Here is a 57,671-nt window from a genome sequence, read left to right as displayed (position 1 = left end):
GTATCGACGATAGATAAGATTTTTGGCAAGCCTTACGCATTGAAACCGGTAGACTTACCCAAGCGTGAAAAATTCAAACGTGAAGAAGACTACAACAAAGCATGTCAAAAGCGCAAAGACAGCTACGACAACAAAAAAGCAAATTACAAACTACGTCAAGCGGTATCAGATATTGCATATAAACAAATGTGCTCACATATTCTCGCGCAGCAACATGAAGAAGCCAAAATCAAGTGGACGCATAAACAAATTTTATCCAGCGAGCTTGATTCCAAAAAACCACTTGGGTGTAAATTAGGGAAATATTATGAATGGTTCGTACAGCAAAAAATTGACCAGACGGCAGACATACACAGCTTAGCCGAGCTGATAGTGATGCGAATCGAGCGTCACATCCATCAAGGCGAAATTCATGGTGCCCTATATGAAGAAAAAACAATTACTAGCTTACGCCACCAAAAGCACGGATTAATCAGCAATCGTGCTCACTCGGTCACCGTAAACACCCCAAACAAAAAAAATCACCAACAAAAATATGCGTACAGAGAATTTAGCTCTGAAGCACTCAAACAGTACCAAACCATTACAGGCAAAAACAATCCATCTGATGTGATTAGCCAAATTTATAAACTGGCCAAAGACAAACAAACCAAATCGCCTCAACAGGGGAAAATCATCAAGCGTAAAGACATTGCACCTTTGGTTGGGAGGTTATTACGCGAGCACTCACATCAAGCCTTTCACGATTGTGTAACCGTCGCAGATATTCAAAGCAAATACCCCGATGCCTTTGCATTACACCAAGCCATAAAAGCTTACTATAAAAGGCTCTTTGAAAGAAACGCTATACTCCTGTCGCACCTACCCACAGACTTAAACGACATAGTGCACAAAATTCATCAGACCCAAGGCAACCAAGACCTCAACGCACTCATCCGTTTGGGTAAAGTCATTCACTACCAATGGATGAACGACCAACAAAATCAACAAAGCCAGTCTGAATGGCAAGCCCTACTGGATATAGATATGGAAAACAGCCCGTTTTGGCACAGTGTGGGGCAATTTAAAATCAAAAATGACGAGGCATTTTTGCGCATGTGGCGTCATTGTCTCGCTCTTGCCAATCGCTCATTTTCGCTATGGGTCAATCCAGAATCCTCTGAGCACAAAGACAGTGATTTATTAACCAAAGAATTTTTCGAAAAGGCATTGGAACACAAGCCCAATTTAGAGCAGTTTTACAGCCGTGCAAACGATTTATTCACAGACCAAGCAGAACGATTCAACACAGCAGACCCGCAAAAAACACTGCGCTTTACCCGTTATTTATTAGTGTCATTGCGCAACCAAATTTTTCACTTCAAAGGATTGCCTCAATTTTTATCAGAAAACATCAACCAAGACATATTGGATGAAGGGATTCTCAAAAACAAACTCAATATTCAAGGCAACGCAAATAAAGTCAACGAACAATTAACTCAGTATCAACCTACCCGTGACGCCATACAAACAATCTATACCAGCGACCTTGCCAAACGTGCCGAGCACTTGGCACACATCATGCAAGGCTTAAAGGTAGAGCAATGCTTTACCCGCAGCGAATGGAAAACCATCACGCCTTACCTGACACCGTTCCAAACGGATGATAAAAACCCCTTGCTGCTACCCCGTTTTTCGCGCTTATGGCAACGCGCCAATTGACTGGCACAGCACAGCACCAACAGCGCAGAAGCAGCACCGTCCTTTTTTCCAGAGTTTCCAACCAGCGAACAACGCAATAGTAGCGTGCAACCTTGGCATCAGTGCCGTTACAGTATGCTTAAATGGATATATGAACACGCATTTGCCAATTGGTTGCACAGCAAAGGCTCAGGCAAGGAAGTCAATAAATGGTTTACACACGTCGCTCAAGCCACCACGCAACGTGCACAAGAGAATGACGATGCCCTATCCATCGCTGAAAAAGTCTTAAAACGCTTGGGCAATGACCCCATCAGTCCAGCCAAATTCATGAGCGAACTCATCTCCGAAACCCAAAAACTATCGGGCAGCCAAACCGAAAAGCAAGACAATGTCAAAGCCGCCAAAGCATTAGAAAATTTCAAGCTCGATTGGTTTGTCAAGGCATTTGAAAAATTCATCAACAACGACCAACAGACAGAGCTCAAAAGACTGCTGCAACGCCAAGCCAATGGCAATGAACCAATGATAGGAGAAGGATTAAAGGCAGAAGAAAAACTCAACTTCACCGTCATCCAAGAATCATTACAAGCCAATCTCGAAGCACCAACAGACGATCAAAAAGAAACAGAGCAAAAAGCCTACATCTACTACGTCCTCCATCTGATGACCAACGATGCGGTTTCTCTATTGCGTCACCAGTTGCAAAAATGGTGGATACTCTACAACCAATGGCAAAAGGACCCCGCATTCAAACAAGGTGAATTTTACATTGATAAGCAACAAACCAAACTCTACCGCCGCTGGACAGCCGTCATGGATTTATACCTACTGATACAGCAAGCCCAGTTTTTACGCCAAGGTCAAGCGACAGGCAATATGAAAACACTGCCCAGCTGGGTCTATGACCGATACGAAGCCGACGAGCATGGCAAAAAAGACTACGTTAACGACTTGTTTCATCAAGGGAGCCACACACTTATCCCCTATCGACATCTGCGATTACTGGAACGCTACGGATACGCCCAAATCCACCAACTACTGCAAAAAAATAACGCCCCAACCATCAGCCACACACACCATGTACATCCGTGGCTAACGCGAGATGAGAACGCATTGGCACAAGCGCATGCCTACAAAGAAGAACTGCATCAAGCATGGGTAAAACACTCCGAAAACCCATCGGACGAAAAGGCACTCACCGATGCGCAAATAGAACACTACAAACAGGTTATAAGCATCATCAGTGCTGCCAAACAACAACAGAGCGCCGTACTGCTTCAAGATGAGTTTAAACGCTATCAACTCCTTATCAATATACTCGGGCGATTGGTCGACTATGCAAGCTTGTGGGAGCGCGATGTGGTCTTTATCTGCTGTGCTTTATTACACCAACTACACCAAACCCAGCCCAATGTTTTGACGCCTATCGCATCCATGAAAGAAAAAGACCGAAAAAAATCGCTCAATGAGGGCGAACTCAGCTCCTTGGTGGATCAAGTCATTGAGAAAAGCGATCTAAATGCCACGCCAACCATCACAGCCCTATACGCCGCACTCAAACGCATGGGTTATAAAAAACCCAGCGAGCGCGCAAATGGCTGCAAGATGTCTAAATACAAAGATACACGTAATCAATTGGCGCACTTTGGTATGCTGCACCCAAAGCAAGACAAATTGAGTCTCTCATCACTCATAGATACCACGCGTGAACTCATGTCCTACGATCGCAAACTCAAAAATGCGGTCAGTTACTCCATCATCGATATGCTTGAGCGCGATGGACTGAGCGTGAAATTGACATTCAAAGACCATCGGATTGAAAGCGCGAAAGTAGACAGCCGAACCATCATCCACCTTAAAGGTGAAAAAGACCCGTATGATCAACCCATCACCGAGCGACAGCACGGAGAACATTATGTCCAACTGGTTCAACAATTATTCTAGTCCATGGAGCCTGCACAAAAAATGCTCATCACCACCCCACACCCTGCTTCCAAGGCGGCAAGGTTTAATCAAGCTCCTTAACAAACCAAAACCGAGCAGGTCGATGCGTGCTAGATGGTATGCTACAGTCTGCCCCATTACTTAGGGGTTTAGTCAGCCAATATTGTTGGCTTGAGTAAAAAATGGAGTCATTGCGGACTTGAGCCCATCGTCGAAGCGACAGCACCTCCATTCGTAACAACGATGACAACTATCGCAGCTTCCATAAAAACCAACCTTAGACTGAATAATAACGTGTCATTTAAATGAAATTTTTTTACCAAAAAAGTTATTTTTCTTTTATAATCAATGCGTTACAAGCATTCGGTCTCAATAGACCCCTAAACAATGGGGGACTGCACCTAAAACCTCAACTCTATAACCTTGCTTTTTGTCTCAATAGACCCCTAAACAATGGGGAAATTTGGACTTAACTTGGGCTAAAGGTGTCAGCGAGCAGCGAAACCAATCTATTTTTTAAAAACCTTATGAGACAACCACATTTTTTAAAAACTCGTCTTGCTTATTGATTTTATTGCCTAATTTCTTCTGGCCTCACCAAAAAGCCTTTGACTATCAAGACGTCGGAGCTTACTTATTTGCACATTATTATCGAGCAATGAACAACAACCTCCTCTTATTGCTGATGAAGCAGACAGCACAATGCCCGCAGGCGCGGGCATTGTGCTCACCATTTGTAAATGGTTTAGTAATGTTCAGAAGGCTATGCCTCTGTCAAAACAATCTGGCCACCAACGCCCCACTGTACCGCTCACTCAGTGGAATCCACACTTGGTGTGAGCTGCCTGGCGCGACATCAATTTGATCACCTTTTTGGTTTTTCATCTCAGTCACGGGCAATATTTGATTGCCTTTCGGATGAATGATTTCGAGCCGATCACCGACTGCAAAGCGGTTTTTGACGTCAATTAATGCCCAGCCTTCACGCATTTCTATAACATGCCCCGCGTATTGGCTGCGTTTGGCCTCAGAGTGACCGCGCAGGTAGTTTTGATGCTCTTGACTGTGATGGCGTTGATAAAAACCATCTGTGTAACCACGATTGGCCAATCCTTCTAAATCAGCCAACAGCTCAGGGTTAAACGGACGCCCCGCAACCGCATCGTCGATCGCTCGGCGATACACCTGTGCGGTTCGAGCGACGTAGTACATGGATTTGGTTCGCCCCTCGACTTTGAGCGAATCGACACCGATTTTCACCAAACGCTCGATGTGCTCTAAAGCGCGCAAATCTTTACTGTTCATGATGTACGTGCCATGTTCATCTTCCATGATCGGCATCAACTCTCCTGGGCGATTGGCTTCTTCCAGCAAATACACCCGATCCGCATCGGGATGTCGGCGAATGTCACCGCAGTCGGCGAATGATTGATTGGCTTCTTCTTGCGCCTTACCAAAGTCAAATTGGATGGTTTGCGGCCTGATTTCACCTGCATCGCCCTCCTCTGCCGCGATGGTTTTGTAGTCCCAGCGGCACGCATTGGTACATGTACCCTGATTGCTATCACGGTGATTCATATAACCAGACAACAAACAGCGTCCAGAATAAGCAATGCACAACGCACCATGTACAAAGACTTCCAGTTCCATGTCAGGGCATTCTTGGCGAATGCGCTCGATTTCATCCAAGCTCAGCTCACGAGATAAAATCACGCGCTTGATACCGACTTTTTGCCAAAACTTCACCGTGGCACTGTTCATCGTATTGGCCTGAACCGACAAATGAATCACCGCTTCAGGCCAACGCTCCAAAACCATCATAATCAACCCCGGATCAGCCATAATCAACGCATCAGGCTTGAGTGCCATCAGCGGTTCCATGTCTTGCAGATAGGTTTTGACTTTGTTGTCATGCGGCAGCAGGTTACTGGCGATAAATAGCTTTTTGCCGCGTGCGCGTGCTTCCTCCATCCCGATTTTGAGTTGATCGAGTTTAAATTCATTGTTGCGCGCCCGCAAGCTGTAGCGCGGCTGCCCCGCATAAACGGCATCTGCACCGAAATCATACGCAGCGCGCAACCGTTCTAACCCACCAGCGGGCAACAAAAGTTCAGGGACTTTAAGCATCATAACCTTCCTTACGGCATCATCAATCACCTCGGCAGCACGAAAACGGCCTTGCGATATGCCAAAACATTAAAAACCACAAATTATAAATGGTTATTCGCTTTTATCCTAAAAAAAGCGTGCTAAGGCTCAATTGCCGATTCAATTCTTTCGTGATAAACTGCGCTCCATGAAATCACTCCTCATTTCCTTCCCGTCGAACAGCCGCGTGGTGACACGTTGGCAACGTTTGCGTTGGCGTTTGGGGTCTTGGCGATTGCCAATGTCTGCTTGAACGCTCACGCCGCTTTTTCGTTTGAAAAGCGGTTTTTGTTTATCTGTGACCCGAAGGAATTTTTTATGTTGACCAAAGATCAATTTATTGCATTGGCCGCTCAAGGCTACAACCACGTGCCGTTGTCACTTGAGACATTTGCCGATTTAGACACGCCATTGTCGATTTACCTCAAACTAGCAAACCAAAAATACAGCTATTTACTCGAATCTGTCGTCGGTGGCGAAAAATCTGGTCGCTACTCCATCATCGGCCTACCCTGCCGAACACGCATCGAAAAGAAAAATCATGTGGTACGTGAATGGTTAGACGACACGTGTATCGCCGAGCACGCCGATGCGGATTTATTTGAATTCACGCGCGCGTTTTTAAAACGCTATCAAGTACCCAAACTCGATGGCCATGCGCGATACAGTGGTGGCTTGGTGGGTTTTTTTGGCTACGACACAGTTCGCGAAATCGAAAAGCGTTTGACCAACACGTGCCCACCCGACGACACAGACATCGCCGATTTGCACTTGTTGCTGTCTGAGGAGTTAGCCGTCGTGGACAATGTATTGGGCAAAGTGTACTTAACCGTATACGCAAACCCACAAGAACCGAACGCCTACGAAAACGCCCGCGAACGTCTCGCAAAAATGTTGTCTGACCTGCGTCAACCAGCTCACATCCCAGCGAGTCCAGCAGTAATCAACCATGAGGCACACTCCGATTTTGGCGAAGAGTCTTTCAAAAAAGGTGTCCTGACCTGTAAAGAATACATCAATGCAGGTGACTGCATGCAAGTGGTGCTCTCTCAACGCACACAGCGTCGTTTTGAAGCTGAACCACTGAATTTATACCGCGCGTTGCGCGCATTGAACCCATCGCCCTATATGTATTTTATGAATTACGACGATGTACACATTGTCGGTGCGTCACCTGAGATTTTGGTCAAACTCGACGAAGAAGGCATCGCCACCGTCCGACCGATTGCTGGTACCCGCCCTCGTGGCGCCAACCTCGCTGAAGACGAGCGCCTATCAGCAGACTTACTTGCTGATGCAAAAGAGTGTGCGGAACATTTGATGCTAATTGATTTAGGCCGCAACGACATCGGCCGCATCGCCCAAACGGGCACAGTGGAAGTCACAGACCAAATGGTAATTGAGAAATACTCACACGTTCTTCACATGGTCTCAAACGTGCAAGGCAAAATCATCGACGGTATGGACGCGATTGATGTACTCAAAGCGACATTCCCCGCAGGCACGCTGTCAGGCGCACCGAAGGTTCGCGCCATGGAAATTCTCGACGAACTTGAGCCCACCAAACGCTGCATTTACGGTGGTGCAGTCGGCCACATGGGGTTTTTCAACGACATGGATTTAGCGATAGCCATTCGTACTGCTGTGATTAAAAACGATGTGCTGTATGTACAAGCAGGCGCAGGCATTGTTGCCGATTCGGATGTGAACGCCGAATGGAATGAAACCCGTGCAAAAATGCGCGCAGTCTTGTCCGCCGCTGATTTGGCTTGCGCTGGATTAGACACCACTTTGTCAAACATATAAGGAGCGCACCATGAACCAGCCGCATGTATTTATGATTGATAACTACGACTCATTCACTTACAACCTTGTTCAATATTTTGGCGAACTGGGCGCAAAAGTCACCGTCAAGCGCAACGATGAAATCACCGTTCATGACATTGAATCAGCGCAACCCACACACCTGTGCCTCTCACCTGGCCCTTGCACCCCAACTGAAGCAGGCATTTGCTTAGAAGCCCTCGATTACTTCAAAGGTAAACTGCCCATCCTCGGCGTCTGCCTCGGCCACCAAGCCATCGGCCAAGCATTCGGCGGCCACATCGTGCGCGCCGCGCGCCCGATGCACGGCAAAGTTAATGAACTACAACACAACGGCACTGGTGTTTTTACAGGATTGCCCTCGCCGTTTAACGTCACGCGCTACCACTCGCTTATCATCGAACGCGCCAGTTTACCTGATGATTTAGAAGTTACTTCGTGGACAGACGGCAGCGAGCACACAAGCGAGATTATGGGCGTGCGCCACAAAACACTCGACATCGAGGGAGTACAGTTTCACCCTGAATCGATTTTGAGCGAACATGGGCATGCTTTGTTGAAAAACTTTTTGCAACGTGCTTGAATAAGGAAAATCTCATGGAAAACCATATCACTATAGCACCAGATAAGTGTACAAGCATGTTAGACATACGTTCACAAATAGACCACATTGACCAACAGGTCGTTTGTTTACTCGGCCAACGCTATCTATATGTACAAGCAGCATCCGCATTTAAAACCTCCGAGACAGCCGTGCGTGCACCAGAGCGTTTTGCCACCATGCTAACGCAACGTCGTACTTGGGCGACAGAAAATGGATTAAACCCCGAAGTCATTGAAAAACTATTCACTGATTTAGTTAATCACTTCATCGACGAAGAAATGAAAAAGTGGCAAGCGGAGCAAAAACCGCGCATCAACTAATCAGCCACAATTATTGCAACGTTCACCCGAGACTTTGAAAAGCACTTATGTTCAACACCAGCCAAACCATCACCCAGCTCATCAACCGCGAAAACCTCTCTACCGAAACCATGAGCGAGTTCATGACCGCACTGATGGCGGGCGAGTTATCAGCGCCAGCGGCAGCGGCGATACTCGCCACGCTACGTGCAAAAGGTGAGACTTTAGACGAAATTACCGCCGCTGCGCGTGTCATGCGTGCGTTTTCTTTGCGCGTGAATGTCGATAACAACAATAATTTCGTAGACATTGTCGGTACAGGTGGTGACGGAGCGAGTACGTTTAATATATCAACCACTTGCCTATTTGTCGTCGCAGCCGCAGGGGCTAAGGTCGCCAAACACGGCAACCGCAGCGTTTCGTCTAAATCAGGGTCTGCCGATGCCCTCGAAGCCCTCGGCGCGAATCTCATGCTCTCGCCCGATGAAGTCGCGCAAACCATCGCCGCGACGGGCATGGGGTTTATGTTCGCGCCGAACCATCACCCTGCGATGAAACACGTTGCACCGATTCGCCGTGAGCTCGGTGTTCGTACAGTTTTTAATATTTTGGGTCCTTTAACCAACCCTGCGAACGCAGCACACACACTCATGGGGGTTTTTTCAAAGGAATTGACGACCACTATGGCACGTGTCATGCAGGCACTCGGCGCGAACCACGTACTGGTGGTTCACTCTGAGGATGGCATGGATGAGGTTTCATTGGCTGCACCCACTCACGTTTGTGAGCTGAAAAATGGTGCATTAAGTGAATACACCCTCACGCCAGAGCAATTTGATTTAATGCGCGCACCGATAGATTCGCTTCGCGTGAACAATCCTGAGGAGTCAAAGATTATGATGCTTTCTGCGCTCAATGATGAAGCAAATGCAGCACGCGACATTGTTTTGCTCAACTCAGGCGTTGCGTTGTACACGGCAGGTGTCACAGACTCCATTGGGCACGGTATCGAGCTCGCTCGTCAAACAATAAACTCTGGTGCGGCACGTTCGAAAGTAGAAGACTTCGTTCAATACACTCAGCGATTTAAAAAGATATAATTCAGCCCCAAACCACGATCGCCTCCCAAAAGGAGATTGTTTAACCAAAACTTTGAGCGACGTACATGCCAACTTTTACATTGGCATCAGTTTTTTGTATTTTTTAGAACGATTTATGAACGACATCCTTAAAAAAATCATCGCCACAAAACACGATGAGCTTAAGTTAGCCCGCACCAATTGCACCGATAAGGCCATGCACATGGCCGCGCTCGACGCAGTCAAAAACAATCCTGCACGAAACTTCGCTGCAGCGATTCAAACCCGCGTGGCCAATCAGCAGCCCGCTGTCATCGCCGAAATCAAAAAGGCCTCCCCGAGCAAAGGCGTGTTTCGTGAAGCATTTCTCCCTGCCGCCATTGCCCGAGAATACGAAGCCGCCGGTGCAGCGTGTCTATCCGTATTGACAGATGAGCAGTATTTTCAAGGTCATTTTGAATACTTAAAAGCCGCTCGTGCCGCCTGCTCGTTACCCGTCTTGCGCAAGGATTTCATTGTTGACACTTACCAAATCGACGAAGCGCGCGTATGGGGGGCAGATGCGATTTTACTCATCGCTGCTGCACTAACACTCGATGAGATGAAACAGTTTGAACAGCACGCTTTTGATTTGGGCATGTCCGTGCTTGTCGAAGTGCACAATGAAACCGAACTGCATCAAGCACTACAACTTCAAACACCGCTGTTGGGCATCAACAACCGAAATTTGCGCACGTTTGAAGTCACATTGCAAACAACGCTTGAGCTCTTGGCTCAAATTCCTTCGAACAAAATCGTTGTCACAGAATCAGGTATTCTCAATCGAGAGGATGTTGCTTTAATGACGAGCCACGCGGTTTATGGATTTCTTGTCGGTGAGGCATTCATGAAAGCGCCTCATGCGGGCGATGCACTCACACAATTATTCTTTTAATAATCATTAATCATTGGAAACGAAACAAACTTCTGTTTTGCGATGCCTTGATTTCAAAAACCGATGAAAAGGTACTCAACCGCATGGAATTGGAAATCGCTCTCACACTTCCCGATGATTTAACCGTTGAAGCGGTTCATGACTGGTTACAAAATCAACCACATCTTCGCTACGTGCGCACTACAGCACTGACAAACATCTACTTTGATACTGAAACGCAAGACCTGAAAAAACAAAAAGCTGCACTGCGCCTAAGGTTTGATGATGACAAAAATCAATGGCTGCAAACCCTCAAGACAGCAGGCAAAACAGACGATGGCATATCCATACGGCACGAGTGGGAAAACCCGCTCACAGATGCCAATATCAATTTAACCGCGTTTGAACCAGCAGCGCAAAACTATCTAGCCGCTTACATCAACAGACTCACACCCGTGTTTGAAACCAACTTTGAGCGCAGAATTTACCACTACGAGCACAATGGCGAGATACATGAATACGCAATTGACCACGGTGCAGTTTGGCGAACCAATCAGGAGCGAAACGTTGGTATTTATGAGTTAGAAATTGAACTCAAACAAGGCAGCGCAGAGCACCTTCGCTTACTTGCCTCGCAAGCTCAAATACAGTTAAATGCCCACCCACAAACCAAGAGTAAAGCAGCACGCGGCTATGAGCTACTTGATGAGGCGCACAACCGCTCTAACTTGGATTAGTCAACGACACAAGGCGGTTCGCTGAAAGAACAGGACAGATAAATCCTCTCAGGCGCGGGTTCAGCGACCATGCAATTCTCGATACCTTCACACGGATTGAAAGGTATTTCAGATATTTATCTGAGGCATTCTTCATCAATAGCAACACAAGTACTCGAAGCCATCTCTATATCCGCAACCACAAGCTGCATGCTTAAAAAAGCACTTGCAACACACATCACTAATACTTTTGAAGAGCTCATGATAGTTCCCTTGTGGTTAAATATAAAATTGCGAATCATTTTATGTCAGGTTCATGATGAGATGCTCGGCGGTGGTCACGGTCTGCTGCAAGACAACCCCAAAGCCACCGCCAAAATCATCATCCAGTTCATTCAAAACCATCACCGCCAACGATAGTGACCCACCATTTTGTAAGCGAACGACACATCTTCTTCTTGAGTCCCTAATCCGATATTGTGAATAATCAACGGTACACCATCACGCGTTTTTTTATCCGACGCAATACCAATGTGCGGCAAATTTTTATCCCCCACACGCCAAGTCACCCAATCCCCCGCCTGAAAATCCCTTGCCCGCGTTGATAACGGCAAACTAAAACCTCTGCGCGTCATGAACACCTCTAAGTTCAACACCCGCCGATGGTCAATATTGGCATCGGCTCGCTTTAAACCCCAGCGCGTCGGATACCGAGAAAAATTTTGCTTCATATCCTCATGAACCAATTTTTGCAAATCCAAACCTTGACCTCGCATCGCTCGAATCACCACATCGGTGCAAACCCCTTTAAACTGAGCCACATCACCGTTTGGATAAGGGATAGCAGTATATTCGGGATCGTAACGCACCGTGACACCGATTTGAGCACGTGCATTCTGAACTAATTGTATGGGACTAAAACCACCCTCTGGTATTTTTGCCTGAGCGGTCTGAATCACACTCGGTGCGAAACCCAACTTCAGCTCTAACCACGGCGCGTAATACCACCCTGCGGTTAGCAGCCCAAAAACCACTGTACTCACAGTGAATTGACGTAACCATTTCATAACATCTCCCATTAAAGCACTTCGCAGCGCATCCTACATTGACTCTGTGCGTCCAGTGTGAAGAGACAAGCACAAGCGCACAAGTCATGCATAAACCTGTACAATATGTCGCGCTTTATCACTCAACCTCATTCATTAAAGGCTTCCATGCAAATCAAAGAAAACAGTGTCGTTCACATCCACTACACCCTGACCAATGATGCAGGCGACATCCTCGACAGCTCTTCTGGTAAAGAGCCGCTCATGTACATGCATGGTCACCACAATCTCATCTCAGGTCTTGAAGATCAACTCACAGGCAAATCAGCAGGAGATAAATTCAATGCCGACGTTGAAGCCGAAGACGCTTATGGCCTGCACCATGAAGAAGCGATTCAACACATCCCTTTGGCACAATTGGCCAACATCCCCGACCTGCAAGTCGGCATGATGCTCCAAGCCTCAACTGACCAAGGTCCAGTCTCTGTCCGCATCACTGACATCACCAATGAACACGCTGTGTTAGATGGCAATCACCCCCTCGCAGGTGAACGTCTTCACTTCGCGGTCGAAGTCGTCAGCGTGCGCGACGCAACGCCAAGCGAGCTGGCTCATGGCCATGCGCACGGTGGTGATGGTCACCATCATTGATAATGGTTAAAAACAAAAATCCTCTGACACATTCAGAGGATTTTTTAAGTGATTTTCATTGAATCAGAATGTCATTTCAAAAAATATCGCATAAACAGCAGGAATAGAACCGATGAGAAACCCATAGCGATAAATAGACCGAATACGATGTGGATGTTGAAATAGCCATTTGACGGGTGCACGGATCGCAAATAAGAGGTTGGATTGACTCATCACAACAAGAAGACAGTGGCCAAACCCAAGAAAATCAAAAAGCCCATGGTGTCAGTCGCAAAGGTTAATAGCACACTCGAACCAACCGCTGGGTCTTTGCCATATTTTTCCCGCATAATCGGCACCAACATACCCATGGCTGCTCCCACAAGAATGTTAATCACCATCGCCGCCATCATCACCGCAGCCAATGCAACATCGTTCGAGATAACATAGGCAAAAATGGCTGCGATGAACCCACCACCCAAGCCAATCAATGACGTCACGGTGAATTCTTTTTTAATCAAATCTTGGATATTAGAAGGTGTGATTTGCCCCAATGCCAAGGCTCGAATAATCAGCGTCATCGTCTGATTACCAGAATTCCCACCAATACCAGCAACAATAGACATCAAGAATGCCAAGACCACAATTTGCTCTACCGTATGACCAAAACGTGAAGCAACATAGGAAGCAAAGCCCGCCGTGAATAAATTCACCAATAGCCACGGTGCGCGATTGCGCACGGCACTTGAGACCGTTGAGAAGATATCTTGTTCTTCTTTCAAACCGACCTGCGCGAGCACTTCTGACTCACCTTGTTCACGAATCGCATCAACCACTTCGTCAATCGTTAAGCGCCCCACCAGCCGATTTTGCGAATCCACCACGGGCGCACTGACCAAGTCATATCGCTCAAACGCCTGAGCCGCATCATCCATATCATCCAACGGTGATAGTTGCAGCACATCATGACGCATCACATCTGACACTGTTACATCTGGCTGATTGATCAGAATACGCTCTAAACTCAGACTTCCCAGCAGCACTCCCGCATCATCAACCACAAAAATTTGGTCAGTCTGCTCAGGCAACTCTTCCATGGAACGCAATTGACGTAATACCATTTCCAGCGTCATATTGCCACGCGTGGTCACCATCTCGAAGTCCATCGCCGAACCAACCGAGTCATCCGGATAGCTCATCGCCGCTCGCAGCTGCGCCTGCTCCTCGACAGGCAAGCTCTCAGCCACCTCCTCAACCACCTCGCGTGGTAAATCGTCAGCTAACTCAGCAATTTCATCGGTATCCAACGACTCAGTCGCCGAAACCAACTCCTGACGGCTCATGTCAGCAATCAGTGTTTCACGCACAGAGTCAGACACTTCAAGCAAAATCTCGCCATCCCGTGAAGGATTGACCAATCGCCAGACCTGCAAACGCTCATCAAGCGGCAAGCCTTCCAAAACGTGGGCAATATCCGCAGAATGTAAACCATCTAAGACCCAACGCAATTCAATCTCAGGATTCATGACCCGTGAGACAAACAAACCACCGCCCTCAACCTTTTGCTCGTCTTGCTGGTTGTCCTTCCAATCCAACAGCGTCTGCACAAGGTCAAGCGCTACGGAGGCGCGCTCGGTTTCGAGGTGCTTTTTGACATCGTTGTTTTTGTGCAAATCGTTGTTAAACTCTTCCATCAGTCACTCTTTTCAAATCAATTAACGCTGTTTCAAGCGTTTAAATTTCATCAGCATTTTTAAGATATAAAGAAAATAAACACTTTTTTCTCAAATAGAGGCATATCAGCTACCCATTCTTTTTTTGACCAGTTACCGTTACCAACACCACGCCAAACAAAGCACAGACAAAGGCAAACGTATGCCACACCGTCCAAGTTTCACCAAACAGATAAATCCCTAATGCAGCAGCCGTCAAAGGCAAAGCCACCGTCATCACACCTGCTCGACTCGCAGGAATGCTCTTTAAACCACGAAACCAAAGCCATGGCGCAATCTGACTCGCAGACACCGCATAAAAGACCAGAAGTGCCCACGCACCGAATGACACGCTGCCCCAGTCGACTTGTGTGGACTGATAAAGCCCCAACGGTGTGGTCAAAATCAAACCGGTCGTGTTCATCGACACCGCAATCTGTTTGGGTGAGAAGCCATCCGTCAAGTATTTCGCACCAATCACATACAAAGCCTCACACAGCAAAGCCCCAACCATCAGCGAATTACCCAACAATGAGCTACCCACACTGTCTTTCTGCACACTCAAAGCCGCCACACCCACGATGGCCAACAACAAAGCCAGTCCAATCGGCACGGTCAATCGCTCACGCAAAATCACCACCGACAGTACCGCAATGGTCGCGGGCAACAAACTCATGATGATGCCCGCAGCCGCCACCGATGTGTGAGCTACGCCAAACAGCATAAACATCGTGAACAAAAAATTACCAAAAAACGACATACCGAACAGCACCAACGCATCAAGCCTCGACACTGAGCGCCACCGCCCGCGCCACTCCAATAACCAAGGCACCATGAAAATGGCCGCAATGATGAACCGCACCCAAGCGAGTGCAAACGGTGGAAACGACGGCAACAACTGCTTGGACAACGCCACATACGAGCCAACCAAACTCATGGACAACATGAGCAAAAAATAGCCCTGTCCAAAGCTTCGTACAGAATTCAAGATATCAAACCTAAAGTACAACCAAAGGGGTCAATGACAATCGCCGTGGTTTCATCCAGATCGGTCACATAAGGTCCACGCTGTCGTTGCGCACCACGCTCAATCAGCGCATCCATAACAGCCGATACATCATCAACCCGCCAATACACCGTCGTGCCGCCAACACCGCCTGAGCTCTTGGCGTCAATAGGATGAAAGCCAACCGTCACGCTCGCAGTTTTAATATACGCATACTTAGGGTTTTCGTATTGCACTGTCGCAGAAAAAATATCTGCATACCAATGCGCCGCAGCATCAATATCAGCGACAAAAAAAACCACTGAGTCAATATTTTTCAGCACTTAAACCCCCTCACCATCAGGAATCTGTGCCGCGCGCATACGCTTCAAAATCACATTCGCTCGTTTGGCCAAATAAGGACTTTTTCGATTGGCGTCATATTTCTTTGGCGCAGGTAGCATCACTGCGAGTTTCGCTGCTTGTTGTGCGGTGAGTTTTGCAGCTGTGGTTTTAAAGTAATGCTGCGCAGCTGCTTCTGCACCAAAAACACCTTCGCCCCACTCCACAGAGTTGAGATAAATCTCCAAAATCTGCTCTTTGGGCAACATGACCTCCATCGCATAAGTCATGCCAATTTCCTCTGCCTTACGAAGATAGCTTTTATTCGATGACAAAAATAAATTTTTGGTCAACTGCATCGAGATGGTTGAACCGCCCGCGACTGCCTTGCCTGCTTTATCGTTTTTCTTACGCGCCACCTCGATGGCATTCCAATCGACACCGTCATGTTCGACAAAACCCGCGTCTTCCGAGGCAATCACTGCGCGCTTGAGGTTATCCGATATTTCGCTGTAATCGACCCAGTCGTGTTCAATGCCCAGGCGACCTTTCTCAGTCAAAAGCCGCATCTGCTCGGACTTCATAAACGCCGTGTACGGCGCAAGCCCTAAGCGATACAAACCCACCCAAGCAAAGCACCACAACTGGAACACGACCAAAATCGCCAACAGCGACAGCACAAAAGGTTTAATCCAGTTTCGCCACATCTCATTGCCCCTTTGTCGCAATCAGCGCACGCGTATCGGGTTTGACACCATGCCAAATTTCAAAGCTTTTTGCCGCTTGCTCGACCAACATGCCCCAACCGTCGGCTGTCCGAGCACCCTGACTTATCGCCCAATCCAAAAATGCGGTTTGTTTACCATACACCATATCGTAAGCCAATGCATTGGGTGCAAAGCGAACGCCCACAGGCGGTTCAAAGCCACCTAACAAGCCTGTAGAAGTCGCATTTATCACCACATCATAACCTTCTGATGGATGAAATTGATCAACATGCCAATCTGATACAGCAACTTCAAACAAATGGTTGAGTCTTTCGCCATCCAAATTTCTGCCTTGCATTGTGACATTCACAGGGTCATCGCCAGTGAAAATGATGCTTGTTGAAAAGTGAAACGGTAATGGATTGGTGGCAGCCATGGCGAGCATATACTCAATTAAACCAATTGCTTTAGTTTTTGTGCGATTAATTAAGGTTAATCTCTTTAACTGTTCTGCGCATAATAGAGCCAAAACACCCTGAACCGCACCACCTGCCCCCATCACCAAAACATTCTTACCCAACAAAGTACAATTTAAATTTTGAGTGATGTCGCGAATCAAACCAATACCATCGGTGTTGTAAACACTAACAGTGCCATCTTCCTCAAACTTCAAAGTATTCACCGCTTGGGCTTCTCTCGCCTCGGGTGAGTAATAGCCAATAATGTCTAATAAATAAGCCTCTCTTTTAAAAGGCAATGTCAGGTTGGCACCTACGTATCCTTGTTCGCGTAGTTTATCCACACAAGCTGCAAATCCATTCAAATCCCCCAAAACAGGCTCATAAGTCAGCTCAATGCCGCAGTCTTTGGCAAACTGTGCATGAATCATCGGTGAACGACTGTGGGCAATCGGGTTACCGATCACGGCAAATTTCTTAGCAGACATAAGCATCTCATCGAAAACGACATAAAGCCGCATTGTAGCGCACGAGTGTGGTCATCAGGCAAAGATAATGTTATAATCGCACCGCTTCATCGAGGGGCGCTGCGACGTGATTGTTTCCCAAAAGAAACTTTAATCCGCTAGGCTCGGTGACAGCAGACATGACATCAGTCATTTCAACGGCGCTCACTTCTAATCTCGAACATTAGGCGTGAGCGTCGTTTTTTATTGTCAAACATCAACGATGCCACGGCTTCCATTGATTTTTTAAATAGGAAACCCAACATGGCACATATCACCAAAGACGCCCACATCGCTGACCTATCATTGGCCGACTGGGGTCGTAAAGAGCTTAACATCGCCGAAACCGAAATGCCTGGTTTAATGGCACTACGCCGCGAATTCGGCGAATCAAAACCATTGGCTGGCGCACGCATTGCTGGTTCACTGCACATGACGATTCAGACAGGCGTGTTGATCGAAACACTTCAAGCCCTCGGCGCACAAGTGCGCTGGGCGTCGTGCAATATTTTCTCTACCCAAGACAACGCCGCCGCCGCCATCGCTGCAGCAGGCACTCCTGTCTTTGCTTTCAAGGGCGAGTCATTAGAAGACTACTGGCAATTTACCCATAAAATTTTCGAGTGGGATGGCGGCCCGGAGCAACAAGCCAATATGATTTTGGACGACGGTGGCGATGCGACCATGCTCTTGCTTGTCGGCTCACGCGCTGAAAAAGATTTGTCTGTACTGGACAACCCCACCTCAGAAGAAGAAACCATTTTTTACGCGTCGATTCATGAAAAACTCAAAACAGACCCAACATGGTACTCAACCCGACTCGCACAGATCAAAGGCGTGACCGAAGAAACCACCACGGGTGTGAAACGTTTGTATCAATTACAAGAACAAGGTCGTTTGCCCTTCCCCGCAATCAACGTCAATGACTCTGTGACCAAATCAAAATTTGATAATCTGTACGGCTGCCGCGAATCATTGGTTGATGGCATCAAACGTGCTACTGACGTGATGATTGCAGGCAAAGTCGCTCTCGTTTGCGGATATGGTGATGTGGGCAAAGGCTCTGCCCAGTCTCTGCGCGGTTTAGGCGCAACAGTGATGGTCACAGAAATTGACCCAATCTGCGCATTACAAGCGGCAATGGAAGGCTACCGTGTGGTTCGACTCGAAGACGTAGTGGGTGATGTGGATATTTTCGTGACGACGACAGGCAACTTCAACATCATCACACATGACCACATGCGTGCAATGCGTGACCAGGCGATTGTTTGCAACATCGGCCACTTTGACAATGAAATCGACGTGGCGTCACTCAAGCAGTACGAATGGGACAACATCAAGCCACAAGTTGACCATGTCATTTTCCCTGATGGCAAACGCATTATCTTACTCGCCGAAGGTCGCCTGATTAACTTGGGCTGTGCGACGGGTCATCCATCATTCGTAATGAGCAACTCATTCACGAATCAGACTTTGGCGCAGATTGAAATCTTCCAAAACGGTGCACAATACAAAAACGAAGTGTATGTTTTACCCAAACATTTGGACGAAAAAGTCGCGCGCCTGCACTTGGAACGCATTGGTGCTAAATTAACCGTATTGACCAACGAGCAAGCTGCCTATATCAGCGTGGACAAAAACGGCCCTTACAAACCCGACCACTATCGTTATTAATTCATTATTAATCGATTGAAAAAGCCCTTCCTACCGTCTCTAATAAGGGGGGGGCTTGGTTATTGACCAAAGCGGTGATATTTACCAAAAAGGAGCACAAAATGATTCAATGGCTGATTTTATGGGCAATCAACACCACTGCCTTGATGGCGCTACCGTTTTTCTTTGACAACATCCACATGCAAGGCTGGTCCTCGGCCTTAATCGCCGCCGCCATTCTCGGTTTACTCAACACTTTCATCAAACCGATTGTGCAAATCCTCACGTTGCCCCTACAAATCATCACACTCGGGTTGTTCACTTGGGTGATTAACGCGCTATTTATGCTGTTCGTGGGCAACATCATTGATGGTTTTGTCATCGATGGCTTTTGGACTGCGATGTTGGCCTCTGTGGTATACAGCTTGATTAGTTGGGCTAGCGCCACGATTTTACTACCCTCGAAAGACGAATAATATGCCCCGCATTGATCACGTGCTCGTGATACAAAACCTCGCAGAATCACGCAGCCACGCACAACGCATCATTGCCGACAACCGTGTGCGAATGCATCAAGGCAACGATTGGCGCATCATCACCAAGCCTGCTTATGATGTCACCGAAGATGCACTGCTTGAAGTGATTGCTTCAGATACTGACAAATTCGTGTCTCGCGCAGGCATCAAGCTCGCAGGTGCGCTCACTCATACCCAACTGTCTGTATCAGGATTGACTTGCTTGGATTTGGGCATCAGCACAGGTGGTTTCACTGACTGTTTGTTGCAAAATGGCGCAACACATGTCGTCGGCGTCGATACAGGCTCAGGTCAGCTACACAAACGTCTGCTTGATGAGCCTCGGCTCAGTTTGTTTGAAAACATCAATGCCCGATATTTAGACGAGGTCAGTTTGTCCGACGCTTGGCGCGAGATTTATCCCGATGCAAGCGCCATCAGCCATGACTTTGATTTGGTGGTTGCTGATTTGTCATTCATCTCATTGACAAAGGTTTTGCCGATTTTCGCCCCCCTTGAAGACAGCAAACCACTATTGAAAAATGGTGCACATTTACTCGCTTTGGTCAAACCGCAGTTTGAGCTGTCTGCCCAAGCGCTGAGTAAGGCTGGCATTGTCAAAAACGAAGATGACTACGTCATCGTTCAAGCCAATATTTTACAATCGTGTCTTGATAACTCGTTCACTGTACTTGATTACTTCACCAGCCCAATCACCGGCGGTGATGGCAACAAAGAATTTTTTGTTTTTGCTCAGTATCAAATTTAACTCATTTAATTTTTCTTATCGCCATTCCCCCCATTCGGAATGCCCCAAAACCAGAAAGCACACCATGAGCCTCAACATCCCTGTCAGCTTTGAATTTTTCCCACCCAAAACGCCTGAAGGTGAGGAAAAACTCATGAATACTGTCAAAGCACTGTCAGCTTACAAACCAGAGTTTTTCTCCTGTACTTACGGTGCGGGTGGCTCGACACAAAACGGCACATTCACCACCATCGCCAACATTCGAGCGCAAGGCTTTGATGCAGCACCACACCTATCGTGTGTCGGTGCGACGCACGACTATATCTTAGAAGTGCTCAATGATTTAAAAACTCAGGGAGTTCGTCGTATTGTCGCGCTGCGTGGCGATTTGCCCTCTGGCATGGGTGGCATGGGCGAGTTTCATTACGCATCTGAACTGGTGGCGTTTATTCGTGAAAGAACAGGCGATCATTTTCACATCGAGGTTGCAGCTTACCCCGAATACCACCCACAATCGCGCAGTCCAGTGGACGACATGAAACACTTTGTCCAGAAGATGAATGCGGGTGCAAACTCAGCCATCACCCAGTATTTTTACAATGCCGACGCCTATGCGCGCTTTGTCGATGATGCGCGCAAAGCGGGGGTCACCGCCCCAATCGTCCCAGGGATTATGCCAATTACCAACTACAGCCAGCTCGCGCGTTTCTCTGACGTATGTGGCGCAGAGCTGCCGCGCTGGATTCGCCTCAAGCTGGCAAGCTTTGGGGATGACAAAGCCGCAATCACATTATTTGGCCAAGAAGTGGTGGCTCAATTATGCGAACGACTAATTGAGCTGGGAGCGCCTGCCCTGCATTTTTACACACTCAACCAGTCTAAACCCTCTGTAGATGTGCTGAGCGCATTAAACTGACACTTGTTGACGCATCAAATGCGTTGTTTGTGATTAAATGCCTCATTACTGTCTTTATTTTTTAGAAATAATCATGAAACGATTTTTAAGCAACCTTCTGTGCAGCGCCACTTTTTTTGAGTACCGCCGTATTTGCGCAGACCGTACCTGCCACAAACAAAAGCCAACAAACCGAGACTTACATCGCCCAGCAAACAGGTCCTATTTTTGAAAGTACAGTACCGAGCGCACCAGCTGGTTGGAAAAACATCATTTTGCAGTTGGTTAAGAAAGACAACGGTTTCCTCCTGTTCACCACTGTTTTAATGAGTGACAACAGCGTGCGTCAATTCGCCACATGCGATATTAATGCCGTCGCACAGAACATCTACAACCTCAACACCGTTCTACCCGCTGAGCAACAAAACTGGAAAGTGCTCATGTTATAAATCTCTCCCAACCGCGCCGTCATGTTCAGTGCACTCACACAAGAAGATGTGGTGCGTATCAACAGCGGTAAACTCAACAAGTAATCTGAACCAAACAAACCCATTTTTTGGCAGGCGGAATAGTTTATTATTATTCTTTCGCGCCTCACAAAGGAATCATCATGAAAAAAACATTTAAAAGCCTCATCATCTGCGGCGTATTGGCCAGCAGTAGTCTAATGGCACAACAAGTCGAACAAAATGCACCCAACAGCAGTTTAAAGGTAGATGCCACAACAAAAGTGAAAGCCATCAGCACCGACATCGTTAAATGCGCCAGTGCCAAAGCCCCCAAAGGCACCGAAAAGGTACAAGTTGAGTTATATCCACTTCCAGACAACAAAGGACAGGTTCTCACACTGGCCATTGATAAAAACGACCAACCAACGCCGATTGCGCCTTGTGATATCAAGCAACTTGCCACCAGCATGTCGGGATTATTCCCTTACCTCAAACCCGAAGAAGGCAAACAATACGCAGGTTATTTGTTCGTCTCAACCTTAGATGCCGAAAACATTGTTGCTCGCCTGATTACCGCAGAAGAGTACCAAAAAGCCATCGCCGCCGCGCCAAAGAAATAACCCCACACATCAGGCAGCCAAAAGCTGCTTTTTTATATGAAAAAAGCCAAGACACTTCCATTAGACAAAATCATCCAAGGCCAAGGCTTCGGCACACGTGCTTATTGCCGTGCCCTTATCGAGGCTGGTGTCGTGACCGTACAAGGTCAATGGTGTGATGATCCTGATAAATCATTTGCCCTTGAGGAATTAAACTTCACCATTAATGACGAGCCACATCTGTATCGCGAGCATGTCTACATTCTGCTCAACAAGCCAGCAGGCTTTGAATGCTCTCAAAAACCCAAGCACCACAAAAGTGTCCTATCGCTCCTACCCGCTTATCTGCGTGAACGCAGCAATCAAAGCGTACAACCCGTTGGTCGCCTCGATGTGGATACCACAGGTTTACTTTTGTTGTCCGACGATGGTCAATTCATCCACAAAAATACGTCACCCAAAAAGCAAGTAGACAAAACCTACCACGCCACCTGCAAACACCCCATCACCGACGAGTTTCTCAATCAACTCAAAAATGGCGTTCTTTTGCATGATGAAAATGAAACCATCAAAGCCAACGCCGCACGTGCGCTCGATGAGTACACATTAGAACTGGTAATCTCCGAAGGAAAATACCATCAAGTCAAACGCATGATTGCCGCCGCCAGCAACCGTTGTGAGGCATTGTGCCGTATCGCTGTCGGTGAAATTGAACTCCCTAAACACCTAGCGTTAGGCCAATGGGTATTTTTAGAAAAGTAAACACGGGAAAAATGCAAATGTACGCTTTTTGCCAAATTTTTCTAAAAACAGACTTATTCCGTGCTTCCATAGGCATGAGATTATGAACATTATCAATCGAACTTAAAATCTATTTAATTGGTATTTAAAAAACAGATTCTCGCGCGCAGAGTCCATTAATCCAGTACAATCACGACAGTAAATTTCAAATATATAATCAATAGATTAAAAAGGATTGATGATCCATGTTTAATTTTAAAGCAACGGCTGGAATATTTTTATGCTGTGCTTGCGTCTGCTTGTCCAGCTGTTCACACTTATCTGAAGAGTATCATCGCCCTGAATTAGATCTGCCTTCTGTTCCTGAAGGGGTTGCTGAGAACATTTCTTCCCAAGCATGGTGGGAGTCATTTGGCGATTCCGAGCTAAACACTTGGATTGAAGAAGCCTTAGAACACAACTGGGATATCGTTAAAGCACAGGCGCGTATCGAAGAAGCTAATGCTGGGATGGCGAGCGTCAAATCATTACAAACTCCTAGAATTGATGCTGTTGGAAACATATCCTCTTCACGCTACAAAATAGGCACCAACACGGCTATTGACGAATTAGATAGAATCACACGCACAGCTTCCTTTGGACTAGCACTGAACTGGGAAATTGATTTATGGGGTCGAATTAAACAACTCAATGCAGGCGCGAAGGCACGCTGGGAAGCATCACAACTGATGAAAGATGCCACGGCATTATCGTTATCAGGCTTAGTGGCTGATTCTTATTTTCAGTGGAGAACGTTGCAAGACAAATTAAGCATCACTCGCGATGGTATTACCCAGTTACAGGCACTAACTGATTTAGAATATCGCCGATGGAAAGCAGGCCTAGGCACCGAACTAAAATACAGTCAAAGTTTAGCCGAGCTAAATGCCGTCGAATCCCAGTTGCCTTTACTCATTGAAGCAACTAATCGAGCCGAACTTACACTGAAGGTACTGGCAGGTCAATCGCCACGCAATTTAACCAAGTCTTCAGCAATGAATTCAGCAATGAAGACAGCCAAAATCAAGATACCAGCTACGCCAGTGCTCCTAGACACGCAGTTGCTGCTTCGTCGACCGGATGTTGCGTCTGCTGAGTCCAACTTAAAAGCAGCTTACGCAGATGTAAACGTATCCCGCTTAGAAAGGTACCCTCGAATCAACTTATCTGCTCTAGCTGGTCTATTGGCTTCAAGTAGCGCAGCGATCAGCGGTGTTCCAATTTGGCTAGATTCGGGATTAGGTGCTGCCGCCCCTATTTTTGACTCAGGTCTAAACGCCTCAAAAATAGATGCTAGTGTTGCTCGACGTGATTATGCTAGCGCACAGTATCAGCAAACAGTGTTGCAAGCATATCGCGAATTGCATGAAGCTCTTTTGGCTCAAAAAAGTAGTGACCAATATGTTAAATTAACCGAAGTAGAGCTCGCGTCACGTCAAAAAGCATTAAGACTCACAGAAAAGAGCCATCAAGCAGGTAGAACAGCACTGTATGAAGTACTTTCAGAACGGCTGAAAGTACTTCATACCAAGTTAGCACTTAGCGATGCCAAACAAGCTCAGTTGGTATCACGGAGTCGTTTTTTTAAAGCAATTGGAGGAAATTTATAAATGCTTTTTCACGTCTATAAAGAAGAAAAACCAGAGGGGTTTTTCCTAAATGAACCGCAAGGACTCTACAAATACCTTCTTGATGCAGACTGGATAATGTACTTGCTATTACCATTGCTTTTATTGATCATTATTATTCTACTGATGTACTTGTGGCGTCTACATGAGCTCCCTCAACATAGAGCACAACAAAAAAAGTTAGCACAGGCTGAACTGGTAAGCGCATTAACCATACTGGGGCTATTCCAGCATTGGGTTTGGGCTGTTGCGTTATTTATAGCTTATACCAATTGGGAAAATGTCGAAAACCTCTTTGTCAGGATTTTACGTAGAGCCCATACAGATCAGCCAATCGAATCGATCGAAAGGACCGAGCCCCCAACAGAGACTACCGAAGAAATAGAACAGACTCAAAACAAATCAGACTCAGAAACTAATCGCTCTGATGAAACTCAAACCTCTGCAACCAACAACAATAGCAATCACAAAACCGAAAAAACAAACCATCAAGAAGGTGAAACAGCATGAAAATAGTATTGGTTCCATATTTTTTGATTTGTTGGCTTTTATTAAAATTCGGTATTGTCAAGCGTTCTTTAGGCAACTATGTTGCAATGGGACTCGGCGCGGTTTTTTTGCTGTTTATGCTGTTTACACTCACACGGTATTACGCCATTCTTGATTTAACTGGTTCTTCAACAGTTAAAGCGCCACACATTGTGCTCAACTCCCCTGCTGGCGGCGAAATCGAGAAAATTTTTGTGACCCATAATCAAAGAGTTAAATCGGGAGATCCTATCTATAGTTTTAAAACCGACAGGTATCAAATCGCTCTAACGGCAAAACAAGCAGAACTTTCTCGACTAAAAGCTCAGTTAGATAAATTGAAAAATGATTTAAATCGACTAGCTGCTTTGCGTGACGACGTAGTATCTCAAGCTGAGTTTGATAACAAGCAAATTGAGGTGGTTAATCAAAAAGAATTGGTCATTAAAGCAGCTCAGGATATTGCTGATTTACAGTGGAAAATTGACCATGCACTGGTCACTGCACCTACAAATGGTCAAGTAAACGTCATATTTGCATCAGAAGGGCAATACTTTGGTGAGCAAAGACCATCAGCTATTTTAATGTTTACTGATAAAAAATTTATTGAAATGAGAATCCCTGATCAAGCATATGCACAGATCAAACCAAACGCCTTTGCGGAATTTTATGTCGATGCGTATCCCGGTAAGATTTTCAGAGCCAGAGTACAAAGTATAACTGAGTCGACTGGCGAAGCTCAAGGTTCGTTGTTACCTACACCCCAAAGTGTGACTCAGCACGTCATGAAAAACAGTAACGACATTGGCCGAACTGTAATTTTAGAGTTTGATGAGCCACTAGGGATTCATATTCCACTTGGCGCAACAGGACAAGCGTGGATAGCGGCTGAAAAACCTGCTCACATCTTAGGCTTTTTGGATGTGATTGCAGGGATGCTGTTACGTTTCGGAGCAGCTGAAGCCTATTTGAAAGGATTTTAAATTTTGCTCAATCGCTTAACGAATTAAAATAACAGAAAATGTCGGCCATCCCTCGAGTATAAAACCCGAGGGATGTCAAAAAAAGAAATCACTACTGACTAGACAAAAATGTTTTTCGGATGTTCTCAGGTACACTCACAGGGCGTTTGGTGCTGATGCTCACACAGACCATCAGAATCTTTGCTCGCGAAACCAGCTCGCCATTTTTCAAAATAGTTTGTTCAAGAACAATAGATGAGCGGCCAAGTGTATCGACCTGTGCTGTGACAACGATTTCGTCGTCGAGTGTGAGTGGTGAGAGCCATTCGATGTCGGCTTGGCGAATCACAAACCCGACGTCCTGCGCCATCAATGCGCCGTGGTGTAGGTTCGCTGCACGCAGCCACTCAGTGCGCGCACGTTCAAAATACTTGATGTAATTCGCGTGATAGACGATGCCCATCGCATCGGTGTCTTCAAAATACAGTTTAATCGGGAGTTGGTACACAGGGTTGCTCATAAACGCCTTTCTGACAAAATGAATGTTCGTGCCCATGTATTTTGCCATAACTTTTGCGCTGTAATAAAACAATAAAAGATGGCGAACCAGTCGCCATCTTTTTATTTTGCGTTACACCACGAAATCCATGGACTGCATGGTGTTTTCTTTTAAGTCACATTCAGCGCGCAACGCTTTGATAAAACTCGCTTCATCAACGATTGGGCTTAATCGACTGCGGCGCAGGACCGCTGCGAAGTCACCTAGTGTCAACACACACAACCCCGCCACCACAGACTCAAACTCAGCCAACGCCGTACGCCCCAAAACCTGCGCCAAACCATCGCAGCAACCAACGCACCGTCGTCGAGCTGACTGTTTGGGTAAAAATTTCTGTGTTCATTTTGTCTTTAGGACGAACCATCCACAACACAGCAGCCTGAATAAATCATGTAGCAAGCCGCTCGGTTGTGGGCAGTCCATCCTTCCTTAAGTATTTTTTCAGCGCCCGTTGTTGTGTCTTACGCTCCGTTTTTCGGCTGGCTCGATGGCTGCCCGCTTGTCTTAGTTTGGCCACTGCAACCAGCGGATTCCTTGGTGCACGCGGCGTTATCGGTATGGTTAGGCGCATCGACGCCTTTTTCTTCGCACTCATGATGGCGCTCCTATAGGGTTTTTGTCATCTCGTCACTCGGATGGCTCGCGCACGCGGTTCTACCTTGTCTATATATTTGCAGTGTGGCGGGGGCGATGCATCGCAAGCGATGAGGCGTCAATAGGGTTAAACGATTTGTCACCGTCGTCATGTCCGTAAAGCAAATGCTCTGACAAAACACCATGGTCAAAACCATGTGGGTGACACTAAAAATTTTGAGATACCGTGTCCCGACGAGACAGCTGGTAAAGATAAAGTTAATCAATCAACGAATCTGATTGGGTACAACGCTTGTTTTTATGTGGTCGCTGTTCTTGGGTGATTCGTCACGCTTTTATAATTGTTTGACTCACGTTCGCATTCGTAAGATGGGCGAATTGTAGTGCTATTTTTTAAAACCTTGCAACCAAAAATGATATTTTCATCAAAACACCGTCTAAAAAATCACTTTTATGTTGTATTTACCACAAAACTTGGGTTAAGCATCACCACAATGAATCAATCTCACCCAAATCCATATTCGCCCGCAGCCAGCCTTGCTTCACCCCAACCAGTGTATCCGCGCCAAATCGACGCACCATCGGCAATTGATTGCCCGAATTCATCAATCGATCGCGCAGCCAAGGCGCCGCAGTTCGATAAGATTGAAACAGCGGCGTGAGCCAGCGGCTCGCCCACTGGTAATAGCGCAGATGATGCTTGCGTGCCGTGCTGTACTGGGACAGTGCATCTGGGACACTGGGTTGACTCATCAGCTGCCGAACCAGCTCATACGCATCCATCAGCCCCATATTCGCACCCTGTTCGAGCTGCGGACTCATCGCATGTGCCGCATCGCCAATCAGCACCACACGATTATCGTGCCAATGTGGCATGACAACATCAGCATAACGCGCCGCCGCGAGCTGCTCCGCATCCACCAACGGCTTTAGAAACTCATCCAACTGCGGCTAAATCGCCAACACATTTCGCTTAAATTCATCAATCGACGGTTTCATAGACAACGCTTCAAGAGGCACGCTCCAAAACAAACTGCTCATCGCCTGCCCACCAAATAAACCCATCGGCAAAACCCGTCATCTTGCGCGCCGCTTCATAGCGTTGTAACAACACGTCCTGTGGTAGGCTGGCCACCGACGGCAAAATCGCATAAAACGCGCCCCACGGATACGGCTTTGCACTGTATGGAATGTTCAGTTGACCGCGCAATTTAGAATTCACCCCCTCAGCCAGCACCACCACATCGCACTTAGAAAAATTATCCTCGCCATCAAACAGCACTGTGCCCAGCTCACTTTGCTCAACCCTCACCACCGTCACACCCGTGCGTACCGTCACATTCGGCAACCCTCGCAAACGCCGCCGCAGCGCATCAAACAACGCCCCACGGTGAATCCCCAAGCCGTATGAGCCTTCACGCCAAAACCGATATTGACTGTCCAGCACCACGCGTCCACTCGGCGTATGTCCGAGCAGCTGCACGATTCGCGCCCCCTCCAGCTCCGCCTCAATGCCCTCATCAATCGCCCTCAACACCGCCAAACCAGTTGGTTGCAACAAAATCCCAGCCCCGACAGCACGAGGCTCAGGTACTTGCTCAAACAGCGTCACACGCGCCCCCAGCCGTCCGAGCATCAGCGCAGCCACAGCCCCCGCAATACCGCCGCCCACCACAGCAACCGACAAATCACTCAATTTACTCTGGGACATGAATCGTTTCCTTCACGTGTTTCAAATTCACAATAATCGTAAACGTCATCACCACCAGCATCGCCCACGAACTCCATTTACCAATATGCACCGTTGCCCACGCGCCCATCTGATTTGGGTACTGCCACACACCAAGAAACGTCCCGATATTCTCAGCCAACCAAATAAAAAATCCTGTCAAAATAAACCCCAGCAACAGCGGCATCCAACGATCACGGTCAAGCGGCCGAAACACCACGCGTGTGCGTGAGTACAAGCCCAAAACAAACGCCCCAATATACCAGCGATAATCCCCAATGAAGTGATGTGTGAAAAAATTCGCATAAATCATCAAAGCCGCCAACGTCGCCAACCAATACGACGGATGGTGACGAATCCGCATATCAAATAACCGCCACGCCTGAATGATGTAGCTACCCACCGCAGCATACATAAAGCCCGAAAACAGTGGCACACCAAATAATTTCGTATAGCCCTCCAAAGGATAACTCCACGAGCCAATGCTGCCCGAGACCTTAAATGCCTCTAAAGCGAACCCCACCAAATGAAACACCGTGATGGCTTTCAGCTCATCCCACGTTTCTAACTTTGCCCAAACCATCCATGCCTGAATGCTCACTGCGATGATCAACAACACATCATATTTAGGAACACCCAACACGCCAGTTCGCGGCACAAACATCATCGACAAGAAAAACAACCCCGCAAACAAACATGCTCGCGCGTTTTTTAACCCGAAAAACCAGAATTCTTTGAAAAAACGAGAAAAACCTGATAACTCAGTCTCAGGGGCACGATGTATCAACCATACGTCAAATTGGGAGAGTTTCATTAAGAACATTCACAAAATTAAAATAGGCCGCACATTTTACCCAAATCCATCAAAAATACTGCTGGCAGATACTGATTTATCGTATTTTTACACCATAAAGGTCTTACGTAAGCTTACGCTTACACACGTCCCGTTTGCAAAGACTATTTTTAGTTAAAGAGCATAAGACCAAATAAACAAGAACCCACCTGCACAACAAAAAACCGAGCAAATGCTCGGTTCAAATGACACCCTGAAATTTTAAGACAGCGCTTTGGGATCAGAGCCAAAGCGATTAGTACCTTTCGTGCCCTCCAAAAACATAAGGACAACAAGCGCAATGTTTGCTAAAGGCACCACACACAAAAGAGCCCACCAGCCGCTACGATCGGTGTCATGCAGCCGACGAATGATCAAGGCAACAGAAGGAATCAGAAGTGCCAATGCAAAAATACCTTGCAGCATCCCAATACCACCAGACATCGTCCCTAAAATGCCATCAATAATGGCCAACAAAATCGAAATAACAAAACCAACCAACTGGAACCCCCAGAACTCTTTGCGACGCGCACGTCCAGAGAACTGAGCATACTTGGCCTTAACCACATTCATAAAAATATCAATAAATTCTTTCATTGTGACGTCCCTTAGATAAATTTTGTTACTGATTGAAATGGTTAAAATAATCATTTCGCGTACTGCAAACGCTTGTGAATAGTAATAGCTTATCCGTTTTAATTCAAGTCAATACAATATATTTGCCAAATATCTTTACATTTCCTCAACGATATAGGCGTCTTTAATCAAAAAAAACAAAAAACCCCTTGTTTTGCAACAAGGGGGAGTTCCTATCTGAAACCATCAATTATTTATCATCTTTTTTCACTTCTGTGAACTCAGCATCCACCACATCAGCTTGTTCTGGTGCTTTTTCAGCACCAGCTTGTTCCGCTTGCGCTTTGGCTTGCATGTCAGCGTACATCGCTTCACCGAGTTTCATGGCTGCTTTGCTCAAGGCTTCGGTTTTTGACTCTAAGTCTTCTTTCGAGCCAGCTGGAATGGCTTCTTCGAGCTCTTTCAAAGCCGCTTCAATCGCGGTTTTTTCCTCAGCAGAGACTTTATCACCGTACTCTTCCAAAGATTTTTTGGTTGAGTGTACCAAAGCATCCGCACCGTTGCGTGCTTCAACCAACTCGCGTTGAGTTTTATCAGCATCGGCGTTCATCTCAGCATCTTTGACCATTTGGGCGATTTCTTCTTCAGACAAACCAGAGTTCGCTTTGATGGTGATTTTGTTTTCTTTGCCAGTGCCTTTGTCTTTCGCACTCACATGCAAAATACCATTGGCGTCAATGTCAAAAGTCACCTCAATTTGCGGAACACCACGCGGAGCTGGCGCAATACCCTCGAGATTAAACTCGCCGAGCAACTTGTTGTACTGCGCGATTTCACGCTCACCTTGGAACACTTTAATCGTTACCGCAGGCTGATTGTCATCGGCCGTTGAGTACACCTGTGCAAACTTGGTCGGAATCGTCGTGTTTTTGTTGATCATCTTGGTCATCACGCCGCCCATGGTTTCAATACCGAGCGAGAGTGGTGTGACGTCTAGCAACAACACGTCGGTGCGATCACCGCCCAAAACTTGACCTTGAATCGCCGCGCCAACCGCCACTGCTTCATCAGGGTTGATGTCTTTACGTGCTTCTTTACCAAAGAATTCCTTTACCTTTTCTTGCACTTTGGGCATACGCGTTTGACCGCCAACCAAAATCACGTCGTCAATGTCAGACACTTTCAAACCAGCGTCTTTCAATGCTGTGCGGCATGGCGCAATCGTGCGCTCAACCAAATCATCCACCAACGCTTCGAGTTTAGCGCGGGTGATTTTGATCGCCATGTGTTTTGGACCGCTCGCATCAGCGGTGATGTACGGCAAGTTGATTTCGGTTTGCGTCGCTGATGACAATTCGATTTTGGCTTTTTCGGCAGCATCTTTGAGACGTTGCAAAGCAAGCATGTCTTTTGACAGATCAACGCCTTGTTCTTTTTTGAACTCTTCGATGAGGTAAGCAATGACCAATTGATCAAAGTCTTCACCACCCAAGAATGTATCACCGTTGGTTGCTAATACCTCAAATTGTTTTTCGCCATCGACGTCTGCGATTTCGATGATTGACACGTCAAACGTACCACCACCCAAGTCATAGACCACCACTTTACGGTCACCTTTATCGGTTTTGTCCAAACCGAACGCCAACGCTGCCGCAGTCGGCTCGTTGATGATGCGTTTCACATCGAGACCCGCAATGCGACCCGCATCTTTAGTGGCTTGACGTTGCGCATCGTTGAAATACGCAGGTACGGTGATGACTGCTTCAGTAACTGTTTCGCCGAGGTAGTCTTCAGCGGTTTTTTTCATCTTGCGCAAAACTTCTGCAGAGATTTGTGGTGGCGCAAGCTTGTCGCCATTGACACTTACCCATGCATCGCCATTGTCGGCTTTAATGATGTCAAATGGCATATGGCTGATGTCTTTTTGGACTTCTTGGTCTTCAAAGCGACGACCAATCAAGCGTTTAATCGCGTACAACGTGTTTTTAGGATTGGTCACCGCCTGACGTTTCGCTGGTGCACCAACCAAAATCTCGTCGTTGGTGTACGCAATAATCGACGGCGTGGTACGCGCGCCTTCGGCATTTTCGATGACTTTTGGTGTGTTGCCTTCCATGACCGAAACGCAAGAGTTGGTTGTGCCCAAATCAATACCAATAATTTTACCCATGTTGCTCTCCAAATAGCTGTTTATATAAATGAATCAATTGCTTAAAAATCTTGAACGCGACGATGATTGCGTCTTGATGGCTAATTGGAGGCATTGCCTCTCTTTTCAAGAGAGAAATAACAGATTTCTCAGTTTTTTATCCATAAACTGCAAAAAAACAGGCCAAAATCACCGAAAATCAGGGCTACTGATAAAATGCGACCACACCCACGGATGCGATACGTCAACTAACCTTCATATAATTTAGGGATCACAACAGTAATCTAAAGGCGATTGACTCAATATCAACAGACATGAAGTCTTTTTTAGAAGCAGTCAAGGCAAAAGACATGAAGAAACTTCAAGAGGCCAATAAAAGCTTCCACAAAACCATGATGGATTTGCAAGCCGCACAATCAGAGGTACTGAAAGAAGTCGCAAAATAATCCAATACCTAATGACAAAAAAACCGCCATGAGAGCAATCCCATGGCGGTTTTTTTGTACACGTTGGTCAGAAAACAGCCTCACGCTAATCTTTGAGCGATATCCTATAACTTGGGTTCTGAAGACGAACTCAAACCGTCGTCACTTTAAACTTGTGACTCAAATCTTTTGGCAGACCCGATACAGCAGCCGCCATTTTTCGTGCCATGCTGCGATAGTGTTGCGCATGATGACTGTTTGGATTCTGAGCAACCGTTGGTTGACCACTGTCCGCCGCGGTGCGAATGTCAATGGACAAAGGCAGTTGACCCAATAAATTCACAGAAAAATCTGCACTCATTTTGGCCGCACCTCCTTCGCCAAAAACAGCTTCTTCGTGACCGCATGCAGAACAAGTGTGTAATGCCATATTCTCGATGATGCCGAGCACGGGGACATTGGTTTTTTCGAACATTTTCAATCCCTTACGTGCGTCGAGCAATGCCAAATCCTGTGGCGTGGTGACAATCACAGCACCCGTGACGGGAATTTTTTGTGACAAAGTGAGCTGAATATCACCCGTACCAGGCGGCATATCTATGATGAGATAATCGAGGTCATTCCACGCGGTTTGATTGAATAATTGCTGCAACGCTTGTGAAACCATCGGGCCGCGCCATGCCATGGGCGAATCTACATCAATCAGAAAGCCGATGGAGTTGGCCTGAACAGCGTAACGTACAGGTGGAATCATTTTTTCAGTAGCATCCAACTCGGGTTTGCCTGATAAATTGAGCAATAAAGGGACAGATGGACCGTAGATATCCGCGTCCAGCAAGCCCACTTTCGCACCTTCAACGGCCAGCGCAAGCGCGAGATTCACAGCAGTGGTGCTTTTGCCGACGCCGCCTTTGCCTGAAGCGATGGCAATGACATTTTTAACATTAGGTGAGACAGTTAGACCTGCTTGCACTACGTGGGCAGCAACTTTGGTGGTGATGTTGACCGCGTATTGCTCACCGATGGCTTGCTGGATGCGGCGTGTTAAATCTTCATGTTGGCTGACGCATGGATAGGATAGTTCAATATGTAAAATCTGACCGTCGATTTTTTTCAATGCGCGGGTTTGGCCGAGCGTGAGTGGCTCGCCTTGCTCAATCGGTAGCGTGTCTAATGCGGTTTGTAATTCTTGCTGATTCATGCGGTATGCCCTGTGGTAAAATCGCGGTTTGCGCCCATGCGCGACAAACATCCATTATTCGAGTCAATCATCTATGTCCAACAAACGCCAAATCCTCGTCACTTCCGCCCTGCCCTATGCCAATGGTCAAATTCACATCGGTCATTTGGTCGAGTACATTCAAACGGATGTCTGGGTGCGCTATCTGAAACTCAATCAGCACGAAGTATACTACGTCGGCGCGGATGACACACACGGCACACCTGTGATGCTGCGTGCGGAGAAAGAAGGTTTGACACCAAAACAATTGATTGACAATGTTTGGAAAGAACACAAACGCGACTTTGATGCCTTTGGCATTTCGTTTGATAACTATTACTCAACAGACTCCGAAGAAAACAAGCAGCTGTGTAGCGAGATTTACCTCGAGTTGCACAAAAACGGCTTCATCGAAGCACGCGACATTGAACAATACTTTGACCCCGTCAAAGAAATGTTTCTACCTGACCGCTTCATCAAAGGCGAATGCCCGAAATGCCACTCAAAAGACCAATACGGCGATAACTGCGAAGTCTGCGGCACGACATATTCACCGACCGACCTCATCAATCCATACTCGGCCATATCGGGCGCGACGCCTGTGCGCAAAGTTTCCACGCATTATTTTTTTAAACTCTCGGACGAGCGTTGCAAGACGTTTTTGCGCGACTGGGTACAAGGCTTGGCGCAGCCAGAAGCGACCAATAAAATGCGCGAATGGCTCGGCACGGATGATGAGAACAAACTCTCCGACTGGGATATTTCTCGCGATGCGCCATACTTCGGCTTCGAGATTCCCAATGCACCGAACAAATACTTCTACGTTTGGCTCGACGCACCGGTCGGTTACTACGCGAGCTTTAAAAACTTGGCTGACCGCATCGGTTTAAATTTCAACGACTGGGTCAAGCCTAACTCGACCACCGAGCAATACCACTTCATCGGCAAAGACATTTTGTACTTCCACACACTGTTTTGGCCTGCCACACTGAAATTCTCAGGTCACCGAACGCCAACCAATGTATTCGCCCACGGTTTCCTCACCGTGGATGGTGCGAAAATGAGCAAATCACGCGGCACATTCATCACCGCCGACAGTTTCATCCAAACGGGCATGAACCCCGAATGGCTACGTTACTATTTCGCCGCGAAACTCAATGCCTCGATGGAGGACTTAGACCTGAACCTTGACGACTTCATCTCGCGCGTGAATTCTGACCTTGTCGGCAAATACGTCAACATCGCCAGTCGCGCAGCAGGTTTCCTTGTCAAACGATTCGACGGCAAAGTCAACGATGCGGCCATGTCACACGAACTATTAGCCAACTTACGCGCAGCCTCTGCCAACATCGGTACGTTGTATGAAGCACGTGAGTTCGGCAAGGCCATGCGCGCGGTCATGGAGCTCGCCGATCAAATCAATGTGTTCATTGACGCCAATAAACCGTGGGATTTGGCCAAAGACGCGACTAAAGTCGATGAGCTACACACTGTGTGCAGCATTTGCCTTGAAGCGTTCCGCATTTTGACTGTTTATCTTTCACCAGTGCTGCCCACCACGGCGGCCAAAGCCTACACATTCCTCAATATCGCCACGCAGCAGTGGTCAGACGTGCATACGCCGTTGAGTTCAAACAACGCCATCAATGCTTACAGTCACATGATGACCCGCGTCGAAGACAAACAAATCGCCGCCCTGCTTGAGGCCAACAAAGAGTCCATGCAAGCCGAATCAACCCAAAGCGCGGCAACAACAGACATCGAGGACATCGCTGAAACCATCACCATTGATGATTTCATTAAAGTTGATTTGCGCATCGCCAAAATCGTTGCCTGCAACACTGTTGAAGGCTCGACCAAATTACTCCAACTGACCTTGGACGCGGGCGAAGGCAAAATGCGCAATGTGTTCTCTGGTATCGCCGCCGTGTACAAGCCCGAAGACTTAGTTGGCAAACTCACCGTCCTTGTTGCCAATCTCGCGCCACGCAAGATGAAATTTGGCATTTCAGAAGGCATGGTGCTGTGTGCGTCTGCCAAAGACGAGAAAACCACCCCTGGTTTATACCTATTAGAGCCAAATGCAGGGGCACAACCAGGTATGAGAATTTCGTAAACACACGTTCAACTTGCACTCGTTTGCACTCTATCGCACCAAAACAAACAAAAGCACGACAGCCATCAGCAGTCGTGCTTTTGTTTAAATGACCATAACTCATTTGGTGAATGATTAAAAACATACGATTATTTTCTTCGTTTACATGATTTGCCCAAAAATCCTTTGAAAACAGATTTTTACGTATATTGCGACGCAACATCGAAAATTGTATTTTTCTCCACAATTCACTTGCAATGCACCAAAACAGTTGTCATAATCGCGTCACTCAGAGCGAGGTCTTATATAAGACTCAGGCCGCGTAAGAGGACTGCAGTGTGACTTCTCAAAACGAAATCTCCACCCCCAGACGGTGACGAATTTTTAGAAAGGAGCATGGTAGGAGACAACAGCGCAAAAAATTGTACAAGCAATGCGCAAAATAATAGAGCGAACTAAAAAACATCAATGCTCAATAATAATAGGAAGACAGCAAATAAAGCGCGACCCTCGGGTCGCGCTTTTCAATTCTTTTCTTTGACGTCAAGGACGAATCTCAATCGGCGTCCCATCATCAACCACCTGCCATAGCTCGTCCATATGTGCATTACTGACGGCCACACAGCCATAGGTCCAGTCGGGTTTGATTCGTGGGATGTCAGCATCGACCCAACCGTTGTACAACCCATGAATCATAATGTCTCCACCAGGAGCGACACCGAGTTTTCTGGCGGCTTTGATGTCCGCCTCATTGGGGTATGAAATGTGCAAAGAACGATAAGCCGCACTTTTTAGATTACGCCAGTCGATGATGTATTGACCTTCTGGGGTGCGGCCATCCCCTTCTTGGACCTTGTCACCGATTGGATTAAACCCAAGATTGATGTGATATTTTTTCAAAAGCACATCATTTTTGTACAAATGCAATTCACGTGCCGCTTTCAACACCAGAACTCTGTCTGCTTTAACACCTTGAGCCAAAGTAACAGGAGCTGCGTCTGACTCAGCAACGACAGAAGGTTCATTGCCGACAGACTGACGAGCAGGCACACAAGCCGCCAATAAAATCACAGCTACACACCAAAATAAACTTGAACGTCGATACACAGCAACCATTTTTATAGCCTCATCAATCCACAAAAACATGAACACTCACTTTCGTCCTGCGTAAATCGTCATCATGACCCCCGCAATGGTCACCAAACCACCAAACAACACCGCCCACTCAAGTCGCTCATGCAAAATCAACGCGCCAAACAGCACACCTGATATGGGGGTTAAATTGATAAAAGGCGCTGTACGTGCTGCACCAATCTCCTGCACAACATTCGTGAACCAAGTATAACCAAGCGCCGTGCCAAACAGACCCAAATAGAGCAAACACAGCCGCGCCGTCAATGAAAAATGCGGAATCAAGAACCAAGGCTCCTCAAACAATGCCGCCAAGCCCAGTAATACACAACCAACGGCACAGGCATAAAACGTCACCACCAACGGCGAGAGCGTCTGTGTTGCGCGTCGCCCGATGAATGTATACCACACAACCGAGAATCAACAACTCACCCATCCCTACATCGCCTTTTAACAAGCGCTCAGGATGGCCATCACTAATCACCAAAACACATCCAGCCAATGCCGTTGCTATTCCTAAAGCTTTTAGTGGTGTCATTTTGTCTTTCAACCACAGCCACGAAACCAGAGCAATCACCACAGGATCGAGCGCAATCACCAACGCGCCGCGCCCTGCAGAAATGTACTTCAACCCCTTCAAAAAGCAAAAGTTATACAAAAACACCCCTGAGAATCCGAGCCATAATAATGTGGTCATATCACGCCGATTCAAACGAGGAATCCCCCTCCTGCCTAGACACCACCCAAGCCAGAGCCGCCGTCGCAATCGCAAACCGTACAAATGCGGCGGTAAATGGCGGTACTTCCTCGACCAACATATGTGCGGCCACCCAAGCCCCCCCCAGAACAAGGTGGTTAATACTAAATTTATGTAAATCACTGCAGTCTGACGACTCATCGACATTATTTACTTTCACAAAAATACAGACCAAGCCCAGCAGTAAGGATAAAAAGAAGCATCTTCCAGCCCATACAAAACTTAATGGGTATAATCTCGAATCAAGCGCTATGACTTGCCAAGACCCCTCACTTAAATCAAACAACTGATGCATCAAGGCTCAAAAAGACAGATGCTTTATTGTTTGGTGCGCACACTGTGCTGTGACCTCCTTGACGTCTGCCCGTAGCAGCATTATCACCGATTGCCTTTTAACCAACTCTTTTATACCATTTAGACACTAAGGACACCCGATGAAAACCGCATCACTATACATCATCGCTCTACTGAGCTTAAACCTCGCCGCTTGCAGCGAAAAATTAGAAGTCAAACAAAGTACGAGCGCACCAGCGGCTCAATCTGAGTCAACTACAACCAATACAGTAGAAGCAAAATCGAATGAAGCCATCAATCTGAGTGCAACACAACTTTTTAACGAATACAAAGCCAACGAAGCTGCCTTCAACGAAAAAATCAAAGGTAAGGTACTCATCACCTATGGTGAAGTGAGTGGGATAGACAAAACCGCAAATGAACAGCTCGTGGTGCATCTGAAAACGGCCGATGAACTCACGGAAGCTCATTTTTACATGAGCAGCACCGCAACAGACGGTGCATCCGCACTAAAAGCAGGCAGCCAAGTCAAGATTTCCTGCCCAAAAATAAGCTTAGACCTCGGTGCCCCCAAAGGCGAGGATTGTACGCTGATTAAGTAATAAAGTAGTTGAACAAACTGCTTTTAGATAAGGGCATCACCAACACTGAATGGTGTATTGCCCTAATGAAGCACAAGAAGCACAACAGCGATTAGCAGCTTCGAGTCTTAGCGTTTTAATATACAACCTATGCTTTGTGCTATGATGCGTACACCAGTCATGATGAACATGACGATTTTTATATGAGGAGAGAAACATGGCGTTTCGTTCAGGAAATCCAATTTTGACAGACAAAGCATTTGATAAACAAGTCGGTGCAACGTCTGACCGTATGACATTGGATGGCACGGTCAATAAAACAGGCTTGTTGTTGCTGATTGCTGTGTTATCAGCGGCGTGGCCGTGGTCTGTCGTCATGCAACAAGGCCAAGCTGGCTCAGGTATGGTTGGTACATTGGCCATGGGTGGTGCGATTATTGGTCTAATTTTGGCATTGATTATTTCGTTTAAACCACACACAGCCCCCTACCTTGCCCCCGTTTACGCGGTTGTTGAAGGTGTGTTTCTTGGTGCGGTTTCTGGCTTTTTTGAGTTGCGCTTCCCTGGGATCGTGTTGCAGGCGATTGCGCTGACCTTTGGTACTTTGGGCGCGTTGTTGCTGGCTTATAAAAGCGGCTTGATTCGTGCCACTGAAAACTTCAAGCTCGGTATCGTCGCGGCGACAGGGGCTATTTTCCTGTTGTATTTGGTCAGTTTTGTCTTGAGCTTTTTCGGTATTCAAATCCCACTCATTCATGGCAGCGGCTGGGTCGGCATCGCGTTTAGTTTGTTTGTCGTCACGATTGCGGCCTTAAATCTGGTGCTGGATTTTGACTTCATCGAAAACGGCGTGGCCGCAGGCGCACCAAAATACATGGAATGGTACGGTGCTTTCGGTTTGGTGGTGACACTATTCTGGCTGTATCTGGAATTTTTACGTTTACTCGCCAAGTTGCGTGAGTAATCTGTCATCCATTTCACCAAAAAACGCACTGATATGTCAGTGCGTTTTTTATGGTCAAGACATTTAAGGCATCAACTGAGCAAAGTGATGCCTCGCAAATTATCTCGACAGGTACTGCGCAGCAATTCAATAAAATCCCGCACATAAGTACGTCCCGCATCAGCCGTGCGCCCACCGCATAAAGCGTGCCGTGTAAAAGGGCTAAAAACCAGAGGCTGGCCAAAAACCCATGCGGCACTGGCCAATATGGTCACAGCAGCTCAAACAATGAGAGTGGAGCATACCGTAAACGCCGAATAACCATTCGCTGTGCATCAGTATAAAAAACCTCGCTATCTCGCGAGGTTTTTTTATGGTGCTAATTCATCCGCAAGCCAGAGCAAGCTGTCTCACATTGAAATTAAGGCGTTGGCAATGTCCAACCACCGCCCAGTGCTTTGTACAAATCAACCGAAGCATTCAATCGAGCCAATCGAATCGAAATAAGTGAGAGTTGAGTTTGATAAGCACTGCGCTGCGCATCTAACCGCTCAAGGTTAGATGAGTAACCATTGTCATAACGCAGATTGGCCAGTCGCAACGCTTCATTGGTGGCGTGAACCTGTTCGAGTGCCGCCACTTCTTGTTGACGCGTGCTCTCGACAGAAGCGAAACCATCGAGTGTTTCTTTGAACGCATTTTGAATGCTTTTTTCGTACTGCGCCAAGGCTTGTCGCTGCTTGGCGTTTGCTGAATTCACATTCGCTTGCGTCGCGCCGAAGTTAAAAATCGGCGCAGCCAAATTGCCAACAAACGACCACGTCGCGGCAGGACCTGTGAATAAATTAGACAATGACAAACTTTGCGACCCCAAATTTCCCGTCAAACTGATACTCGGGAAATAAGCTGCTCGCGCCACACCAATGCGTGCATTTGCGGCCACCAGAGCTTGTTCCGCACTGGCTACATCGGGTCGCCGCGTCAAAACATCTGACGGAATACCCGCTGGAATCTGTGTCACGTGGGTCATTTGACTCAAAGTCTGTCCACGCTCGTGCGCCTCTAAAAACGCACGTGGTGAACGGCCCAATAAAACACTCAGAGCATTTTCGGTGGTTTTCAGAGACAACGCTTGCGAAGCCGCATTGATTTTGGCAGTGGCCAACTCAGACTGGGCTTGTGAGACTTCAAGCATTGAAACCATGCCGTATTTAAAACGCTTTTCCTGTGTACTGAGAGACTCCTCACGTGTGGTTTGCGTGTTACGCGTCACCTCCAAGCTGGCATCCAACGCCCGCATTTGGAAATACGTCTGAGCCACTTGCGCGGCAATGAGCAATCGAACCGCATCACGATTATAAGCAGTGCCCAAATACTGAGCACGAGCCTCTTCATTACTGCGACGCAGTTTGCCCCACAAATCAATCTCCCACGACAGCGCCGCCTGAGCCGTGTATACCTCACCCAAGTTACCAGTGCTAGTCTCGGATGATGAGCGACCACGCTGGCCTGATGCTGCACCATTGAGCTGAGGCAACAGCGCGGTACGCGCCAAACGCGCTTGGGCAGCAGCATCATCGAGCTGAGCGATGGCGATATTGATGTCTTGGTTATTCACCAAAGCCTCTTCAACCATGCGGTTGAGCACAGGGTCGTTGAAATTTTCCCACCATTTATCCGCGACACGCTGAACCTCTGATGTGTCGGGTGACGCCATTGACCATTGTTCAGGCACATCCACGGGTGGGCGCTGGTAATCTGGACCGATGGCACAGGCTGAAAGCAGCAGTGATACTGTTAAACTGATGATGGTTTTAGACATGTTCAACCTCTTTCTTTGGGTGATTTTTACGCCATTTATCAGCAGCTTTTTGCGTCCAGTCCATCACCAACATGTAAAACATCGGAATCAAGAATGTTGCCAAAAACGTCGCAGCCAACATCCCGCCAATCACACCCGTACCAATCGAATGACGGCTGGCCGAACCCGCACCTGTCGAAATTGCCAACGGCACACAACCCAAAACAAATGCCAATGATGTCATAACAATCGGGCGAAAACGCAGTTTAGCTGCCGAAATCGCTGATTGCGCAAAGCTCATGCCCGCTTGAGTCTGCATCATGGCAAATTCAACAATTAAAATGGCATTCTTCGCCGACAAGCCAATGAGTGTCACCAACGCGACTTGAAAATACACATCGTTGGCCAAACCACGCATCCAGTTCGCCAACAGCGCACCAAACACCGCAAATGGCACAGCCAACAACACCGCGATAGGCAATGTCCAGCGTTCATACAACGCAGCCAAAATCAAAAACACGATGATGATGCCAAAGATGAATACCTGACCTGACGCTCCGCTGGTACTGCGCTCTTGGAATGCAGAACCTGTCCATGCCAAAGAATAACCTTCGGGCAACACCTCTTTCGCTATAACCTCCATCGCAGCGAGTGACTCACCTGAGCTATAGCCAGGCGCTGGGCCACCGACAATTTTTGCGGCGGTAAACACGTTATAACGTTCCAAAGTTTCGGGACCAACCGTTTTGGTCACAGTGAGTAAAGCGGACAGCGGCACCATTTCACCAGCATTCGAGCGCACAAAAATCGAATTGATGCGGGACACATCGTCACGAAAAGCTGCTTCAGACTGCAATTCAACACGGAAATTTCGACCAAGCATGTTAAAGTCATTCACATACAGTGAGCCAAACGTCGCTTGCATGGCGGCAAATACACTGTCCACAGACACGCCAAGCGTGCGCGCTTTTTCGCGATCAAGCTGCACATTCACCTGCGGTACGCTCGCACTGAATGTACTTTGCAAACCAGCCAGCTCTGGCCGCGAATGCGCTGCGGCTAAGAGTTTTTGGGTCACGTCGGCCAAATCTGTTGATGAACCTGAACCACGACTTTGGATATACGCTTCAAAACCACCCGTGTTGGACATGCCCGAAATCGGCGGCGGATTAAATGCAATAAGCATGCCATCGGTGACTTTTTGCATGCCCTGACCGAAAATCTGCCCAACCAACGCTTGCGAGCTGGTCTCTGGCGTGGTGCGTTCAGACCAATCTTTGAGTGGGATGAACGACACAGCAGAGCTTGTCTTACTGGTGAAGGAGAATAAATCCAAGCCGTTGATGATAAACACGTCCTCTTTACCAGGTAAATTATTGGCAATCTCATCAAGCTGTTTGCCCACTGCCTGCGTGCGTTGTAGTGATGCACCATCAGGTAGTATGGCCGCCGCAATGATGTAGCCTTGGTCTTCATCAGGTGCGAGACTCGATGGCACGAGTTTAAACAAACCAATCGTCAAGGCAATAATCCCAGCAAAAACCAATCCACCAATCACTGTGCGTTTAATGAAAAATGTCACACCGCGCGTGTAACGATCTGTGAGGTTTTCAAATTTTCGGTTAAACCAATCAAAGAATCGGTTCGGTTTTCGGTCATGGTCAGGCTTGAGAAATGCAATACACAATGCAGGCGTGAGCGTCAAAGCCACAAAACCCGAAATAGTCACCGACACCGCAATGGTAATCGCGAACTGTTTATACATCTGTCCCGCAATACCGCCGAGAAACGCCACTGGCACAAATACCGCACACAGCACCAGCACAATCGCAACAACAGGTCCGCTGACCTCCTGCATCGCTTGACGCGTGGCCTCAAACGGCGTTTTTTTCTCCGTGTGCATGATGCGCTCAACGTTTTCTAACACCACAATCGCATCATCAACCACAATCCCGATAGACAGCACCATGCCGAACAACGTCAAGGTATTAATCGAGAATCCAAGTAAATACATGCCCGCAAACGTGCCCATAATCGACACCGGCACCGCCAAACTCGGAATCAAGGTCGCACGCCAGTTTTGTAAGAACAAATACACCACCAAGAACACCAAAATCATCGCTTCAACCAATGTATGCACCACTTCGGTAATCGACTGGCTAACGAATTTCGTCGTGTCGTAAGGTGTTTTATAGGTCACATCGGGTGGGAATTTTTCTTGTAACCGTTTCATCGTCGCATCGACTTCTTGAGCCACTTGCAACTGATTCGCACCAGGCGCCAAGAAAATTCCCAGCGGTACTGTTGGCTTACCGTTGAGCGTGGACACCACATCATAGCTTTGCGAACCAAGCTCGACGCGCGCAACGTCCTTCAAACGCAATACCGAGCCGTCTGACGACGCACGCAAAATGATATTTTCAAATTGCTCCACCGTTTGCAAACGACCCTGCGTGCTAATGGTATAGCTAAACTCATTGGGCTTATCCATGGGTTCCGCGCCGATTTTACCTGCAGCAAATTGTGAGTTCTGCTCAGCAATGGCTGCTGCGACATCGCTCGGCGTGAGTTTGAGCTGCGCTAATTTATCAGGGTGCAACCAGACGCGCATCGAATAGTCTTTGGCAATGAAGTTGAGCACACTGCCGACACCAGGAATGCGTTGCAATTCATCAACGACATTAAGCGTCGCATAATTACTCATGGTGACTTGATCAACACTTTCATTCGGCGAGTACAGCGCGATAACCTTAAGGAATGCAGGCGATTGCTTTTGTACCGTCACGCCAATTTGGCGCACTTCGGCGGGCATTTTAGCCAGTGCTGCTTGCACGCGATTATTCACATTAATCGTCGCTTGATCAGGATCTGTACCAATTTTAAACGTGACGTTAATCGAAATCTGACCGCTGCCCGCGCTGGTGGACTGAAGGTACAGCATGTTGTCCACACCGTTGATTTGTTGCTCCAGCGGTGCTGCGACCGTACTGGCAATCACCTCGGCCGACGCACCTGGGTACGCAGCCGTAACCGTCACCTGCGGTGGCACAATCTGCGGGTACTGTTCAATCGGCAAACTGCGCATGGCGGCAAAGCCCGCGAGTGTAATGATGATGGACAACACAGTGGCGAAAATCGGCCGCCGTATAAAAAATTCTGAAATCATGGCAATCCTTGATATCTGGTATCTATTGTTTATACCCCATCAAACAGGGGTCATTTCATTGCTCAATGTCTGAGTTATTTGGCAGCAGGTTGTTCTTCGGGCTTGCCTTCAGGTTTAGCCGAGGCTTCTGCTGCTGGCTTTTGGCCCTCTGGTGCAGTCGTCGGTGCAGGGCCGGCGTTGAATTGCTCTAATGTCACCACGGTGGGCTCGACCTTGCTCTTCGGCGGCAACATAAATAGTTTGGTGATATTGTCCACCACCACTTTGTCACCCGCTTTAAGACCACTGGTCACCACAACATTTTTATCGATGTCATTAGCAGTCGTAATCGGACGTGGTGCCACAGAACCATCCTCGGTCAACACCCAGACACTTTTACCTTGAGCACTTGACAACACAGCACGCTGAGGCACTAAGATAGCGTTGGTGCGCACAGCACCTTTGAGCGCCACACGGACGAACGAGCCTGGGAATAAATCACTGCTGGGATTGGCGAAAGTGGCGCGTGCGCGAATGCTGCCCGTTGTCGTGCTGACCACGCTATCCGTAAAATTCATCTGTCCTTTGAGCGGATACTCAGAACCGTCTTGAGAGAAAAGAGAAACCTCAAACTGATTACCCTCTGGCATACGAACCAAACCAGCGGCCTCATCTTTGCGTAACTGCATCATTTCAGAGTCAGAGAAAGAGAAATTCACATACATCGGATCGAGCTGAGAAATTTTCGTCAACATATCTTGAGGACTAATGAGACTACCTTCTGAGCGCGTCTCACTGCTGGTCACGCCACTGATCGGCGCTGTGACAGTGGTATAACCGAGATTGATTTTCGCACTGCTGTACTGCGCTTGCGCTGCTTGAACAGAGGCCTTAGCCGCTGCAAGTGCAGCCGCGGCATCGTCGTAATCCTTTCGACTGACCGCATTTTCTTTAAACAAAGGAGCGATGCGTTTGAAATTTTGCTGCGCCTGAGTCAAAGCAGCCTGTTGAACAGCCAGTGTGGCACTAGCTTGATCTGCCGCAGCCTTGGCTGTTTGTGTATCGAGCTCAAACAAGGGAGCACCTTTTTGAACCGGACGTCCTTCTTGGTACAATTTCCTTAATAAAATTCCACCAATACGGGCACGCACTTCAACCTCTCTGGAGCCTGCCGTCTGACCAGGTGCTTCAATTGAGATAGGTACATCTTGAGGCTGAACCTCGATCACGCTGACTGCCATAGGCGGTTGTTGTGGTGGTGCTTTTTCACCACACGCACTCAATAAAACCGCGCCAACCAGAAGCACGCCCAAGCTTTTTTTCGCAGGCAACGCGTTCAATAATGAAACCCTCATTTGTCATCCTTCTTCACAATAAAACCACAGATTAAAATAAACCAAAAATACACACATCGAAGTATGTCAGAAAGACACACCACTGCGCTGACCACAAACCATATGCCATGCTTGATTTATGAAACAATTAAATTTGAAATGCAACACATTCGTTTTAATACATTAGTATAAAATAGTAACCATTGAGATGTTACCGAACTCCAAGCAACAACGCAAGAAGGCACATTCATGAAACCCACACACTCAGAAGTAACCAAAGAAGACCTAAAATCACAGCACCTATTGATGCGGCTTGAGCAAGACGGTTTTGAGGTCGTCTCACGAGAAGTCCGCCAAAAGATCGAGTTTTTATCCAAAGTCGGTAGCAAATGGAATTGCCTCATCATCACCCTACTCGGCTCAGGTGCCAAACGCTTCGGCGAAATCCGTCGGCTCATATCAGGCATTTCACAGCGCATGCTGACCATCACTCTGCGAGACTTGGAGCGCGACGGATTGGTGACACGAACCGTATTTCCCACCGTACCGCCCCGTGTGGACTATGAGCTGACGGAGCTGGGTCGCTCTTTCCGTGATCAACTGATTCAACTCGGAGAGTGGACTGCCGAACATCTCACAGAAATAGAAACCGCTCAAAAACAATATGATGCACGAGAATCTTAAGAAACATGCTCGACTTCATTCCTATCAATGATCAAGAGTGAATTCGGCCAATTTTGACTTTAATGCAGCAGAGCCCTTTTTTCTACTTTGAAACCCGTTTAATTTTTGGGTTCATTACCTATCCATCATATTTCCTTTATTTCTTTGGAGGAAGCATAAAACCATCAACAAATGAGAACAGATCATTCAAAGTGTTCACTTTTTATACATTTAACAGGATTTTCAGTTCGCTCACTGCTTGGGGCTAATTCTTGCTTCTACATAATCCACTATCATATTAATTTCTTCAATTACATTCTGTTTCAACTCGCCCAGCAAATGCGAATATGATTGGACTTCTTGGGTAAACTTAATCACTTCCTCAACATCCTTGCTCTTGCAATTTGACGGCAAATAGTCTTCTAACTGTCCTTTCGAAAGGATAATGATTGAATCGTTCACTCGCTGACCTTTAATAAATTTGCACAGCGTCATTTTTTGCTCTTCGCTTAAAGACTGTTTATGACTACTTTGCCGACTCTTAATGTGTTCCCAAACTTGTTCCAATCCATCTTTGTTGTCTTTATTAATAAAAGAGTCAATTTCTCTAACAAAATTTTTTGCATCTAGACTAAAAGAGTAATTTAAAGTATTTTTGATTTTTTTGACATTAGGATCAAATAGCTCCTTTACTTCAGGTGTTCCGACATCCTTAGCATAGTCCAAGTCAGCTATGACAACGTAAGCAATCCCACACCCAGTTAATAGTGACTGATATTGTTTAAACAACCCTTTGCCCCCAACACTAATGATTTCATATGTTTTATTTATTTCTTTATCAAAACCTTTCGCTTTGAACAGTGCTTCAAAAAATATTTTGTCCGATATTCCTTCCACCAATATAACTAAATCTGAAAAAAATATTCGCTCATTGTTTTGGCTATTAACCATGTGAAATAAATGTTTCTTTTCAAAATCATCAATATGTTTTAACCTAACAATCTTACTTTCTTGGCTTTCTGAAAAAACTCGCGAAACGTAGCCAATAGATGCAGGTGTAATGAAAGCAGGTGAATGAGTTGCCATAACAAATTGATTATTCGTTTCATCCGCAAGCTTTTCAAACAGCTCAATTAATTTCCTTTGCCATTTTGGATGAAGGTGAAGCTCAGGCTCATCAATAACAATCAAAGCATCTTTTAGGTTTAATACATATATCGCAAACAAATAAGTAAGAAGCTCACGCTCTCCTGAAGACGCGGTTTCTAGGCTAAATTCAGCCCCTTGCTTTTTTAGCTTAAGTTCGTATGCGTTTGTTTTTGTATTTGTACATTTCAAATCCCATTCATAGCCAAGCATTTCCAATGTCTTAGTGAAACTATCTATAGACTCTTTATCTCTCAGCGCTTTCATTGCTGGTTCATTGCCATACTTATGAGTAAGCTCACTAAGCATTTCGACTAAAGTTCCAATAGCCAATTGCCCGACATTTTGGCTAACTGGCGACTTCGAAGATGCAGCATCTAAAATTCTTTTATGCTCTGTTCCACTATATTGAGAGAGGATTACTGATGACCCTAAATTCCCACCATGCGCTCGCGCTACAGGCATCAACATCATCGGCGTAGATAAGGTTACTTTGCTTTCTTCCTGAGATAGCCTAGTAATAATTTCATAGAAAGTGAGATATTTCCTAAATTGATAACGCTTATCTGTCGGCTCAACTGACAACTGCTCAAATTGATAAGACATAGGATCTGGTTCATCACCCATCAAAACGCTGTTTTTTATTTCAAAAACGAAAGTCTCATCAGGAGCAAGAGTATTGACAATTTCTCTATTTAACCGATATGCTCCCAGGTTCATATATTCTTTACCTAAATTTTTAATTATTGATTCTGAGTTATCAACCCAATATTTCATGTTGTCAATATCAGGCTGAGTAATCTGAATTGTAAACTCAATGATTTGATCATCCTGAGAGCGCTGACTATGTTTTTCTAAACCCTGCGAAGATACAATTTGATTTAGGCTGATGGTAGTTTTTTTTGTAGAGGAATCTTCTGTAAATTCCCATGATTTAATTAGATGCTGTCTTAGTGACAACACAATGGTATCTAATAAATTTGTTTTACCTCCACCATTAGGACCAATTAATATCGATATATTACCATCTAAATCAAATTCCTGACGATCGGCGAAACTTCTTACGTTCTGCAAGGCGACCTTTTTTAGCTTCATAACCTTAAAATTCTTTCGTTGCTTAATTTATTACAATATGGTGGTTAATCTAAATATAAATTGCATACGCTCACAAAAATATAACCATCATGCCCTTACTCCGCTTCCTATACCGCATATTGGCCACAAAGGCCAATTCTATACCTTTTATGACTCGGTCAATTACATGACCACAAGCAATTCATTTATTATGGGCAACGCCACCCTCCTCGCGCAATTCACGACCCGCGTCAGCAACGTGGTGTGATATGGCGGAGCGCAGTCCTGTTAAATCACAAACTGGTTACCCAAAACTTCGACTACGAATGATTTGCTGACGCTTGGGCTTAACGGCTTTCATTTCAAGACACGACACACCTTGGAGTTCTCGTTGTGTTCGCTCAACAACGACACCGAACCTTTGGCGAATCATGGTGGTCGAAGCGCGTGTGAAATCACCGACCGTCTCAATTCCCATATCATTTAAAGACTGGCCAATGCGCCACCCTATGCCCACACTTCGGTCACAGGCCCGCTGTTCAGTGCGCGTGCTTGCATGTCCGCCTATGTACTCCAATTAGCCGCGCCTTTATAAATAGTGATGGCATTTGCCCATGCTCCCCATCTTAATCTCGTGTGACAGTTTTATATACAACGAGCCAACATAAAAAACGCGAATCGACATTCGCGTTTTTTATGATAAAACCAACTCAATTTAACCGTGGGGGTTCATCTGGTGGTGTGGGTTGACTATCGGCTTTGGGTTCATTGTCACCCTTGAGCATTGCACCAAGTAAAAGTCCAACACCTGCGGCAATACCGAGTGCTTTCCACGGATTGTCTTTAACAAAGGCTTGTGTGGCCTCCCCTGCTTCGCGGGCTTTCTCAACAGCTTTGTCTTGCAGCACAGTGGTTTGCTCTTTGACTTGTTCGAGCAGCACCACGGCTTTTTCACGCAACTCTTGAGCTTGAACACCACTGGTGCTCGCCGCTTGTTTGAGTAACTCTTCCGCTTGCTCTAAAATACTTTTCAGGTCACTCATGCTTTTTCTCCTTTGAGGTTCTTCGGGATAAAATGTACTTCATTATGCGCCACTTTCCATATTGATATGGTCATGAAGCTCGATATTTCAATGGCTTATCACGTACAATACTGGCTTTGGCACACTTTCCTTCAGGTGATTTATGTTGTATCTTTGGTTTAAGGTTCTGCACATCGTGTTCGTGGCCTCTTGGTTCGCGGGTCTGTTTTATTTACCACGAATTTTCGTGAATTTGGCCACAGTGAATGACACGCCCACCCAACAACGATTATTGCTCATGGCCAGTAAACTGTACCGTTTCATGACCATTTTGGCGATTCCTGCCGTGGGTTTTGGCTTAGCGATGTGGTATATGGCTGGTTTTACAGGGGTTTGGTTGCACGTCAAACTCACGCTGGTACTGGTACTTTTGGTCTATCACTGGTATTGCGCTCGTTTGCTCAAAGGCTTTTATGCTGCAAAGAACCAACGCAGCCATGTCTGGTATCGCTGGTTTAACGAAATTCCCGTCATTTTGATGCTCATCATCACCGCTTTGGTCGTGATTAAACCGTTTTCTTCTTAAGATTTTTTATGTCATTGCTTTCATTTTTTGCCCCTTGCCCGCGCGGCCTTGAACATTTATTGGTCAAAGAGCTCGAACAGATTTCCGCCGAGCACATCAAACCCACCAACGGCGGTGTGGCCTTCGCTGGTGACACGGCAGTCATGTACCGAGCGAACATGCATTCGCGCATCGCATCGCGCATCCTGCTGCGCTTGGGCAACCAAGGCTATCGCAACGAAGACGATATCTACAAACTCGCCGCACGCATGCCATGGAGCAGCTACTTCACACCTGACCACACCATCAAAATCGAAGTGACAGCGATTAAAAGCCCGCTGCGCAGCCTCGAATTCATCACCCTGCGTATCAAAGACGCCGTGTGCGACTATTTCCGTGACCTCATGGACGTGCGCCCATCCGTGGACACAGTGACCCCCGATGCCCGTATTTATGCGTTTTTGACCGAAACCGAAGCGACGATTTACCTCGACACCTCAGGCGAGGCATTATTCAAACGCGGCTGGAGAATGGATAAAGGTCGTGCGCCGTTGCGCGAAAACTTAGCAGCAGGTTTGGTCATGCTGTCAGGCTGGCAACCGACACAACCCTTATTTGACCCCATGTGTGGCAGCGGCACCATCATCATCGAGGCGGGCTTGATGGCGGCCAACGTCCCACCGGGTTGGCAACGTGGCTTCGCCTTTGAGAAATACCGCACCCTCGACAAAACCCTGTGGCAAAAAGTCAAAAACGACATCAAAATCGACAAAACCCAACGTGCTTTATACGCCAGCGACATCAGCGCACACGCCGTGAATGACCTCGCACGCAACCTCACACGAGCAGGCTTGCCATTCCCAATCGCGTTTGAACAACAAAACGCCCTCAAAGCCATGCCGCCTGCTGCCAACGGCATTCTGCTGTCCAACCCACCCTACGGCGAGCGCATTGACGTCGTCACAGCATCCGAAGACGCTGCCTTTTTTAAAGACTGGGCAGACCACCTCAAAGCCCACTACGCAGGCTGGAACGCGTACCTACTCACCAGCGACCGCGATGTGCCCAAATACATGCGCTTGTCGGCCAGCAAAAAAATACCATTGTTTAATGGCGCACTCGACTGCAGACTGTTTGAATTTAAAATGGTTGCAGGCAGCGCGAGGAAGCCACGAGTGGTGGCGGATGAAGATGATGGACAGTAATGTTTTGACCAACAAAAAGCGCGATTCGCGCTTTTTTCATTTTTATGACTCTAAAATTAACAAAGTTCCATCTATGGCGGTCAGTCATCAAGGGTTGCTGGGTTGTGCAAACTGCGAAACTGTCTCGGCGTCAGCTCGGTGTTTTTTTTGAATACTTTGATAAAGTTGCTGGTTTCATCAAAACCAAGCGTCTCGCCAATTGATTGAATAGACTCAGTGGTGTGTACCAGTAATCGTTTGGCTTCTAAAACAACGCGCTCGCGGATCAATGACTTGGCCGATGCGTTGACAATTTGTAGGCACAAACGATTGAGAGTTTTGAACGATAGCCCCAACTCGGCGGCATAAAACCCCACCTGATGCTCTGTACTGAAATGACTTTCCAACAGCAGGCGAAAGCGATTAAAGCGTGCGTTTCTGATGCTGTCCGCTTCTAAATTAAAATCAAACAAACCTTCCGCCAAACGCAAACGCAGAATCAAACTGCTCAATTGATGGCGCAGCAATGCATTGAGTTCATGCTTGGGCGCATTGAGCTCAGTGTCCTTGCTCATTGACTTCAGGTGGGTCACGCACGCATCAAACAACGAGCGGCCCATCGAAAACGTCGTCGGCAGCTGATAGAGAATTTCCTCTTCTTTGCTGTTGCTCAATAACAATTCGGCGCTGAATATCAGCACCCAGCCATCCCAGTCAAATTGATTGGAAAAGCGGTGGATTTGATTGGGCTTAATCAGCAGATAGTCGTGGGCGACGCAACGCCGCTCCATGAAGTCAACAAAATGAATCAACTCGCCACGCTCAACCACAAACAACATATAAAAAAATGGCCGCTGGGTTTCGTGAATGGTGTCTTTTAATCGAGACTTGAACTCAGACAATAACAAAACCTCAATATCCAATGAATACGCCTTTGGCGGCTCAAATAGTATGGGAGTGACGCTGTTTTTTTGATTAATTGGCATGTATGCTTGTCCTTTTTTTACTATTTTTACATGTTTTTTTACCTATTGTATTATTTTGTTTATAGGCACAATACACACACTTCAAAACAAAGTTCATCAGAAGATTTTCATCCACACTTTACACAAGGAAACATCATGCAAAAAATCCAAGTCATTGGTAAAAAATTCAAAGTCAACTTTGGTGGCGAATTTGTCTTTCAGCTCGATTTTCACAGCGACACCGAAATGACCTACGCGCCGATTTTGGACAACGGTTTCGGTACGCCAGAAACTGTGCGCATCACCATGGTCGAGATTCGCCCGAATGTGTATATGGCGTATTGGAAAGAAAAATCCAACACCACCGTGGTGCACGTCGAGGACTTTGAGAACGGCGTGGTACACACCAACATCACGGTGGACAAAGACACATTCTTAAACTTTAGCGGCACATTAACTGAAATCAACTGAGATGGCTGAGACTAAAAATATCATGAACAAACCCAATCGCATCATCATCGCCCTGATGTTGGCCGCCACAGCGGTCAACGTCAGCGCAAAAACCACCAAGCAGCACCATCAAACACCAAAGGAAACTAAAATGGAACAAAACGCCAACAAACAAGTTGCCCTCAACGCGGTCCAAGCATTTTTTAAAGACTACGACGCTGACGGCATCAAAAAATACTTTGCTCAAGACTACATTCAGCACAACCCGCACGTGCCCACTGGGATTGAACCAGTGTTAGGCTTTGCGCCGCTGCTCAAACAAGCAGGCACCACCACGCAAAACCACCGCATGATTGTCGATGGCGACCTCGTGGTCATGCACAACACCTACGACAACGCCGAAGCTTTTGGCGCGAAAAAAGTCGTGACCTTTGATATTTTCCGCATTGCAAATGGCAAAGTTGCTGAGCATTGGGACGCGATTAACCCATTGGTCGAGAAAACCGCTAGCGGTCGAACACAAGTGGACGGCCCTACACAAGTGACTGATTTGGACAAAACTGCAGCGAACAAAACCTTGGTGAAAAACTTCGTTGATGACGTATTGTTTGGCAAAGCCCCACAAAAGATTACCGACTACATCAGCACCACCGAATACCACCAACACAACGTCGGCATCAAAGACGGCTTGTCTGGATTGAATGAAGCCATCGGCGCGTTGATTGCACAAAACAACATGTTCAAATACAACAAAGTCCATAAAGTTTTGGGCGAAGGCAACTTCGTCGTGACCGTCAGCGAAGGCGAGTGGAGTGGCAAACGACAGGCATTTTATGACCTATTCCGCGTAGAAAACGGCAAAATCGTCGAGCATTGGGACGTGGTACAAGAAATCCCTGCGCAAATGGCACACAGCAACGGCATGTTTTAAACACAACGCTGTTTGAAGTGAAAAAAAACGCTCAGTCCATGAGCGGTTTTTTTAACCTTGATGATTGACACAATCAGGCATTATTCAAGTAATCCATAAACGGCTGATAAACCGAAAATACTTTGCCAAACTTCGTGAGAAACTTTGCACTCGTGAGCTCTTCATCTGTCAGCGGATGCGAGACGGTAAAGGCTTTTCGTTTAATCAGTTCCAAATGCGGACTGTCGGCAGCAAAACCCGCAGGAGGACGAGTAAGTGTTGCACCTTCTAACTCAGTGAAGTATTTTTTGAATGTTTTATCAGTGAGAATACCCTCAAACTCATTGCCGCTGATGAGGAGTTGCTCACGGATGCGTTTAAGCCAATCACTGCTGGGCGCATGTGCGCCACCTGCAAGGAAACTCGCTGATGGTTCAATGTGGAGGTAAAATCCTGCGCGACCGAAATCTGCTCGGTGACCTGAGCCGACCATGTGGATGCCAATGTGGGTTTTGTAAGGTTCACCTTTGGCAAAACGAGCATCTTTGTGAATGCGGAACAAGCATTTTTTCGGGTCAATGCCGACAAACTCAGGGGCGTGGCTAATCAGCGTGCCGATGAGTTTGTCGATGAAATCGATGAGCTCTGCTTGCAGTGCCGTATAGCGCGGTTTGTGTTCATTAAACCACTCGCGATTGTTGTTGGCTTTGAGTTCAGAGAGAAAGGGCAACGTATCGGCGGGAATGGGCATGATGTGCTCCTTCGTTTTTTGAGCGAGTATTTGGCAAGACTATAAACGAAAAATGAGCACTTGCGAAGTGCCCATTTTTAGCTTTTACAACACGATGCTAGAGCGCTAGTCGTGCGCGCGCTCCTTCGTATTCGCCTTGTAATTGATTGACCAGTTCAGCCACACTGGGCGCGTTGTCAATGAGGCCAACACCTTGACCCACACCCCAGATGTCTTTCCATGCTTTAGCGGCGGTGTTTCCACCCGAACCAAAATTCATTTTGGATTTGTCTGCCACGGGCAAATTGTCGGGATCTAAGCCTGCATTGACGATGCTGCTGCGCAGGTAATTGCCGTGCACGCCTGTGAATAAATTGGTGTAAATCACGTCATTGGCCGCTGCATCAATGATGCCTTGTTTGTACGACTCGTCCGCATTCGCTTCGAGTGTGGCGATGAAACGTGTGCCCATGTAAGCCAAGTCCGCCCCTATGGCTTGGGCAGCGAGGATGGCGTCACCCTGTGCAATCGAACCTGATAAGACGATGAGACCATCATAAAACTTGCGGATCTCGCCCACGAGTGCGAAAGGACTGAGCATGCCCGCGTGACCACCCGCGCCTGCGGCAACGAGAATTAAGCCATCCACACCCGCTTCCAGCGCTTTTTTGGCATGACGCACGTTGATGACGTCGTGCAGTACGATACCGCCATAAGCGTGTGCACCATCGATCAATTCTTTCGGCGGTGCTTGCAAGCTGGTGATGAAAATCGGTACTTGGTGTTTGAGGCACACCGTGATGTCCTCAGCCAGTCGTGCATTGGATGCATGGACGATTTGGTTCACAGCAAAAGGTGCTGGGTTATCACCTGCGGCTTTGTCAGCAGCCAAGTCAGCTTTTAACTGGGTCAACCATTGATCTAATGCACCTTCACCACGCGCATTAAGTGCTGGGAATGAGCCGACAATTCCCGCTTTGCACTGTGCGGTGACCAATGCAGGTGATGACACAATAAACATCGGTGCGCAAATCACAGGTAAACGCAGATTTTGAAGAGATGCGGGTAACGTCATGAAGTCTCCTTGGTTAGGTTTTTTAGGCAATAATTGAGCCACCAATATCGAACGGTCGTTCATAATTTAAATAATTAAACCACAATTAAAGCCGTACAACAAGGTATTTGGCTATGTTAACCTATGCCCTTACGATAACCATTGAAAACCAGAATCCCCTGTGAAACATCCACTCATTACGCCAGTATTGGCATGTCTGTTTTTGCCACTTTTTTGGCACAATCGGCCATGCCAAAAGAGATGGGTCGAGTGTATGATATGACCAATCAAACACCATGAGGAGCACACCATGCTCGAGTTGCGCCCTAACTGCGAATGCTGTAATACTGATTTGCCACCTGAGTCTGAAAATGCGGTAATTTGCAGCTTTGAATGTACTTTTTGCCGTACCTGTGCAGATGAAGTTTTGCATAACACCTGCCCGAATTGTAACGGCGAGTTTGCCCCAAGGCCACGTCGGCCTACTGATGCCTTACTAAAGCATCCTGCCTCAAACCGACGTGTCTTTAACCCAAAACTTCAAGCCCGATAATATGTCCCAATATACCGCACTCACCCAATGGACTCGCCACGACAACGAGGCGTTCACCGACAATCAATACAGCCGCCGACATGACGCCACCTTTGATAGCGGTATCATCTTGCCAATGTCCTCATCACCACACGTCGTACCGTTACCGTATTCGGATGCGAGTGCCGTTGATCCTGAAGAGCTATTCGTGGCTTCGTTGTCGTCATGCCACATGCTGTGGTTTCTCGGTATTGCGGCCAAAAAGCGGTTTTGCGTGGACAACTATCATGACCATGCCGTCGGCGTGATGGCAGAAAATGCACAAGGCAAATTGGCCATGACTGCAGTCACGCTCCGCCCAAAAGTCACTTTCAGCGGCGAACGTCTGCCCACACGGGAGCAAATTGAGCAAATGCATCATTTGGCGCATGAGTCTTGCTTCATCGCTAACTCTGTAACCACCGATTTGCGTTGCGAGCCTGTTTGGTGAGCTGAGTATGCGCCATGTTTACATGATTTTGCCGCCGACGGTGGAGCTACTCGATATGGTTGGGCCGCTGGAGGTGTTTCGGGTGGCTCGACGCTTTGGTGCTGATTTGGCTCTGCATGTGGTGTCACCCACCACACACATCGAGACATCCCTACCGATTCAAATCACAGGCGTGACGTCACTGCCGACCGAGCTGGCATCAGGTGATTTGGTGATAATTCCTGGTGCATTGGATGAAGATCTGGATTTTCGTGGCGAGGTGGCACAGGTGATTGTCCGTTTTCTCAAATCGGCGGTGAATCCAAAACAACACGAAGTCATGAGTATTTGCTCAGGTGCTTATCTGCTCGGTCAAGCAGGCTTACTGGA

General features: G+C 47.0%; 57 protein-coding genes, 1 pseudogene and 1 riboswitch (2 of these 59 running past the window's edge). Of the genes and pseudogenes, 30 read left to right on the top strand and 28 right to left on the bottom strand.

The genetic code is table 11. The features are described from left to right. Positions 1 to 3,627: pseudogene (gene cas13a, locus IE082_RS11285) on the top strand (type VI-A CRISPR-associated RNA-guided ribonuclease Cas13a) (it extends 138 nt beyond the left edge of the window). A gap of 774 nt (positions 3,628 to 4,401) precedes the next feature. Here cas13a and trhP read toward each other — a convergent pair. Continuing rightward, positions 4,402 to 5,757 (bottom strand): prephenate-dependent tRNA uridine(34) hydroxylase TrhP, encoded by a 1,356-nt coding sequence (trhP, locus tag IE082_RS08085; RefSeq protein ID WP_229809777.1) that lies wholly within the window; start codon positions 5,755 to 5,757, stop codon positions 4,402 to 4,404. A 339-nt stretch (positions 5,758 to 6,096) separates the two neighbouring features. Here trhP and trpE point away from each other — a divergent pair, with 339 nt between their 5' ends. The 7 genes from trpE to IE082_RS08050 all read left to right on the top strand — a co-directional run bounded on the left by trpE (position 6,097) and on the right by IE082_RS08050 (position 11,630). Next, positions 6,097 to 7,581 (top strand): anthranilate synthase component I, encoded by a 1,485-nt coding sequence (gene trpE / locus IE082_RS08080; protein WP_229809781.1) that lies wholly within the window; start codon positions 6,097 to 6,099, stop codon positions 7,579 to 7,581. A 10-nt stretch (positions 7,582 to 7,591) separates the two neighbouring features. Continuing rightward, complete coding sequence (locus IE082_RS08075; protein ID WP_229809776.1) at positions 7,592 to 8,182, top strand: anthranilate synthase component II; 591 nt, start codon at positions 7,592 to 7,594, stop codon at positions 8,180 to 8,182. Between the two features lie 14 nt (positions 8,183 to 8,196). Further along, positions 8,197 to 8,523 (top strand): isochorismate lyase, encoded by a 327-nt coding sequence (locus IE082_RS08070; RefSeq protein ID WP_189493403.1) that lies wholly within the window; start codon positions 8,197 to 8,199, stop codon positions 8,521 to 8,523. A 47-nt stretch (positions 8,524 to 8,570) separates the two neighbouring features. Continuing rightward, entirely contained in the window at positions 8,571 to 9,602 is a 1,032-nt protein-coding gene (gene trpD / locus IE082_RS08065) for an anthranilate phosphoribosyltransferase (protein ID WP_189493402.1), read from the top strand. A 115-nt stretch (positions 9,603 to 9,717) separates the two neighbouring features. Continuing rightward, a complete protein-coding gene (gene trpC / locus IE082_RS08060; RefSeq protein ID WP_189493401.1) occupies positions 9,718 to 10,515 on the top strand; it encodes an indole-3-glycerol phosphate synthase TrpC in 798 nt (265 codons plus the stop codon). A 47-nt stretch (positions 10,516 to 10,562) separates the two neighbouring features. Further along, positions 10,563 to 11,231, top strand: a complete 669-nt coding sequence (locus IE082_RS08055; RefSeq protein WP_189493400.1) for a CYTH domain-containing protein — start codon at positions 10,563 to 10,565, stop codon at positions 11,229 to 11,231. 69 nt (positions 11,232 to 11,300) lie between these two features. Then, positions 11,301 to 11,630, top strand: coding sequence for a hypothetical protein (locus IE082_RS08050; RefSeq protein WP_189493399.1), 330 nt, complete (start codon positions 11,301 to 11,303; stop codon positions 11,628 to 11,630). Here IE082_RS08050 and IE082_RS08045 read toward each other — a convergent pair. Next, positions 11,615 to 12,277 carry a DUF1287 domain-containing protein gene (locus tag IE082_RS08045; RefSeq protein ID WP_189493398.1) on the bottom strand — a complete coding sequence of 221 codons (663 nt, stop codon included), beginning with the start codon at positions 12,275 to 12,277 and terminating at the stop codon, positions 11,615 to 11,617. The genes IE082_RS08050 and IE082_RS08045 overlap by 16 nt on opposite strands. A 147-nt stretch (positions 12,278 to 12,424) precedes the next feature. Between IE082_RS08045 and IE082_RS08040 the strand changes: the two genes are divergently transcribed. Then, positions 12,425 to 12,907, top strand: a complete 483-nt coding sequence (locus IE082_RS08040) for an FKBP-type peptidyl-prolyl cis-trans isomerase (protein ID WP_189493397.1) — start codon at positions 12,425 to 12,427, stop codon at positions 12,905 to 12,907. Positions 12,908 to 13,119: 212 nt separating this feature from the next. On the opposite strand, the gene mgtE is transcribed toward IE082_RS08040, so the two are convergent. The 5 genes from mgtE to IE082_RS08015 form a co-directional block, all read right to left on the bottom strand. Then, the gene (gene mgtE / locus IE082_RS08035) at positions 13,120 to 14,580 is read right to left on the bottom strand and encodes a magnesium transporter (protein WP_189493396.1); all 1,461 of its coding nucleotides are present in this window, start codon (positions 14,578 to 14,580) and stop codon (positions 13,120 to 13,122) included. A 109-nt stretch (positions 14,581 to 14,689) separates the two neighbouring features. Next, the gene (locus IE082_RS08030; protein ID WP_189493395.1) at positions 14,690 to 15,586 is read right to left on the bottom strand and encodes a DMT family transporter; all 897 of its coding nucleotides are present in this window, start codon (positions 15,584 to 15,586) and stop codon (positions 14,690 to 14,692) included. After that, positions 15,583 to 15,927, bottom strand: coding sequence for a VOC family protein (locus IE082_RS08025; protein ID WP_189493394.1), 345 nt, complete (start codon positions 15,925 to 15,927; stop codon positions 15,583 to 15,585). Before IE082_RS08025 ends, IE082_RS08030 begins: the two co-directional genes overlap by 4 nt. After that, the gene (gene mtgA / locus IE082_RS08020) at positions 15,928 to 16,632 is read right to left on the bottom strand and encodes a monofunctional biosynthetic peptidoglycan transglycosylase (RefSeq protein ID WP_189493393.1); all 705 of its coding nucleotides are present in this window, start codon (positions 16,630 to 16,632) and stop codon (positions 15,928 to 15,930) included. A gap of 1 nt (position 16,633) precedes the next feature. Next, positions 16,634 to 17,578 carry a shikimate dehydrogenase gene (locus IE082_RS08015; protein ID WP_189493392.1) on the bottom strand — a complete coding sequence of 315 codons (945 nt, stop codon included), beginning with the start codon at positions 17,576 to 17,578 and terminating at the stop codon, positions 16,634 to 16,636. 85 nt (positions 17,579 to 17,663) lie between these two features. Further along, positions 17,664 to 17,770, top strand: a riboswitch (S-adenosyl-L-homocysteine riboswitch). Positions 17,771 to 17,860: 90 nt separating this feature from the next. On the opposite strand from IE082_RS08015, the gene ahcY reads away from it, so the two are divergent. From ahcY to IE082_RS07965, 10 genes are all read left to right on the top strand, one after another. Further along, complete coding sequence (ahcY, locus tag IE082_RS08010) at positions 17,861 to 19,270, top strand: adenosylhomocysteinase (RefSeq protein WP_189493391.1); 1,410 nt, start codon at positions 17,861 to 17,863, stop codon at positions 19,268 to 19,270. Between the two features lie 101 nt (positions 19,271 to 19,371). Next, positions 19,372 to 19,725 carry a phage holin family protein gene (locus tag IE082_RS08005; protein ID WP_308429016.1) on the top strand — a complete coding sequence of 118 codons (354 nt, stop codon included), beginning with the start codon at positions 19,372 to 19,374 and terminating at the stop codon, positions 19,723 to 19,725. Position 19,726: 1 nt separating this feature from the next. Further along, entirely contained in the window at positions 19,727 to 20,533 is an 807-nt protein-coding gene (locus IE082_RS08000) for a TlyA family RNA methyltransferase (protein WP_189493390.1), read from the top strand. A gap of 64 nt (positions 20,534 to 20,597) precedes the next feature. After that, positions 20,598 to 21,428: a methylenetetrahydrofolate reductase [NAD(P)H] gene (gene metF / locus IE082_RS07995; protein ID WP_189493389.1), complete on the top strand. Its 831-nt coding sequence runs from the start codon at positions 20,598 to 20,600 to the stop codon at positions 21,426 to 21,428. Positions 21,429 to 21,544: 116 nt separating this feature from the next. Then, a complete protein-coding gene (locus tag IE082_RS07990) occupies positions 21,545 to 21,856 on the top strand; it encodes a hypothetical protein (RefSeq protein WP_189493388.1) in 312 nt (103 codons plus the stop codon). A gap of 161 nt (positions 21,857 to 22,017) precedes the next feature. Then, a complete protein-coding gene (locus IE082_RS07985; RefSeq protein ID WP_189493387.1) occupies positions 22,018 to 22,476 on the top strand; it encodes a hypothetical protein in 459 nt (152 codons plus the stop codon). A 36-nt stretch (positions 22,477 to 22,512) separates the two neighbouring features. Beyond that, positions 22,513 to 23,217 carry a pseudouridine synthase gene (locus tag IE082_RS07980; protein WP_189493386.1) on the top strand — a complete coding sequence of 235 codons (705 nt, stop codon included), beginning with the start codon at positions 22,513 to 22,515 and terminating at the stop codon, positions 23,215 to 23,217. A gap of 224 nt (positions 23,218 to 23,441) precedes the next feature. Next, the gene (locus tag IE082_RS07975; protein ID WP_189493385.1) at positions 23,442 to 24,845 is read left to right on the top strand and encodes an efflux transporter outer membrane subunit; all 1,404 of its coding nucleotides are present in this window, start codon (positions 23,442 to 23,444) and stop codon (positions 24,843 to 24,845) included. Beyond that, entirely contained in the window at positions 24,846 to 25,373 is a 528-nt protein-coding gene (locus IE082_RS07970) for a hypothetical protein (RefSeq protein WP_189493384.1), read from the top strand. After that, positions 25,370 to 26,374: an HlyD family secretion protein gene (locus IE082_RS07965; protein WP_189493383.1), complete on the top strand. Its 1,005-nt coding sequence runs from the start codon at positions 25,370 to 25,372 to the stop codon at positions 26,372 to 26,374. The genes IE082_RS07970 and IE082_RS07965 overlap by 4 nt, the downstream gene beginning before the upstream one ends. A gap of 91 nt (positions 26,375 to 26,465) precedes the next feature. On the opposite strand, the gene ybgC is transcribed toward IE082_RS07965, so the two are convergent. The 9 genes from ybgC to apbC all read right to left on the bottom strand — a co-directional run bounded on the left by ybgC (position 26,466) and on the right by apbC (position 34,418). After that, positions 26,466 to 26,909, bottom strand: coding sequence for a tol-pal system-associated acyl-CoA thioesterase (gene ybgC / locus IE082_RS07960; protein WP_189493382.1), 444 nt, complete (start codon positions 26,907 to 26,909; stop codon positions 26,466 to 26,468). 75 nt (positions 26,910 to 26,984) lie between these two features. Continuing rightward, positions 26,985 to 27,179: a hypothetical protein gene (locus IE082_RS07955; protein ID WP_189493381.1), complete on the bottom strand. Its 195-nt coding sequence runs from the start codon at positions 27,177 to 27,179 to the stop codon at positions 26,985 to 26,987. A 121-nt stretch (positions 27,180 to 27,300) separates the two neighbouring features. Then, complete coding sequence (locus IE082_RS07950; protein WP_189493380.1) at positions 27,301 to 27,507, bottom strand: hypothetical protein; 207 nt, start codon at positions 27,505 to 27,507, stop codon at positions 27,301 to 27,303. A 485-nt stretch (positions 27,508 to 27,992) separates the two neighbouring features. Beyond that, positions 27,993 to 28,451 carry an FAD-dependent oxidoreductase gene (locus tag IE082_RS07945; protein ID WP_308429015.1) on the bottom strand — a complete coding sequence of 153 codons (459 nt, stop codon included), beginning with the start codon at positions 28,449 to 28,451 and terminating at the stop codon, positions 27,993 to 27,995. 64 nt (positions 28,452 to 28,515) lie between these two features. Further along, the gene (locus IE082_RS07940) at positions 28,516 to 29,217 is read right to left on the bottom strand and encodes an FAD-dependent oxidoreductase (protein ID WP_189493379.1); all 702 of its coding nucleotides are present in this window, start codon (positions 29,215 to 29,217) and stop codon (positions 28,516 to 28,518) included. After that, entirely contained in the window at positions 29,204 to 30,049 is an 846-nt protein-coding gene (locus IE082_RS07935; protein WP_189493378.1) for a DUF817 domain-containing protein, read from the bottom strand. The genes IE082_RS07940 and IE082_RS07935 overlap by 14 nt, the downstream gene beginning before the upstream one ends. A gap of 240 nt (positions 30,050 to 30,289) precedes the next feature. Then, positions 30,290 to 30,664: a DUF805 domain-containing protein gene (locus IE082_RS07930; protein ID WP_229809775.1), complete on the bottom strand. Its 375-nt coding sequence runs from the start codon at positions 30,662 to 30,664 to the stop codon at positions 30,290 to 30,292. A gap of 229 nt (positions 30,665 to 30,893) precedes the next feature. Next, positions 30,894 to 32,813, bottom strand: a complete 1,920-nt coding sequence (gene dnaK / locus IE082_RS07925) for a molecular chaperone DnaK (protein ID WP_189493377.1) — start codon at positions 32,811 to 32,813, stop codon at positions 30,894 to 30,896. A 555-nt stretch (positions 32,814 to 33,368) separates the two neighbouring features. After that, positions 33,369 to 34,418: an iron-sulfur cluster carrier protein ApbC gene (gene apbC / locus IE082_RS07920; protein WP_189493376.1), complete on the bottom strand. Its 1,050-nt coding sequence runs from the start codon at positions 34,416 to 34,418 to the stop codon at positions 33,369 to 33,371. A 73-nt stretch (positions 34,419 to 34,491) separates the two neighbouring features. On the opposite strand from apbC, the gene metG reads away from it, so the two are divergent. Next, on the top strand, positions 34,492 to 36,552 hold the full coding sequence (gene metG, locus IE082_RS07915) for a methionine--tRNA ligase (RefSeq protein ID WP_189493375.1): 2,061 nt from the start codon (positions 34,492 to 34,494) through the stop codon (positions 36,550 to 36,552). Positions 36,553 to 37,074: 522 nt separating this feature from the next. On the opposite strand, the gene IE082_RS07910 is transcribed toward metG, so the two are convergent. Genes IE082_RS07910 through IE082_RS07900 form a run of 3 tightly spaced genes read right to left on the bottom strand, consistent with a single transcriptional unit; the run spans position 37,075 to position 38,560 of the window. Then, entirely contained in the window at positions 37,075 to 37,677 is a 603-nt protein-coding gene (locus IE082_RS07910) for a L,D-transpeptidase family protein (RefSeq protein WP_229809774.1), read from the bottom strand. A 6-nt stretch (positions 37,678 to 37,683) separates the two neighbouring features. Beyond that, complete coding sequence (locus IE082_RS07905; RefSeq protein ID WP_229809773.1) at positions 37,684 to 38,019, bottom strand: DMT family transporter; 336 nt, start codon at positions 38,017 to 38,019, stop codon at positions 37,684 to 37,686. Next, positions 37,961 to 38,560, bottom strand: a complete 600-nt coding sequence (locus IE082_RS07900; protein WP_268244689.1) for a DMT family transporter — start codon at positions 38,558 to 38,560, stop codon at positions 37,961 to 37,963. The genes IE082_RS07905 and IE082_RS07900 overlap by 59 nt, the downstream gene beginning before the upstream one ends. 293 nt (positions 38,561 to 38,853) lie before the next feature. Between IE082_RS07900 and IE082_RS07890 the strand changes: the two genes are divergently transcribed. Both IE082_RS07890 and IE082_RS07885 read left to right on the top strand, forming a co-directional pair. After that, a complete protein-coding gene (locus IE082_RS07890) occupies positions 38,854 to 39,315 on the top strand; it encodes an OB-fold protein (protein WP_189493371.1) in 462 nt (153 codons plus the stop codon). A 196-nt stretch (positions 39,316 to 39,511) separates the two neighbouring features. After that, positions 39,512 to 40,258, top strand: a complete 747-nt coding sequence (locus IE082_RS07885; RefSeq protein ID WP_189493370.1) for a Bax inhibitor-1/YccA family protein — start codon at positions 39,512 to 39,514, stop codon at positions 40,256 to 40,258. A 400-nt stretch (positions 40,259 to 40,658) separates the two neighbouring features. Here the strand turns inward: IE082_RS07885 and IE082_RS07880 are convergent, their stop codons facing one another. The 3 genes from IE082_RS07880 to IE082_RS07870 form a co-directional block, all read right to left on the bottom strand. Then, complete coding sequence (locus tag IE082_RS07880) at positions 40,659 to 42,059, bottom strand: efflux transporter outer membrane subunit (protein WP_189493369.1); 1,401 nt, start codon at positions 42,057 to 42,059, stop codon at positions 40,659 to 40,661. Continuing rightward, complete coding sequence (locus tag IE082_RS07875) at positions 42,052 to 45,204, bottom strand: efflux RND transporter permease subunit (RefSeq protein ID WP_189493368.1); 3,153 nt, start codon at positions 45,202 to 45,204, stop codon at positions 42,052 to 42,054. Before IE082_RS07875 ends, IE082_RS07880 begins: the two co-directional genes overlap by 8 nt. 74 nt (positions 45,205 to 45,278) lie before the next feature. Continuing rightward, positions 45,279 to 46,538, bottom strand: coding sequence for an efflux RND transporter periplasmic adaptor subunit (locus IE082_RS07870; protein ID WP_189493367.1), 1,260 nt, complete (start codon positions 46,536 to 46,538; stop codon positions 45,279 to 45,281). 228 nt (positions 46,539 to 46,766) lie between these two features. On the opposite strand from IE082_RS07870, the gene IE082_RS07865 reads away from it, so the two are divergent. Next, positions 46,767 to 47,201, top strand: a complete 435-nt coding sequence (locus IE082_RS07865; protein ID WP_189493366.1) for a winged helix-turn-helix transcriptional regulator — start codon at positions 46,767 to 46,769, stop codon at positions 47,199 to 47,201. A 231-nt stretch (positions 47,202 to 47,432) separates the two neighbouring features. On the opposite strand, the gene IE082_RS07860 is transcribed toward IE082_RS07865, so the two are convergent. The 3 genes from IE082_RS07860 to IE082_RS07850 all read right to left on the bottom strand — a co-directional run bounded on the left by IE082_RS07860 (position 47,433) and on the right by IE082_RS07850 (position 50,443). Then, positions 47,433 to 49,421, bottom strand: a complete 1,989-nt coding sequence (locus IE082_RS07860; RefSeq protein WP_189493365.1) for an AAA family ATPase — start codon at positions 49,419 to 49,421, stop codon at positions 47,433 to 47,435. A 283-nt stretch (positions 49,422 to 49,704) separates the two neighbouring features. Beyond that, the gene (locus IE082_RS07855) at positions 49,705 to 49,977 is read right to left on the bottom strand and encodes a DNA polymerase Y subunit UmuC family protein (protein ID WP_189493364.1); all 273 of its coding nucleotides are present in this window, start codon (positions 49,975 to 49,977) and stop codon (positions 49,705 to 49,707) included. A gap of 133 nt (positions 49,978 to 50,110) precedes the next feature. Further along, complete coding sequence (locus IE082_RS07850) at positions 50,111 to 50,443, bottom strand: ElaB/YgaM/YqjD family protein (protein ID WP_189493363.1); 333 nt, start codon at positions 50,441 to 50,443, stop codon at positions 50,111 to 50,113. 142 nt (positions 50,444 to 50,585) lie between these two features. On the opposite strand from IE082_RS07850, the gene IE082_RS07845 reads away from it, so the two are divergent. Next, entirely contained in the window at positions 50,586 to 51,008 is a 423-nt protein-coding gene (locus tag IE082_RS07845) for a CopD family protein (RefSeq protein WP_189493362.1), read from the top strand. 8 nt (positions 51,009 to 51,016) lie between these two features. Continuing rightward, positions 51,017 to 52,192 carry a THUMP domain-containing class I SAM-dependent RNA methyltransferase gene (locus IE082_RS07840; RefSeq protein WP_189493361.1) on the top strand — a complete coding sequence of 392 codons (1,176 nt, stop codon included), beginning with the start codon at positions 51,017 to 51,019 and terminating at the stop codon, positions 52,190 to 52,192. A gap of 80 nt (positions 52,193 to 52,272) precedes the next feature. Here IE082_RS07840 and IE082_RS07835 read toward each other — a convergent pair whose 3' ends face one another. Then, positions 52,273 to 53,157, bottom strand: coding sequence for an AraC family transcriptional regulator (locus IE082_RS07835; protein WP_189493360.1), 885 nt, complete (start codon positions 53,155 to 53,157; stop codon positions 52,273 to 52,275). A 135-nt stretch (positions 53,158 to 53,292) separates the two neighbouring features. Between IE082_RS07835 and IE082_RS07830 the strand changes: the two genes are divergently transcribed. Together IE082_RS07830 and IE082_RS07825 are read left to right on the top strand one after the other, a co-directional pair. Then, positions 53,293 to 53,607: a MoaF-related domain-containing protein gene (locus tag IE082_RS07830; RefSeq protein WP_189493359.1), complete on the top strand. Its 315-nt coding sequence runs from the start codon at positions 53,293 to 53,295 to the stop codon at positions 53,605 to 53,607. A 22-nt stretch (positions 53,608 to 53,629) separates the two neighbouring features. Beyond that, a complete protein-coding gene (locus IE082_RS07825; protein ID WP_229809771.1) occupies positions 53,630 to 54,517 on the top strand; it encodes a nuclear transport factor 2 family protein in 888 nt (295 codons plus the stop codon). A 73-nt stretch (positions 54,518 to 54,590) separates the two neighbouring features. Here the strand turns inward: IE082_RS07825 and IE082_RS07820 are convergent, their stop codons facing one another. Both IE082_RS07820 and IE082_RS07815 read right to left on the bottom strand, forming a co-directional pair. Further along, positions 54,591 to 55,247 (bottom strand): DUF2461 domain-containing protein, encoded by a 657-nt coding sequence (locus IE082_RS07820; RefSeq protein ID WP_189493358.1) that lies wholly within the window; start codon positions 55,245 to 55,247, stop codon positions 54,591 to 54,593. Positions 55,248 to 55,344: 97 nt separating this feature from the next. Continuing rightward, the gene (locus IE082_RS07815; RefSeq protein ID WP_189493357.1) at positions 55,345 to 56,301 is read right to left on the bottom strand and encodes an NAD(P)H-dependent flavin oxidoreductase; all 957 of its coding nucleotides are present in this window, start codon (positions 56,299 to 56,301) and stop codon (positions 55,345 to 55,347) included. Positions 56,302 to 56,590: 289 nt separating this feature from the next. Here IE082_RS07815 and IE082_RS07810 point away from each other — a divergent pair, with 289 nt between their 5' ends. The 3 genes in view from IE082_RS07810 to IE082_RS07800 are tightly spaced (at most 7 nt apart) and all read left to right on the top strand, a layout consistent with a single transcriptional unit that may run on beyond the window. Then, the gene (locus tag IE082_RS07810) at positions 56,591 to 56,833 is read left to right on the top strand and encodes a DUF1272 domain-containing protein (RefSeq protein WP_189493356.1); all 243 of its coding nucleotides are present in this window, start codon (positions 56,591 to 56,593) and stop codon (positions 56,831 to 56,833) included. A 1-nt stretch (position 56,834) separates the two neighbouring features. Beyond that, positions 56,835 to 57,302 carry an OsmC family protein gene (locus IE082_RS07805; RefSeq protein ID WP_189493355.1) on the top strand — a complete coding sequence of 156 codons (468 nt, stop codon included), beginning with the start codon at positions 56,835 to 56,837 and terminating at the stop codon, positions 57,300 to 57,302. A 7-nt stretch (positions 57,303 to 57,309) separates the two neighbouring features. Further along, positions 57,310 to 57,671, top strand: partial view of a GlxA family transcriptional regulator gene (locus IE082_RS07800; RefSeq protein WP_189493354.1) — the 5' portion only. 253 nt of this gene lie beyond the right edge of the window; only the first 362 of its 615 coding nucleotides appear in the window; it begins with the start codon at positions 57,310 to 57,312; the stop codon falls past the right edge of the window.

Source organism: Formosimonas limnophila (assembly GCF_014652675.1).
Lineage (GTDB): Bacteria > Pseudomonadota > Gammaproteobacteria > Burkholderiales > Burkholderiaceae > Hydromonas > Hydromonas limnophila.
The sequence above is the reverse complement of the archived record's forward strand: the minus strand, read 5'-3'. Positions and strand labels throughout refer to the sequence as shown.

Excerpts from the sequence above, each read along its gene's own strand:
- trhP (WP_229809777.1), bottom strand. The coding sequence starts at position 5,757 with ATGATGCTTAAAGTCCCTGAACTTTTGTTGCCCGCTGGTGGGTTAGAA.
- IE082_RS08075 (WP_229809776.1), top strand. The coding sequence starts at position 7,592 with ATGAACCAGCCGCATGTATTTATGATTGATAACTACGACTCATTCACT.
- IE082_RS08070 (WP_189493403.1), top strand. The coding sequence starts at position 8,197 with ATGGAAAACCATATCACTATAGCACCAGATAAGTGTACAAGCATGTTA.
- trpD (WP_189493402.1), top strand. The coding sequence starts at position 8,571 with ATGTTCAACACCAGCCAAACCATCACCCAGCTCATCAACCGCGAAAAC.
- trpC (WP_189493401.1), top strand. The coding sequence starts at position 9,718 with ATGAACGACATCCTTAAAAAAATCATCGCCACAAAACACGATGAGCTT.
- IE082_RS08050 (WP_189493399.1), top strand. The coding sequence starts at position 11,301 with ATGCAATTCTCGATACCTTCACACGGATTGAAAGGTATTTCAGATATT.
- IE082_RS08045 (WP_189493398.1), bottom strand. The coding sequence starts at position 12,277 with ATGAAATGGTTACGTCAATTCACTGTGAGTACAGTGGTTTTTGGGCTG.
- IE082_RS08040 (WP_189493397.1), top strand. The coding sequence starts at position 12,425 with ATGCAAATCAAAGAAAACAGTGTCGTTCACATCCACTACACCCTGACC.
- mgtE (WP_189493396.1), bottom strand. The coding sequence starts at position 14,580 with ATGGAAGAGTTTAACAACGATTTGCACAAAAACAACGATGTCAAAAAG.
- mtgA (WP_189493393.1), bottom strand. The coding sequence starts at position 16,632 with ATGTGGCGAAACTGGATTAAACCTTTTGTGCTGTCGCTGTTGGCGATT.
- IE082_RS08015 (WP_189493392.1), bottom strand. The coding sequence starts at position 17,578 with ATGTCTGCTAAGAAATTTGCCGTGATCGGTAACCCGATTGCCCACAGT.
- ahcY (WP_189493391.1), top strand. The coding sequence starts at position 17,861 with ATGGCACATATCACCAAAGACGCCCACATCGCTGACCTATCATTGGCC.
- IE082_RS08005 (WP_308429016.1), top strand. The coding sequence starts at position 19,372 with ATGATTCAATGGCTGATTTTATGGGCAATCAACACCACTGCCTTGATG.
- IE082_RS08000 (WP_189493390.1), top strand. The coding sequence starts at position 19,727 with ATGCCCCGCATTGATCACGTGCTCGTGATACAAAACCTCGCAGAATCA.
- metF (WP_189493389.1), top strand. The coding sequence starts at position 20,598 with ATGAGCCTCAACATCCCTGTCAGCTTTGAATTTTTCCCACCCAAAACG.
- IE082_RS07985 (WP_189493387.1), top strand. The coding sequence starts at position 22,018 with ATGAAAAAAACATTTAAAAGCCTCATCATCTGCGGCGTATTGGCCAGC.
- IE082_RS07980 (WP_189493386.1), top strand. The coding sequence starts at position 22,513 with ATGAAAAAAGCCAAGACACTTCCATTAGACAAAATCATCCAAGGCCAA.
- IE082_RS07975 (WP_189493385.1), top strand. The coding sequence starts at position 23,442 with ATGTTTAATTTTAAAGCAACGGCTGGAATATTTTTATGCTGTGCTTGC.
- IE082_RS07970 (WP_189493384.1), top strand. The coding sequence starts at position 24,846 with ATGCTTTTTCACGTCTATAAAGAAGAAAAACCAGAGGGGTTTTTCCTA.
- IE082_RS07965 (WP_189493383.1), top strand. The coding sequence starts at position 25,370 with ATGAAAATAGTATTGGTTCCATATTTTTTGATTTGTTGGCTTTTATTA.
- ybgC (WP_189493382.1), bottom strand. The coding sequence starts at position 26,909 with ATGGGCACGAACATTCATTTTGTCAGAAAGGCGTTTATGAGCAACCCT.
- IE082_RS07950 (WP_189493380.1), bottom strand. The coding sequence starts at position 27,507 with ATGAGTGCGAAGAAAAAGGCGTCGATGCGCCTAACCATACCGATAACG.
- IE082_RS07940 (WP_189493379.1), bottom strand. The coding sequence starts at position 29,217 with ATGTCCCAGAGTAAATTGAGTGATTTGTCGGTTGCTGTGGTGGGCGGC.
- IE082_RS07935 (WP_189493378.1), bottom strand. The coding sequence starts at position 30,049 with ATGAAACTCTCCCAATTTGACGTATGGTTGATACATCGTGCCCCTGAG.
- IE082_RS07930 (WP_229809775.1), bottom strand. The coding sequence starts at position 30,664 with ATGAAAGAATTTATTGATATTTTTATGAATGTGGTTAAGGCCAAGTAT.
- dnaK (WP_189493377.1), bottom strand. The coding sequence starts at position 32,813 with ATGGGTAAAATTATTGGTATTGATTTGGGCACAACCAACTCTTGCGTT.
- apbC (WP_189493376.1), bottom strand. The coding sequence starts at position 34,418 with ATGAATCAGCAAGAATTACAAACCGCATTAGACACGCTACCGATTGAG.
- metG (WP_189493375.1), top strand. The coding sequence starts at position 34,492 with ATGTCCAACAAACGCCAAATCCTCGTCACTTCCGCCCTGCCCTATGCC.
- IE082_RS07910 (WP_229809774.1), bottom strand. The coding sequence starts at position 37,677 with ATGTTTTTGTGGATTGATGAGGCTATAAAAATGGTTGCTGTGTATCGA.
- IE082_RS07900 (WP_268244689.1), bottom strand. The coding sequence starts at position 38,560 with ATGAGTCGTCAGACTGCAGTGATTTACATAAATTTAGTATTAACCACC.
- IE082_RS07890 (WP_189493371.1), top strand. The coding sequence starts at position 38,854 with ATGAAAACCGCATCACTATACATCATCGCTCTACTGAGCTTAAACCTC.
- IE082_RS07885 (WP_189493370.1), top strand. The coding sequence starts at position 39,512 with ATGGCGTTTCGTTCAGGAAATCCAATTTTGACAGACAAAGCATTTGAT.
- IE082_RS07880 (WP_189493369.1), bottom strand. The coding sequence starts at position 42,059 with ATGTCTAAAACCATCATCAGTTTAACAGTATCACTGCTGCTTTCAGCC.
- IE082_RS07875 (WP_189493368.1), bottom strand. The coding sequence starts at position 45,204 with ATGATTTCAGAATTTTTTATACGGCGGCCGATTTTCGCCACTGTGTTG.
- IE082_RS07870 (WP_189493367.1), bottom strand. The coding sequence starts at position 46,538 with ATGAGGGTTTCATTATTGAACGCGTTGCCTGCGAAAAAAAGCTTGGGC.
- IE082_RS07865 (WP_189493366.1), top strand. The coding sequence starts at position 46,767 with ATGAAACCCACACACTCAGAAGTAACCAAAGAAGACCTAAAATCACAG.
- IE082_RS07860 (WP_189493365.1), bottom strand. The coding sequence starts at position 49,421 with ATGAAGCTAAAAAAGGTCGCCTTGCAGAACGTAAGAAGTTTCGCCGAT.
- IE082_RS07850 (WP_189493363.1), bottom strand. The coding sequence starts at position 50,443 with ATGAGTGACCTGAAAAGTATTTTAGAGCAAGCGGAAGAGTTACTCAAA.
- IE082_RS07845 (WP_189493362.1), top strand. The coding sequence starts at position 50,586 with ATGTTGTATCTTTGGTTTAAGGTTCTGCACATCGTGTTCGTGGCCTCT.
- IE082_RS07840 (WP_189493361.1), top strand. The coding sequence starts at position 51,017 with ATGTCATTGCTTTCATTTTTTGCCCCTTGCCCGCGCGGCCTTGAACAT.
- IE082_RS07835 (WP_189493360.1), bottom strand. The coding sequence starts at position 53,157 with ATGCCAATTAATCAAAAAAACAGCGTCACTCCCATACTATTTGAGCCG.
- IE082_RS07830 (WP_189493359.1), top strand. The coding sequence starts at position 53,293 with ATGCAAAAAATCCAAGTCATTGGTAAAAAATTCAAAGTCAACTTTGGT.
- IE082_RS07825 (WP_229809771.1), top strand. The coding sequence starts at position 53,630 with ATGAACAAACCCAATCGCATCATCATCGCCCTGATGTTGGCCGCCACA.
- IE082_RS07820 (WP_189493358.1), bottom strand. The coding sequence starts at position 55,247 with ATGCCCATTCCCGCCGATACGTTGCCCTTTCTCTCTGAACTCAAAGCC.
- IE082_RS07815 (WP_189493357.1), bottom strand. The coding sequence starts at position 56,301 with ATGACGTTACCCGCATCTCTTCAAAATCTGCGTTTACCTGTGATTTGC.
- IE082_RS07810 (WP_189493356.1), top strand. The coding sequence starts at position 56,591 with ATGCTCGAGTTGCGCCCTAACTGCGAATGCTGTAATACTGATTTGCCA.
- IE082_RS07805 (WP_189493355.1), top strand. The coding sequence starts at position 56,835 with ATGTCCCAATATACCGCACTCACCCAATGGACTCGCCACGACAACGAG.